This window comes from Flavobacterium algicola (genome assembly GCF_022399565.1).
In the GTDB taxonomy this organism is placed as follows: domain Bacteria; phylum Bacteroidota; class Bacteroidia; order Flavobacteriales; family Flavobacteriaceae; genus Flavobacterium; species Flavobacterium algicola.
Genome location: NZ_JAJTUT010000001.1, coordinates 1,261,036 through 1,318,706, shown reverse-complemented (window position 1 = coordinate 1,318,706; position 57,671 = coordinate 1,261,036). Strand labels below are relative to the sequence as shown.

At 33.4% G+C, this 57,671-nt stretch carries 50 protein-coding genes and 1 tRNA gene (2 of these 51 only partly in view); 36 read left to right on the top strand and 15 right to left on the bottom strand.

Annotation, left to right across the window (positions count from 1 at the left end):
- Positions 1 to 302, top strand: partial view of a LysE family translocator gene (locus LXH21_RS05605; protein WP_239863281.1) — the 3' end only. 382 nt of this gene lie to the left of the window's left edge; 302 of the gene's 684 nt are visible here — the last part of the coding sequence; its start codon lies off the left edge, out of view; the stop codon is at positions 300 to 302.
- Between the two features lie 788 nt (positions 303 to 1,090).
- Here the strand turns inward: LXH21_RS05605 and LXH21_RS05600 are convergent.
- Together LXH21_RS05600 and folB are read right to left on the bottom strand one after the other, a co-directional pair.
- Positions 1,091 to 1,161: transfer RNA gene (locus LXH21_RS05600), tRNA-Cys, on the bottom strand.
- A 201-nt stretch (positions 1,162 to 1,362) separates the two neighbouring features.
- Positions 1,363 to 1,722 carry a dihydroneopterin aldolase gene (folB, locus tag LXH21_RS05595; RefSeq protein WP_239863280.1) on the bottom strand — a complete coding sequence of 120 codons (360 nt, stop codon included), beginning with the start codon at positions 1,720 to 1,722 and terminating at the stop codon, positions 1,363 to 1,365.
- A gap of 105 nt (positions 1,723 to 1,827) precedes the next feature.
- Here folB and LXH21_RS05590 point away from each other — a divergent pair, with 105 nt between their 5' ends.
- The 4 genes from LXH21_RS05590 to LXH21_RS05575 all read left to right on the top strand — a co-directional run bounded on the left by LXH21_RS05590 (position 1,828) and on the right by LXH21_RS05575 (position 5,564).
- Entirely contained in the window at positions 1,828 to 3,951 is a 2,124-nt protein-coding gene (locus LXH21_RS05590; protein WP_239863279.1) for a glutamine--tRNA ligase/YqeY domain fusion protein, read from the top strand.
- A gap of 642 nt (positions 3,952 to 4,593) precedes the next feature.
- Positions 4,594 to 4,923 (top strand): YtxH domain-containing protein, encoded by a 330-nt coding sequence (locus tag LXH21_RS05585; protein WP_239863278.1) that lies wholly within the window; start codon positions 4,594 to 4,596, stop codon positions 4,921 to 4,923.
- Positions 4,924 to 4,954: 31 nt separating this feature from the next.
- Positions 4,955 to 5,305 (top strand): competence protein, encoded by a 351-nt coding sequence (locus tag LXH21_RS05580; protein WP_239863277.1) that lies wholly within the window; start codon positions 4,955 to 4,957, stop codon positions 5,303 to 5,305.
- Between the two features lie 4 nt (positions 5,306 to 5,309).
- On the top strand, positions 5,310 to 5,564 hold the full coding sequence (locus tag LXH21_RS05575; protein ID WP_239863276.1) for a DUF6327 family protein: 255 nt from the start codon (positions 5,310 to 5,312) through the stop codon (positions 5,562 to 5,564).
- Positions 5,565 to 5,608: 44 nt separating this feature from the next.
- Here LXH21_RS05575 and LXH21_RS05570 read toward each other — a convergent pair whose 3' ends face one another.
- Entirely contained in the window at positions 5,609 to 6,601 is a 993-nt protein-coding gene (locus LXH21_RS05570) for an SPFH domain-containing protein (protein WP_239863275.1), read from the bottom strand.
- A 75-nt stretch (positions 6,602 to 6,676) separates the two neighbouring features.
- On the opposite strand from LXH21_RS05570, the gene LXH21_RS05565 reads away from it, so the two are divergent.
- Positions 6,677 to 7,318 carry a PorT family protein gene (locus tag LXH21_RS05565; protein WP_239863274.1) on the top strand — a complete coding sequence of 214 codons (642 nt, stop codon included), beginning with the start codon at positions 6,677 to 6,679 and terminating at the stop codon, positions 7,316 to 7,318.
- 75 nt (positions 7,319 to 7,393) lie between these two features.
- Here LXH21_RS05565 and gltX read toward each other — a convergent pair whose 3' ends face one another.
- Positions 7,394 to 8,899, bottom strand: a complete 1,506-nt coding sequence (gltX, locus tag LXH21_RS05560) for a glutamate--tRNA ligase (protein WP_239863273.1) — start codon at positions 8,897 to 8,899, stop codon at positions 7,394 to 7,396.
- A 160-nt stretch (positions 8,900 to 9,059) separates the two neighbouring features.
- Here gltX and LXH21_RS05555 point away from each other — a divergent pair, with 160 nt between their 5' ends.
- From LXH21_RS05555 to LXH21_RS05530, 6 genes are all read left to right on the top strand, one after another.
- Complete coding sequence (locus LXH21_RS05555) at positions 9,060 to 12,362, top strand: hypothetical protein (RefSeq protein ID WP_239863272.1); 3,303 nt, start codon at positions 9,060 to 9,062, stop codon at positions 12,360 to 12,362.
- Positions 12,359 to 12,769, top strand: coding sequence for an rRNA maturation RNase YbeY (gene ybeY, locus LXH21_RS05550; RefSeq protein WP_239863271.1), 411 nt, complete (start codon positions 12,359 to 12,361; stop codon positions 12,767 to 12,769). Before LXH21_RS05555 ends, ybeY begins: the two co-directional genes overlap by 4 nt.
- Before the next feature lie 137 nt (positions 12,770 to 12,906).
- Entirely contained in the window at positions 12,907 to 14,778 is a 1,872-nt protein-coding gene (gene mnmG / locus LXH21_RS05545; protein ID WP_239863270.1) for a tRNA uridine-5-carboxymethylaminomethyl(34) synthesis enzyme MnmG, read from the top strand.
- A 273-nt stretch (positions 14,779 to 15,051) separates the two neighbouring features.
- Positions 15,052 to 15,900, top strand: a complete 849-nt coding sequence (locus LXH21_RS05540; RefSeq protein WP_239863269.1) for a class I SAM-dependent methyltransferase — start codon at positions 15,052 to 15,054, stop codon at positions 15,898 to 15,900.
- Positions 15,901 to 16,144: 244 nt separating this feature from the next.
- Positions 16,145 to 16,726 carry an OmpH family outer membrane protein gene (locus LXH21_RS05535; protein WP_239863268.1) on the top strand — a complete coding sequence of 194 codons (582 nt, stop codon included), beginning with the start codon at positions 16,145 to 16,147 and terminating at the stop codon, positions 16,724 to 16,726.
- A 262-nt stretch (positions 16,727 to 16,988) separates the two neighbouring features.
- On the top strand, positions 16,989 to 19,262 hold the full coding sequence (locus LXH21_RS05530; RefSeq protein ID WP_239863267.1) for a helix-turn-helix domain-containing protein: 2,274 nt from the start codon (positions 16,989 to 16,991) through the stop codon (positions 19,260 to 19,262).
- Positions 19,263 to 19,773: 511 nt separating this feature from the next.
- Here the strand turns inward: LXH21_RS05530 and LXH21_RS05525 are convergent.
- Entirely contained in the window at positions 19,774 to 20,340 is a 567-nt protein-coding gene (locus LXH21_RS05525; RefSeq protein WP_239863266.1) for a DUF6515 family protein, read from the bottom strand.
- Between the two features lie 335 nt (positions 20,341 to 20,675).
- Here LXH21_RS05525 and LXH21_RS05520 point away from each other — a divergent pair, with 335 nt between their 5' ends.
- Entirely contained in the window at positions 20,676 to 21,506 is an 831-nt protein-coding gene (locus LXH21_RS05520) for a DUF6503 family protein (RefSeq protein ID WP_239863265.1), read from the top strand.
- 66 nt (positions 21,507 to 21,572) lie between these two features.
- Here LXH21_RS05520 and LXH21_RS05515 read toward each other — a convergent pair whose 3' ends face one another.
- Positions 21,573 to 22,511 carry an HU domain-containing protein gene (locus LXH21_RS05515; RefSeq protein ID WP_239863264.1) on the bottom strand — a complete coding sequence of 313 codons (939 nt, stop codon included), beginning with the start codon at positions 22,509 to 22,511 and terminating at the stop codon, positions 21,573 to 21,575.
- A gap of 103 nt (positions 22,512 to 22,614) precedes the next feature.
- On the opposite strand from LXH21_RS05515, the gene dprA reads away from it, so the two are divergent.
- Positions 22,615 to 23,715, top strand: a complete 1,101-nt coding sequence (gene dprA / locus LXH21_RS05510; protein ID WP_239863263.1) for a DNA-processing protein DprA — start codon at positions 22,615 to 22,617, stop codon at positions 23,713 to 23,715.
- A gap of 219 nt (positions 23,716 to 23,934) precedes the next feature.
- On the opposite strand, the gene LXH21_RS05505 is transcribed toward dprA, so the two are convergent.
- A complete protein-coding gene (locus LXH21_RS05505) occupies positions 23,935 to 24,987 on the bottom strand; it encodes a ferredoxin--NADP reductase (protein ID WP_239863262.1) in 1,053 nt (350 codons plus the stop codon).
- Positions 24,988 to 25,232: 245 nt separating this feature from the next.
- On the opposite strand from LXH21_RS05505, the gene porW reads away from it, so the two are divergent.
- The 16 genes from porW to LXH21_RS05425 all read left to right on the top strand — a co-directional run bounded on the left by porW (position 25,233) and on the right by LXH21_RS05425 (position 41,594).
- On the top strand, positions 25,233 to 27,854 hold the full coding sequence (gene porW, locus LXH21_RS05500; protein WP_239863261.1) for a type IX secretion system periplasmic lipoprotein PorW/SprE: 2,622 nt from the start codon (positions 25,233 to 25,235) through the stop codon (positions 27,852 to 27,854).
- Between the two features lie 2 nt (positions 27,855 to 27,856).
- Positions 27,857 to 28,240 (top strand): bactofilin family protein, encoded by a 384-nt coding sequence (locus LXH21_RS05495; protein WP_239863260.1) that lies wholly within the window; start codon positions 27,857 to 27,859, stop codon positions 28,238 to 28,240.
- Positions 28,230 to 28,457: an AtpZ/AtpI family protein gene (locus LXH21_RS05490; RefSeq protein ID WP_239863259.1), complete on the top strand. Its 228-nt coding sequence runs from the start codon at positions 28,230 to 28,232 to the stop codon at positions 28,455 to 28,457. The genes LXH21_RS05495 and LXH21_RS05490 overlap by 11 nt, the downstream gene beginning before the upstream one ends.
- 550 nt (positions 28,458 to 29,007) lie before the next feature.
- Positions 29,008 to 30,165 carry a F0F1 ATP synthase subunit A gene (gene atpB / locus LXH21_RS05485; RefSeq protein WP_239863258.1) on the top strand — a complete coding sequence of 386 codons (1,158 nt, stop codon included), beginning with the start codon at positions 29,008 to 29,010 and terminating at the stop codon, positions 30,163 to 30,165.
- Positions 30,166 to 30,257: 92 nt separating this feature from the next.
- Positions 30,258 to 30,449: an ATP synthase F0 subunit C gene (atpE, locus tag LXH21_RS05480; protein ID WP_170111537.1), complete on the top strand. Its 192-nt coding sequence runs from the start codon at positions 30,258 to 30,260 to the stop codon at positions 30,447 to 30,449.
- Between the two features lie 124 nt (positions 30,450 to 30,573).
- Positions 30,574 to 31,074: a F0F1 ATP synthase subunit B gene (locus tag LXH21_RS05475; RefSeq protein WP_239863257.1), complete on the top strand. Its 501-nt coding sequence runs from the start codon at positions 30,574 to 30,576 to the stop codon at positions 31,072 to 31,074.
- A gap of 5 nt (positions 31,075 to 31,079) precedes the next feature.
- Positions 31,080 to 31,613, top strand: coding sequence for an ATP synthase F1 subunit delta (gene atpH, locus LXH21_RS05470; RefSeq protein ID WP_239863256.1), 534 nt, complete (start codon positions 31,080 to 31,082; stop codon positions 31,611 to 31,613).
- Positions 31,614 to 31,651: 38 nt separating this feature from the next.
- Positions 31,652 to 33,229, top strand: a complete 1,578-nt coding sequence (gene atpA / locus LXH21_RS05465; protein ID WP_239863255.1) for a F0F1 ATP synthase subunit alpha — start codon at positions 31,652 to 31,654, stop codon at positions 33,227 to 33,229.
- Between the two features lie 76 nt (positions 33,230 to 33,305).
- A complete protein-coding gene (atpG, locus tag LXH21_RS05460) occupies positions 33,306 to 34,166 on the top strand; it encodes an ATP synthase F1 subunit gamma (RefSeq protein WP_239863254.1) in 861 nt (286 codons plus the stop codon).
- 90 nt (positions 34,167 to 34,256) lie between these two features.
- Positions 34,257 to 34,697, top strand: coding sequence for a GNAT family N-acetyltransferase (locus LXH21_RS05455; protein ID WP_262916175.1), 441 nt, complete (start codon positions 34,257 to 34,259; stop codon positions 34,695 to 34,697).
- A gap of 136 nt (positions 34,698 to 34,833) precedes the next feature.
- Complete coding sequence (locus LXH21_RS05450) at positions 34,834 to 36,297, top strand: lipopolysaccharide biosynthesis protein (protein ID WP_239863253.1); 1,464 nt, start codon at positions 34,834 to 34,836, stop codon at positions 36,295 to 36,297.
- Between the two features lie 45 nt (positions 36,298 to 36,342).
- The gene (dut, locus tag LXH21_RS05445; protein WP_239863251.1) at positions 36,343 to 36,777 is read left to right on the top strand and encodes a dUTP diphosphatase; all 435 of its coding nucleotides are present in this window, start codon (positions 36,343 to 36,345) and stop codon (positions 36,775 to 36,777) included.
- A 123-nt stretch (positions 36,778 to 36,900) separates the two neighbouring features.
- Positions 36,901 to 37,917 (top strand): sugar phosphate nucleotidyltransferase, encoded by a 1,017-nt coding sequence (locus tag LXH21_RS05440; protein WP_239863250.1) that lies wholly within the window; start codon positions 36,901 to 36,903, stop codon positions 37,915 to 37,917.
- 138 nt (positions 37,918 to 38,055) lie between these two features.
- Positions 38,056 to 39,405 (top strand): tetratricopeptide repeat protein, encoded by a 1,350-nt coding sequence (locus LXH21_RS05435; RefSeq protein WP_239863249.1) that lies wholly within the window; start codon positions 38,056 to 38,058, stop codon positions 39,403 to 39,405.
- Positions 39,406 to 39,415: 10 nt separating this feature from the next.
- Entirely contained in the window at positions 39,416 to 40,219 is an 804-nt protein-coding gene (locus tag LXH21_RS05430) for a DUF4292 domain-containing protein (RefSeq protein ID WP_239863248.1), read from the top strand.
- Positions 40,220 to 40,280: 61 nt separating this feature from the next.
- Positions 40,281 to 41,594 (top strand): murein hydrolase activator EnvC family protein, encoded by a 1,314-nt coding sequence (locus LXH21_RS05425; RefSeq protein ID WP_239863247.1) that lies wholly within the window; start codon positions 40,281 to 40,283, stop codon positions 41,592 to 41,594.
- 268 nt (positions 41,595 to 41,862) lie between these two features.
- On the opposite strand, the gene LXH21_RS05420 is transcribed toward LXH21_RS05425, so the two are convergent.
- Together LXH21_RS05420 and LXH21_RS05415 are read right to left on the bottom strand one after the other, a co-directional pair.
- Positions 41,863 to 43,089 carry an MFS transporter gene (locus LXH21_RS05420; RefSeq protein WP_239863246.1) on the bottom strand — a complete coding sequence of 409 codons (1,227 nt, stop codon included), beginning with the start codon at positions 43,087 to 43,089 and terminating at the stop codon, positions 41,863 to 41,865.
- A gap of 610 nt (positions 43,090 to 43,699) precedes the next feature.
- On the bottom strand, positions 43,700 to 44,149 hold the full coding sequence (locus LXH21_RS05415; protein WP_239863245.1) for a BLUF domain-containing protein: 450 nt from the start codon (positions 44,147 to 44,149) through the stop codon (positions 43,700 to 43,702).
- A 448-nt stretch (positions 44,150 to 44,597) separates the two neighbouring features.
- Here LXH21_RS05415 and LXH21_RS05410 point away from each other — a divergent pair, with 448 nt between their 5' ends.
- Positions 44,598 to 44,750 (top strand): hypothetical protein, encoded by a 153-nt coding sequence (locus LXH21_RS05410; RefSeq protein ID WP_239863243.1) that lies wholly within the window; start codon positions 44,598 to 44,600, stop codon positions 44,748 to 44,750.
- Between the two features lie 73 nt (positions 44,751 to 44,823).
- On the opposite strand, the gene mfd is transcribed toward LXH21_RS05410, so the two are convergent.
- The 6 genes from mfd to LXH21_RS05380 all read right to left on the bottom strand — a co-directional run bounded on the left by mfd (position 44,824) and on the right by LXH21_RS05380 (position 54,678).
- Positions 44,824 to 48,153, bottom strand: a complete 3,330-nt coding sequence (mfd, locus tag LXH21_RS05405) for a transcription-repair coupling factor (RefSeq protein WP_239863709.1) — start codon at positions 48,151 to 48,153, stop codon at positions 44,824 to 44,826.
- A gap of 37 nt (positions 48,154 to 48,190) precedes the next feature.
- Positions 48,191 to 48,787, bottom strand: coding sequence for a hypothetical protein (locus tag LXH21_RS05400; protein ID WP_239863242.1), 597 nt, complete (start codon positions 48,785 to 48,787; stop codon positions 48,191 to 48,193).
- Between the two features lie 58 nt (positions 48,788 to 48,845).
- A complete protein-coding gene (locus LXH21_RS05395; RefSeq protein WP_239863241.1) occupies positions 48,846 to 49,988 on the bottom strand; it encodes a geranylgeranyl reductase family protein in 1,143 nt (380 codons plus the stop codon).
- Between the two features lie 144 nt (positions 49,989 to 50,132).
- On the bottom strand, positions 50,133 to 51,995 hold the full coding sequence (locus LXH21_RS05390) for a M1 family metallopeptidase (protein WP_239863707.1): 1,863 nt from the start codon (positions 51,993 to 51,995) through the stop codon (positions 50,133 to 50,135).
- A gap of 65 nt (positions 51,996 to 52,060) precedes the next feature.
- Positions 52,061 to 53,686 (bottom strand): S8 family peptidase, encoded by a 1,626-nt coding sequence (locus LXH21_RS05385; protein ID WP_239863240.1) that lies wholly within the window; start codon positions 53,684 to 53,686, stop codon positions 52,061 to 52,063.
- Positions 53,687 to 53,820: 134 nt separating this feature from the next.
- Positions 53,821 to 54,678, bottom strand: a complete 858-nt coding sequence (locus LXH21_RS05380) for an MBL fold metallo-hydrolase (protein ID WP_239863238.1) — start codon at positions 54,676 to 54,678, stop codon at positions 53,821 to 53,823.
- Between the two features lie 221 nt (positions 54,679 to 54,899).
- Here LXH21_RS05380 and LXH21_RS05375 point away from each other — a divergent pair, with 221 nt between their 5' ends.
- From LXH21_RS05375 to sufC, 5 genes are all read left to right on the top strand, one after another.
- Positions 54,900 to 55,229 (top strand): HesB/IscA family protein, encoded by a 330-nt coding sequence (locus tag LXH21_RS05375; RefSeq protein ID WP_108739754.1) that lies wholly within the window; start codon positions 54,900 to 54,902, stop codon positions 55,227 to 55,229.
- Between the two features lie 123 nt (positions 55,230 to 55,352).
- A complete protein-coding gene (gene sufB, locus LXH21_RS05370) occupies positions 55,353 to 56,801 on the top strand; it encodes a Fe-S cluster assembly protein SufB (protein WP_239863237.1) in 1,449 nt (482 codons plus the stop codon).
- A gap of 40 nt (positions 56,802 to 56,841) precedes the next feature.
- A complete protein-coding gene (locus LXH21_RS05365; protein WP_239863236.1) occupies positions 56,842 to 57,039 on the top strand; it encodes a DUF2683 family protein in 198 nt (65 codons plus the stop codon).
- Complete coding sequence (locus LXH21_RS05360; RefSeq protein ID WP_239863235.1) at positions 57,030 to 57,302, top strand: Txe/YoeB family addiction module toxin; 273 nt, start codon at positions 57,030 to 57,032, stop codon at positions 57,300 to 57,302. Before LXH21_RS05365 ends, LXH21_RS05360 begins: the two co-directional genes overlap by 10 nt.
- A 14-nt stretch (positions 57,303 to 57,316) precedes the next feature.
- On the top strand, positions 57,317 to 57,671 hold the 5' portion of the coding sequence (sufC, locus tag LXH21_RS05355) for a Fe-S cluster assembly ATPase SufC (protein WP_239863234.1). The gene runs 395 nt beyond the window's last position; only the first 355 of its 750 coding nucleotides appear in the window; it begins with the start codon at positions 57,317 to 57,319; its stop codon lies off the right edge, out of view.

Below are 57,671 nucleotides of genomic sequence, written 5' to 3'. Positions count from 1 at the left end.
GTGTTCTCGGATTTTGGTTAGCAATTATAATATCTATCGGACCTAAGTTGGAGATGCAAACATCTCGTATGATGACATTTTTTACAACTGTAATTGTAACTTATTTGATTATAGATGCGATAAAAATCATTCTAGCAAAGCAGTTAAAATCAAAAATGATTCCAAGTAACATACTAAAGATCAAACAGGGGATAAGCATCGTGTTGATGGTTTTTGGTATCGTGCTGATGTCACAAGGCTTTTTTCCTAACGAAAAGGAAATAGTCAAGCAAGCTTTTAAAAAGATTGAATATAAAAAATAATGAGAACGTCCTTCAGGGACGTTTTTTTATGCCGTATTAACATCTTTTATCTATTCGACTGTAATTGATATAAAAACATACTATCAAGCTCTTACAATGGTATCTAATGGAATATTTGAAAACTTAAACAATATTAAATTACAGCTGCTTTAAACCTTTGCTAATCTATTTAAATTTTCTACTGTATTTATTAGTAGCTTAGTAATTCATCATTACAATTTTATGAAATTCACAGTTGACAAAAGTTTGAATTTTAGTATTTATTTGTAAATTCTAGTTTTATAATTTGTCTAAATTATAAGCAAAAAAATTTAAAGTCTTTTTGAAGATTTCTGAGACATCGTCCAGATTCGAACAATAATTTATCCAATTTTTTCTAAAAATTTATATACAAAAAAAAACTTTAAATTTCCTTAAGGGTTTTTGAGGTATTGTCCGGATTCGAACAATAATTTATCCAATTTTTTCTAAAAATTTCTATATAAAAAATCCTTCAAACTTCTTTAAAGGTTCTTGATACATAGTCCGGATTCGAACAGTAATTTATCTAATTTTTTCTAAAAATTTAGACATAAAAAAAACCTTCAAATTTCTTTGAAAGTTTTTGAGGCATCGTCCGGATTCGAACAATAATTTATCCAATTTTTTCTAAAAATTTCTATATAAAAAATCCTTTAAACTTCTTTAAAGATTATTTAAGCATCGTGTGGATTCGAACAGTAATTTATCTAATTTTTTCTAAAAATTTCGACATAAAAAAAACCTTCAAATTTCTTTGAAGGTTTTTGAGGCATCGTCCGGATTCGAACCGGAGTAGGAGCTTTTGCAGAGCCCAGCCTAGCCACTCGGCCACGACGCCATTGTTAATCGGGTGACAAAAGTAATCAAAAACTTTAAAAATTAAAACTTAAAAGATTAAAACTTTAGAATATAAATTTAAGTTTCAATAATACTTTCTTTTCATTTAGTATAACTACCACTAATTAAAGTAGTTGATTGATTCTTTTGTACAAATTAATTTTGTACAAATTTTTAATTGCTCTTGTTCCTTAGACTTTTATTAATTTCTATCTTCTGTAAGCTCTACAGTAACAGATTCTACATCTCCACCAATAGGAGGATTTAATTTTGAAACTCCAATAGTTACTTTACTTACTTGCGGTAGCTCCTTGAATGTTCTAAATATAATTCTTTGTGCTACATGTTCTAATAATTTTGATCGAATAGCCATTTCTTCAACAACAATCTTATTTAGTAAGACGTAATCTACAGTATCGTTTAGCTCATCTGATAGGCAAGAGGTGGTCAAATCTGTTTTTATTTTTAGATCTACGCTGTAGTCAGATCCTATTTTAGATTCTTCGACTAGACAACCATGAAAGGAAAAAGTTCTAATATTTTTTAATTTTATAACACCCATAATATTTGTTTAAATTTGCAAGTTGAAAATTGCAGGTTCATAGTCTTAACTTTAAACCTGAAACCTAAAACCTTTTTTTTATCTTTGCTAAAATAAAACAAAATAATGGCTACCGACGATAAATCGCTTAATTTTATAGAACAAATCATTGAAGAAAATCTAGCAAATGGTTTTCCACAAGACCAATTGCGTTTTCGTTTTCCACCAGAGCCAAATGGCTATTTACACATTGGTCATGCTAAATCAATTTGCTTACAATTTGGTCTAGGGTTAAAGTACAATGCTCCAGTTAATTTACGTTTTGATGATACCAATCCTGCCAAAGAAGAACAGGAATATGTTGATGCAATAAAAGAAGATTTAAATTGGTTAGGCTTTGAATGGGCTGAAGAACGTTATGCATCTGATTATTTTCAACAGTTATATGATTGGGCTGTAAAGATGATTAATGATGGTAAAGCCTATGTGGATAGTCAGTCATCTGAAGATATGGCTGCGCAAAAAGGAACACCTACTCAAGCAGGTGTTGATGGTCCTTATAGAAACCGTTCTGTCCAAGAAAATTTAAGTTTATTTGAAGGTATGAAAAATGGTGATTTTCCTGAAGGAAGTCATGTTTTACGTGCCAAAATAGATATGGCATCTACAAATATGTTGATGCGTGATCCCTTAATTTATAGAGTATTACATCGCCATCACCACCGTACAGGTAATGATTGGAAAATCTATCCAATGTATGATTTTGCACATGGTGAAAGTGATTACATAGAACAAGTCTCTCATTCTATATGTACATTAGAATTTGTGATGCATAGAGAATTATACAATTGGTTTCTTGATCAGATTTATGACGAGAACAAAGTGAGACCACATCAGTATGAATTTGCTCGTTTGAATTTGAATTATACTGTAATGAGTAAAAGAAAACTTTTGCAGTTGGTTCAAGATAAAATTGTTAACGGATGGGATGATCCTCGTATGCCAACTATATCGGGTTTAAGAAGGAGAGGTTACACACCAAATTCTATTCGTAAATTTTGTGAAAATATTGGAGTTGCCAAGCGTGAAAATATAATAGATTTTTCTTTATTAGAGTTTTGTTTACGTGATGATTTAAATAAGATAGCTCCTAGAGTTATGGCTGTTCTTGATCCTGTAAAAGTGGTTGTCATTAATTATCCTGTATGTAAAGAAGAATTGTTGGATGCCGAAAATAACCAAGAAGATGAGTCTGCAGGTTTCAGAAAAGTACCATTTTCTAGAGAATTATATATTGAGAGAGAAGACTTTTTGGAAGTAGCTCCGCCTAAGTTTTTTAGACTTAGTATCGGTAATGAAGTTCGTTTAAAAAATGGTTATATCATTAAAGGAGAATCGGTTACTAAGGATGCATCTGGAAAGATAACAGAAATTCAGGTGTCTTATGACGAGGATAGTCGCAGCGGAAGTGGGAGTGAAGCATCACAACGTAAAGTTGCAGGAACATTACATTGGGTTTCTGTAGCGCATGCTATACCTGCCGAAGTTCGTTTATATGATCGATTGTTTATTGATGAAGCTCCAGATAGTCATAAAGAAAAGAATTTTCTAGATTTTATGAATGTAGATTCATTAAATGTTACCACTGCGTATTTAGAGCCAAGTTTGGCTACCGCACAAGTTGGTGATCAATTTCAATTTCAACGTCTAGGTTATTTTGCTGTGGACAAGGATTCTAATGATTCAAAATTAGTTATCAATAAGACAGTAGGTTTAAAGGATGCTTGGGAAGAGAAAGGTAAAAAGGATACTAACAGTATTAATAATTCTTTAAAAGATATTAATAAGTATTTTAAAGTTGGCAGCAGAGAAGAACGTATTGTAATTCGCAAAGCAATAGGTGAGACACTTGCAGGTATTTCAAATTATAGTTTGTTACAGACTTCTTTTAGAAAGAACATCAATAACAATAAGAGTTCATTATTGTTTGCAAATCTTATTTTAAAATATTCTTCTTTACAACTAGTAGATTATGATAGGGAAGAACTTTCTAAATTGTTTTTGATGTCTCTTCGAAGTGAATCATCTTTTGTTCGACTGAGAGCAATTTTAAATTTATTAGATTTAGAATTAGATGCAAATTATCTTCAATCTTTTAAAGATGAAATTATAAAATTAAAAGCAAATCCGACTAAGAGTACTACTGATCGGGAAAAAGAATTTATTGAAAAAATACTGAATAAATTTTAGTTATCAAAAGCACTTTTTTAAGTGCTTTTTTTTATGATTATTTTTTTCTATTTTAAATAATTATCGATAGATATTATTTATTAAAAATGACTTTGTTAGAATGTTTTTAATTATCGAAAAGTATTTTTCTATACATGTTTATATCTAGAGTATTTTTAAGCCTTTAAAACGCTTAATATTCGTTTTTATTCCCTTTTTGAGATGATTCTACTTCATTTTAATACCTATATTATTTTTTGTGGATTTTAATATATAGTGTAACTGGATTAAGGATAGAGATAAAAAATTAATTGTTTTATTCATTATTCACTTAATTGAATTTTTACAATACTGATTTTCTATTAATTTTATTTATGACACAATATTTTATTCTATTCAAAAGATATATGCTACTTCAATTCATCTACATCTTAATCAATTTATGATAATTACTTCTATATTTTAGAATGTTTTAAATAGGTTAAGAGTTTGTACAAATAATTTATAATAATGTAATTACGAATTTTTAGTCCTATTATTTAATATACCTCAATATATATTTCTTGAGGTATTTTTTTGTTAATTTTATTTAGATAATCTGTCTTTCAGTTGCTTCTGGCCTTTAGATTAACTATCTTTATGAAAATATAAAATAATAAAGTTATGTCAAATAATTCAGGAAAAGCAATTTTAGCACTATTAACAGGTGCTGCCATAGGGGCAGGAGTAGGTATCTTATTTGCTCCAGATAAAGGATCAAAAACAAGAGTTAAAATCAAAGACGGATACAAAGATGCTGAGAAAGATCTAAGGAAAAAATTCGATAAACTTTCAGAAGAAGTAAAAGCAAAAGTATCTGCAGGTAAAGTTGATCTTGAAGGAAGCTATGAAGATTTATTATCAAACATGAGTTATAAGACAGAGGATGTTATTTCTTTTCTTGAAATTAAATTATCTGAGTTGAAAGATAAAAACGCAAAACTTCAAAAATAATTTTAAACCTTAAAATAAAATAAGTTAGCGTATGGCATTCGAAGAATTAAAAGAAAATACGGAATACATTAAAGAGCAAGTACATTCCTATGTAGAACATAGTTTAGCTTATTACAAGCTTAAGTTCTTTAGGGTTATAATGAAATCAAGCGTTTCAATTATGAAATTCGTTTTAGTTTCTATTTCATTTTTAATGGTTTTGTTCTTTTGTTCCTTAGCATTAGCTTTTGCCCTAAGTATTTATTTTGGAAGTTATGCACTTGGTTTTGTTAGTGTAGCCGGACTTTATACTATTTTAACTTTGTTATTATTCATCTTTAAAAGAAAGTTAATTGAAGGTCCTTTTTTAAGAAAATGTTCTAAAATGTTTTTTAATAGTTAAATTTATGGAGAAAAAAGTATATAGTTCTTTTGAACAAATAGAATCAGATCTCGCTATTCTTGATATAGAGAAGCAAATTAATTATCAAAAAGTAATTCTAGGCGTTCAGAGGACAAAAGAGCAGTTCACACCATCGGGAATTACAAAAAATGTTTTCGGTGGGGTAGGAGACCTATTCTCAGGCTCCTATAGCAAATATTACAAGTTAGGTATTCCATTTGTTATCAAATGGTATTTAAACAAAAAAAGAAGCCATTAGGCTTCTTTTTTATTTTCTATCAATTCTAAATTGACGTAATCGAATTAATCTTCCTTTTCATTTTCGTCTTCCTCAACCTGCGGTTCAATAAATCTTGGGATTTCAAAATCTTCCTCTTTTTTCTTCTTCTTATTACCTTTTTTCATCATTTCGCCTACTTGATTGGATGCACTAAAAGAAGCTACCATGTTGTTTAACATTTCGCTTCCTGCTTGTGGAGAATTAGGTAACAATATTAAGTTAGAATTTGAATCTGCTCCAATAGCTTGTAAGGTATCATAATGTTGTGTTACAACGATCAATGCAGACGCTTCTTGTGAATTGATACCGACTCTGTTGAGGACATCAACACTTTCTACCAATCCTCTTGCAATCTCTCTTCTTTGATCTGCTATTCCTTGACCTTGTAGACGTTTACTCTCCGCTTCTGCTTTTGCTTTTGCAACAATTCTAATTCTAGAAGCTTCTGCTTCAAATTCTGCTACTGTTTTTTCTCTGTCTGCAGCATTGATTCTATTCATAGCATTTTTTACTTGGATATCTGGATCAATATCTGTTACCAAAGTATTGATAATAGTATATCCATAAGTAGTCATTGCTTCATTTAATTCACGCTTTACTGCAATTGCGATATCGTCTTTACGTTCAAAAACATCATCCAATTTCATTTTTGGTACTTCTGCACGTACAACATCAAATACGTAAGATGTAATTTGATCGTGTGCATATTCTAATTTGTAAAATGCATCATATACAGTTTCTCTAACAACCATAAATTGTACAGACACCTTCAATTTTACAAATACATTATCCTTTGTTTTTGTTTCGATAATAACATCCAGTTGTTGAATTTTTAAATTCATTCTTCCTGCAATACGATCAATTATCGGAATTTTAAGTTGTAGTCCCGATTGTCTAATACTATGAAATCTTCCAAATCGTTCGATAATTACTGCTGTTTGTTGCTTAACAGTAAAGAAGGAGGAGAGAAGGATAAATAAAGCTATGAATAATATAATAATTAATGTAATACCCATTTTTATAATTTTTGATTGATAATTCTTCTAAATTACTAAAAATACTTTAGGTTTGTGTTGATTCAATATTATAATATGAAAAAATCAATCTTTGCGTGCAGTTTGTTTTTCGCTTTCTTAGTTAGTTATGCACAATATGGTTATAGAGATTCTAATCGAATAAGTATCACTTTTGGTATCAATCAAACCACACTTAACACAAATAATTTTCGCACTTCGGCAGAAACAGGATGGAATGGTGGACTATCAATGCGTGGAAATTTTTACAATAATTGGGATATGGTATACAGTATTCAATTTAGCGAAAACAAATTTGCTCTGGCAACTCAAAAATTAGGAATAATTGATGAAGATGTTAAATACAAATTACCCGGCGGTCAAATATCTTTACAACTTAGTTATGTAGTATTGCCAAATCATCTGAGTATAGAGTTTGGTCCAATTGTGCAGGTAAATGGAAAATTAAAATTAGATGCTAATCAAGAGAACAATATTATTTCGGGAACAAATTTGTTTGCTAGAGATATTATAGATGTATCCAAGTTTAATTTTTATCCTACAATCGGTATCAGTGGCGGAAGCAAACATTTACGTCTTCATGTATTTTATCAGTACGGTTTAACTAATCTATTCGGCAATTTAAAGGATAATAGTATGGGTGCTGATTTAAAAGGTAATCTTGGTGTTATCAATGGTAATGTTATTGTTTACCTTTAGTTCTTTATATAAATTTAAACAAAATGCCCCCAAATAGAGGAATTCTATTTGGGGGCAGTTTTATTATATACGTTTTTATAAAATTGAAATTGCTTTATTAATTCTAGCAATTGTCTCATCTTTACCAATCACTTCAACAATATCAAATAGGTGTGGACCCTTCAAAGCGCCAACCAAACTCAATCGGAAAGGTTGCATTACTTTTCCCATTACAATTTCATTTACTGTCATCCATTCTTTTACAATTGTTTCAATATTCATTGAACTAAAATCTTCTATTGATTCTAGGACTACTATTAACTGTTGCATCAGTAAAGGTGTCTCTTCTTTCCAGTTTTTCTTTGCCTTAGCATCATACTCTGTTGGAGCCACAAAGAAAAAATCACTCATTTCCCAAAATTCAGTAACAAAATGAGCTCTTTCTTTAATCAAAGAAACGATTTTAGTCAACTTTTCTTGATTAACTTCTATTCCTTTTTCTTCCAAAATAGGGGAGTAGGCGATTGCTAAATCAGCATCAGCAGCTTGAACAAGGTATTGGTGGTTGAACCATTTATTTTTGTCTGGATCAAATTTTGCTCCTGCTTTGTGAACTCTGTTTAAATCAAATGAAGCAATCAGTTCATCTAGAGAATAAAGTTCCTTATCAGTACCATCATTCCAGCCCAACATGGCCAAGAAATTAATAACTGCCTCAGGAAAAAATCCATTTTCTTTATAACCACTTGATGTGCCTTCATCCGTTTTCCACTCTAATGGAAATACTGGAAAACCTAATTTATCACCATCACGCTTTGATAATTTTCCATTACCGATTGGTTTTAATATCAAGGGTAAATGTGCAAATTCTGGAGCTTCCCATCCAAAAGCTCTGTATAACAATACGTGCAACGGCATAGACGGTAACCACTCTTCACCACGAATAACATGAGAAGTTTCCATTAAATGGTCATCTACGATGTTTGCTAAATGATAGGTCGGCATTCCGTCACTTTTAAACAGTACTTTATCATCTAATAGGTTGGTATCAAATTTTACATCTCCGCGTATGATGTCTTGCAAATGTAAAGTTTCATCAACCGGAGTTTTAAATCGAATTACATAAGCATCACCGTTGGCAATTCGTTTGGCTGTTTCTTCTGTAGACAACACCAATGAAGTGTCTAGTTTTTCTCTATTGTGATGATTGTAGATAAAGGTTTTACCATTTTCTTCATGTTCTTTTCTATGAGCATCCAATGCATCAGCAGTATCAAAGGCATAATATGCCCATCCAGAGTTTATTAGTTGATCAGCATATTCTTGATACAAATGCTTTCTTTCACTTTGTTTATAAGGTCCAAATTTTTCATTTTTACCAATAGTTTCATCAGGAGCTATACCCAACCATTCTAATGCCTCCATAATGTATGCTTCTGCACCTGGTACAAAACGATTTTGGTCAGTATCCTCAATTCTCAAGAAGAAGGTTCCGCCATTTTTCTTTGCAAATAAATAATTAAATAAAGCGGTTCTCACTCCTCCAATATGTAATGGTCCCGTAGGACTTGGTGCAAAACGCACTCTAACTTGCTTTGACATTTGTTTAATTTTTTGGCAAATATACAATTTCAATTAGTCAATCTCTTTGTTTCCAATTGAGTTTGTGCTTATCTAATTCTAAAAATAGGTGTTTCTTAACATTTCTTATGCGATATAAATTACTACTTTTATTGGTTAATACATCTACAAGTAAATTATTTTGGAGCAAACTGTTTTCATTTATCAAAAGTTAGAATCATTCATTCGTAAATATTACACCAACGAGCTCATTCGTGGGAGCATTCTATTTATTGGTCTAGGGCTGTTGTATTTGCTGTTCACTTTGTTTATAGAATATTTTTTATGGCTGCAACCACTATCGAGGACAATTTTATTCTGGATATTTGATGCTGTTGAACTGTTTCTGCTGTGTCGTTTTATAGTTTTTCCGGTTTTTAAATTATTTAAAATTCAAAAAGGAATTAATTACAATCAAGCTTCGGCAATTATAGGAAATCATTTTTCAGAGGTAGAAGATCAATTGACAAACTTTCTTCAGTTATCTGAAGCATCTAATACTAATTTAAAATCTGAATTATTGATTGCTTCTATTGAACAGAAAGCAAATTCATTACAACCAATTCCATTTGGTAATGCTATTAATTTTAATGCAAATAAAAAATTAGTACCGCTTGCCTTTATTCCTATTTTATTATTTGCAGTATTCTATTTTTCTGGTAACAACGAAATTATTTCTCAAAGTTTGAATAGAGTAGTGCACCATAACCAAAAATTTAGTCCACCAGCGCCATTTGAATTTGTAGTATTAAATTCTAATTTTCGAACAGAACAAAACCAAGATTTTGTATTTAAAATTAAAACGGTTGGTAATGTTGTTCCAGAGAACGCAACAATTCATATAGGAAACGAGACTTATTTCTTAGAAAGCACTAAGACTGGTGAATTTAAGTATACCATTACCAATCCAGTAGATAACATATTGTTTCACGTGGAGGCCAATGGTGTAATCTCTCCGAATTATGAACTTATTGTAATTCAAGTTCCATCAATATCTAATTTCGAAATGGTTTTGAACTTTCCATCTTATCTTAGACGTAATTCCGAAATTATTAAAGGTACTGGAAACGCGATTGTTCCCGAAGGTACTCGAGTTTATTGGAAGTTAGCTACTGTTGCAACTCAGAAAGTTGATTTTGTATGTGCAAGTAGTTCCATTCCATTCCAATTTGCCAAAGGTGAATTTAGTTTTGCTAAAAGTATAAGTCAAGATACCGAATATCAAATTATTACTTCTAATAGAGATGTAAAGGACTTTGAAAAATTACAATATGAATTGCACGTAGTGAAGGATCAATTCCCAAGTATCAATGTTGGGTTTGCTCCAGACAGTTTAAAAATCAAAACGAAATATGTTTTAGGTCAAATTGCCGATGATTATGGATTACATAAACTGCAAGTAGTATATTATATCCAAGGAAAAGTCAATACTGCGAAACGTGGAACAATTCCCTTGAAAGGAAAAACGGTAGATCAGTTTGTTTTTACATTTCCTGCAAATCTACCAGTTGTGCAAGGTGTTGTGTATGATTACTATTTTGAAATATTTGATAATGATGCACTTCATAATTATAAAAGTTCTAAGTCAACTATTTTCTCTAATCGCGTATCTACAGAGGAAGAAAAGGTTGATGAAGTTTTTAAAGATCAGTCTGATAATATTAATGGATTGCAGAAATCATTAAGGGAACAAACAAAACAAATATCAACTCTTGATAAGTTGCAACAGCTAGGTAAAGAAAAAAACAATTTTGACTTTAAAGAGCAGCAAAATGTAAATGATTTTATACAACGCCAAAAGAAGCAGGACGATTTGATGAAACAGTTTACTGATAAGATGAAAGAGAATTTAGATGCTGTAAAAGACAATAAAAAAGATAATCTAAAAGAAGATCTTCAAAAAAGACTTGAGGAAACTAAAAAGGATCTGGATAAGAATGAAAAATTACTTGATGAATTGAAAGCTTTAAATGATAAAATTAAAAGTGAAGAACTTTTACAAAAGCTCGATAAATTTAAACAGAATAGTAAAAATCAAACTAAGAGTTTAGAGCAACTAATCGAACTAACAAAGAAATATTATGTAGAAAAAAAAGCCGAGCAGTTAGGAGAAAAATTAAATGATTTGGCCAACAAGCAGAATAAATTGGCCGACACTCCTAACGATGAATCTGCGAAGATGCAAGATAAGGTTAACAAAGATTTTGATAATATAAAGAAAGAGCTTAGTAATTTATCAGAAGATAATAAAGAATTAAAGACGCCTATTGATTTACCCAAAGAGGACGGTTTGAAAAAAGAAATTACAGAAGATTTAGATAAAGCTCATGAAGAGTTAAATAAAAAGAACAATGCAAAGGCAAAACCTAAGCAGAAAAGTGCCGCGCAGAAAATGAAGACATTGTCTCAGAAAATGAAAGAATCAATGGGCGATGATGAAAAGGAGAAATTAGAGGAGGATGTTAAAATGTTACGTCAGGTTCTAGATAATCTATTAGCTTTTTCTAAGTCCGAAGAAGATTTAATGAAGCAATTTAGAAACCTTAAACCAGGTTCACCGTCTTTAAATCGAAATATTAAATTACAACAAAATTTAAAAATACAATTCAAACATATTGATGATAGCCTTTTTGCAATGTCTTTGCGGAATGTTAAGATAGCTGAAGATGTTACCAAAGAAATTGGAAACATTCAGTATAATGTAGATAAATCATTAGATAGTTTCACTAATTCTCAATTATCCAAAGGGCTTTCTCATCAACAATACGTGGTAGCATCGGCTAATGTTTTAGGGGATTTTTTAAGTGAGATACTTTCAAATATGCAAATGTCTCTTTCTGGGAGTCCGGGAGGTAAACCTAAACCAGGACAAGGAGAGGGTAGCGGAATGCAGCTTCCAGACATAATTAAGAAACAGCAAGGACTGGGTGATAAACTTAAGGACGGTATGAAAGCAAGTTCTCCAGGTAGTGGCAAAGAAGGTTCAAGTGGAAAGGGGTCAAATTCAGGTGAAGGTAAAGGTAGTGAAGAGGGTGAAGGCAATGCTGAAGCTATTATGAAAATTTATAAAGAACAAAAAGAGTTACGTGAAGCTTTGGAGAATGAATTAAAAAAGCAAGGTTTAGGTCGGAATGGTTCTAATGCTTTAGATCAAATGAAGCAAATAGAAAAGCAAATATTAAACAAAGGTTTTAATAATGAAGTGCTTCAACGCATATTAAATGTTAAGCAGGAATTGCTGAAATTAGACACAGCTATTCAAGAACAGAATCAAGATAGTAAACGAGAATCGGAGACTAATAATAAAGCCTTTCAGAATAGTTCTAATGCGCTGCCAAATACTCTTTTAGAATATTTAAAGAGTATAGAAATTTTAAACAGACAATCGTTACCTTTGCGCTCTAATTTTGAACAAAAAGTTCAAGAATATTTTAATAAAAAATGATCAGTTTTAATTACGAAAATGAATTCAGTTTAGAAAACGAAGAAGCATACGCTACTTGGTTATCTGCGGTTATAGAATCAGAAAACAAAAAGGAAGGGGAAATAAATTATATATTTTGTGATGATGAGTATTTGCACAAGATCAATTTAGAATATCTCAATCATGATACTTTAACAGATATTATTAGTTTTGATTACTCTATGGGTAATGAATTGCATGGAGATATCTACGTCTCAGTTGAAAGAGTTTTGGATAATGCAAAAGACTTTGAAGTAAGTTTTGAAGAAGAATTGAAACGTGTATTAGTTCATGGTGTGTTACATTACTGTGGGTACAAAGACAAGTCTGATAAGGACGAGGCGTTGATGCGATCTAAGGAGGAGGAGAAAATGGCAATGTTTATTTAATTCTAAATCTAGTTGTTCCACGTGGAACAAGTGGTGGTAATGTAAAACACTATGGTTCGTGTTCCACGTGGAACAAGCCGATATGTTTTATAAAAAATTAATACAAATCCTGGCTTGCTAGGTAAATCATAAAAAATATGTTTCAAGAAGAATATGATGTAATTGTTGTTGGAGCAGGTCATGCAGGTTCAGAAGCTGCTGCTGCTGCTGCTAATCTAGGATCGAAAACATTGCTGGTTACAATGAGTTTGCAGAACATCGCACAAATGTCATGTAATCCTGCAATGGGTGGAATTGCCAAAGGACAGATAGTTCGTGAGATTGATGCGCTAGGCGGATACTCAGGAATTGTATCTGATAATACTGCGATTCAATTTAAAATGTTGAACAAATCTAAAGGTCCTGCAATGTGGTCTCCGCGTGTACAAAGTGATCGAATGCGATTTGCTGAGGAGTGGAGATTAATGTTGGAGGGAACGCCAAATTTAGATTTTTACCAAGAGATGGTAAAAGGATTAATTATTGAGAATAACCAAATCAAAGGAATTAAAACTTCGCTTGGAGTTGAGGTTCGCTCAAAGTCTGTTGTCCTTACAAATGGTACTTTTTTGAATGGTTTAATTCATATTGGTGAAAAACAATTTGGAGGAGGTAGAGCAGGAGAGAGTGCTGCTTTTGGAATCACAGAAGATTTAGTTAAAGTAGGTTTTGAATCTGGAAGAATGAAAACAGGAACACCTCCGCGTGTCGATGGTCGTTCTTTGGATTACTCCAAAATGAATGAAGAAAAAGGTGATGATAAGCCAAATAAATTTTCATATTCAGATGTAACACGTCCGCTCATTCATCAACGTTCTTGTCATATGACATATACTTCATTGGATGTTCATGATATATTGAGAGAAGGTTTTGATCGTTCGCCAATGTTTAACGGAAGAATTAAAAGTCTAGGGCCAAGATATTGCCCTTCAATAGAGGATAAGATTAATCGATTTGCTGATAAGGAACGCCACCAATTATTTGTAGAGCCAGAAGGTTGGAAAACTTGCGAGGTTTATGTAAATGGCTTTTCAACTTCTTTACCAGAAGATATTCAATTTAAAGCTCTTCGCTCTGTAGTTGGGTTTGAAAACGTGAAATTCTTTCGTCCAGGTTATGCAATCGAGTATGATTACTTTCCTCCAACGCAATTGAAACATACACTAGAAACTAAATTAGTGGAAGGTTTGTATTTCGCAGGACAAATAAACGGTACAACTGGATATGAGGAAGCTGCTTCCCAAGGACTAATGGCAGGTATAAATGCACATCTAAAAGTGCATGAAAAAGCGCCTTTAATTTTAAAACGTGATGAAGCCTATATTGGAGTTCTAATAGATGATTTGATTACCAAAGGTACCGAAGAACCATACAGAATGTTTACGTCTCGTGCTGAATATAGAACTTTATTGCGCCAAGATAATGCCGATTTTAGATTGACTCCTATGTCAAATGCAATTGGTTTGGCTTCTGATGAGCGCTTACGTCGAATGGAACATAAGTTCAATCAGTCTGAAAAAATGGTTTCATTTTTTAGAGATACTAGTGTGTCAATTGCTGAAACGAATCCAATACTAGAAGAGAAGGGTACGGCACTTATTTCACAAGGTGATAAGATGTTTAAAATTTTCTCTCGCCCGCAGATTGATTTGGAGGACATGAAGAAGTTTGAAAAAGTTCAAGAATTTATTTCACAAAATGAAGTAGATGATGAAATATTAGAGCAAGCAGAAATTCAAGTTAAATATTCAGGTTATATAGAAAAGGAAAGAAATAATGCCGATAAGTTAACGCGTCTAGAGGATGTAAAAATTCCAGAGGATTTTGATTTTCATAAGATAAAATCGATGTCAATAGAAGCAAAACAAAAATTGACTAAGATTCGTCCTGTGACAATATCTCAAGCTTCAAGAATTAGTGGTGTTTCACCTAGTGATATATCTGTCCTATTAGTACACATGGGTCGTTAAAATTTGAATGCTAGATTTGAACTTTGGTTTTAATCTAGCGTTTATCTGATGCAGTTTGATTTTTATTCGAAAGTAGCTGTAGATTATTATGCGACCTAGATTATAAATCTAATAACTATTATTTAATTAAAATAGGATGTTCCACGTGAAACTACCTTGTTAACCACTGCCATTGCTAAGAAAACTGTATAAATGTTTTAATTACAATTTAAACTTTGAATTTCACTCAGTAAGGACTGATGAAGACTTCACAATCGAATACTAAATATAAAAATGAATATTTCAAATAAAAAACACTTTCTAACTGTTAAAGATCATTCTGTCTCCAAAGAAACTTTTGAATTATATCACGATGAAACATTGGATATGCTTATTACGCATCCACAACCTAGTTTAGAAATGTTAGGTAAATATTATGAAAGTGAAGATTATATATCTCATACCGATAACAGAAGATCGTTTTTTGAAAAAGCGTACCAATTTGTAAAAGGCATTGCCCTGAAAAACAAATTGAATCTTATCAATAAAATGCAAATGTCTAAAGGTGCAATTTTGGACATTGGTGCAGGTACTGGAGATTTTCTAAATGTAGCAAAGGAAAACGGATGGAAAACAGTAGGGATAGAACCAAGCGATCGCGCCAAAGGTATTGCAATTACAAAAGGGATCGATTTTGTTGAATCTACTTCCGATTTGGATGCACACTCTTTTGATGTAATTACAATGTGGCATGTATTGGAACATGTTCCAAATCTTGATTTTCAAATAAAGGAGTTGAAGCGGTTGTTGAAACCTTCAGGTTCTTTAATAATTGCAGTTCCAAATTTTAAATCATTCGATGCAAAACATTATAAAGAATTTTGGGCAGCATATGATGTGCCAATACATTTTTGGCATTTTTCAAAAACAGCCATTCAAAAACTTTTTCTAAATGAAAAAATGGAATTGGAAAAAGTGCTACCTATGAAATTTGATTCTTATTATGTTAGTTTATTATCAGAAAAATACAAAACTGGAAGAATGAATTTTATTAAAGCATCTTTTATAGGATTACAGTCAAACATCAAAGCAAAAGCTAATTCAGAGTACTCATCACATATTTACGTCCTTAAAAATGCTTAAAAATCATTTTAAGCGATTTTAAGCGTATATTTTATTCGTAAACAGATACAACCTATCAAAATTTTTAAAATTAGCTTAAAATAAAGATATAAAAGCCGTTTTTTATAGCTTTCAATTATCTCATAACGAATAGTTATAGTTAAATCTAATAGTGAGAAAATGGTACAATTTTCAAACAATTTTAGGTTACTAATAAATTTTTTATATTTTTGTTCTAATCACATTTAATAACAAATAAACCAAAATGAAAAAAGTATTATTAATTACCGCAATGGCAGTTTCAATTCTATCATGTCAAAAAGCGGCCGAAGTAAAAGAAGTGAAAACAGCGTATGTTGATACTTCGGAATTAATGAAGGAATACACAGAGGCAAAAGATCTTGAAGCAAAATACAAAGCACAGTCTGAAGAAAAAGGAAGACAACTAGAAGCAGAGATAAATCGTTTCAAACAAGACGCTGCCAGCTTTCAATCACAAGCGCAAGCAAATGGTCAAGAGTGGGCACAGAAAAAAGGTGCTGAATTGCAAAAGAGAGAGCAACAATTAGGATATGCTCAACAAGCTTTATCACAACAACTGCAACAAGAGAGTGGTGCAGAAATGGACACACTAGTTACTGGCGTGAAAAAATTCATTAAAGAATATGGTAAAAAGAATGGCTATGCTTACATCTACGGTACAGGAGATGCAGCATCTGTTTTATATGCAGAAGAAAAATTTGATATTACAAAAACAATCATCAAAGAGCTAAATGACAAGTATGCTTCTAAAGAGAAAAAAGAAGAAAAAGTCGAGGAGAAAAAAGAAACTGAGGTTAAAAAATAATATCTCATAAATACATAATTAAGCCTTCATTCTAATTTAGAATGAAGGCTTTTTTGTTTTAGTGCAGTAATCAATTTACCTGTAATTAGTATCTGTCTTACTTTAAAATATGACCCCAAAATATAAGTCAGAAATCAAAATGACACTTTGCATCATAAGTTGTTAGGATGCAAATTTTCAATCTAAAAACTTTATTCTTTGACGTAACTACATATGATCAAAAAATGTAATTTTACGGTATCAATTTTATACTCTATACGCCATGCAAACATTAACTGAAGCCGCAAATTACACTTTACAATTTATCAATCAGACGCAACGATCTATCTTCTTGACAGGTAAAGCGGGTACTGGTAAAACTACGCTCCTGCGTCAAATTATTGAATCTACACATAAAAACACCGTGGTAGTAGCTCCAACTGGTATTGCTGCCTTGAATGCCGGTGGTGTTACCATACATTCAATGTTTCAACTACCCTTTGGCGGATTTATTCCAGCCTTTAATGTTGCATCTCAATTTAATGAGCGTGTTAAATTTGAATCTAAGGATACCCTAAGACGTCATTTTAAGATGAATGCTACCAAGAAAGCTGTCATTCAGAATATGGAATTGCTAGTGATCGATGAAGTAAGTATGCTACGTGCCGATTTACTTGATGCTATTGATTTTATGATGCAAACAGTGCGCAAGAAATCGATGCCCTTTGGAGGTGTTCAAGTGTTATATATTGGAGATTTACTGCAATTACCACCCGTTATCCGTGATGAGGAATGGAGCACATTAAGACAATATTACAGAGGAAAATTCTTTTTTCATTCGCATGCCGTTCAGCAAAGTCCACCTTTATATATCGAATTATCTAAAATCTTCCGCCAGAGCGACGATAAGTTTATTGCGGTCCTTAACAATTTACGAAACAACACAATTACAAACGCCGATGTGCAAGCGCTGAATCAATATGTGCAGCCCAATTTTGATCTAAAAGCCAATAAGGGTTATATTACCCTAACGACACATAACGTGAAAGCAGATACAATGAATGCGCAAGCTTTGACCGATCTAGAAGGAAGTTTGGTAAATTACAAACCAGAAATTACAGATGATTTTCCAGAGAAAATGTATCCCTTAGAAAAAGAACTTTCATTGAAAATAGGAGCACAGGTGATGTTTGTTAAAAATGATACATCCCCAGATAAACATTATTTTAATGGTAAAATGGGAATCATTAAGACGCTATCGCTTAAAGAAGTGCGGGTGCATTTTCCTGAAGAAAATAAAACAATTGAAGTTGATAAATACGAATGGCAAAACATTCGCTATAGTGTAGACCCAATGACAAAGGAGATACAAGAAGAGATTTTGGGCACATTTGTACAATACCCGCTGAAATTGGCTTGGGCGATAACGGTGCATAAAAGTCAAGGACTTACATTTGACAAAGCTGCGGTCGATGTTTCGCAAGTTTTTATGCCAGGACAGGCATATGTTGCATTATCGCGATTACGTTCTTTAGAAGGGCTTATTTTGCTTTCTCCCTTGCGTATGAACGGAATTTCCAACGACGAAGAAGTGATGGAATATGCACAAAATAAAGCTTCGGAGGAGGTTTTAAAAAATTCGTTGCACTTTGAAACTAAAAATTTTATTCATAACTACCTAATAAACAGTTTTGACTGGCAAGAATTGGCTCAAGAATGGCGTACGCACAGATACAGTTATAATGAAGATCCCGAATCACCAGCTAAGTCGGCTCATGCGGTTTGGGCAAATAAATATTTTATGATGATGGATGGGTTGTATGTATCGGCTCAAAAGTTCATCGTTCAGCTTAACTCTATCTTCAAACAAGAAACGGTCGATTTATTACACGTTTCACAACGAATCGATGCGGCGTTTAATTATTTCTTACCGGCTCTTGATGAATTAGTATTTGAAATTCTCTGGAAAATTGAAGAGGTTAAACGCTTGCAAAAAGCCAAAACCCGTTATGAAGAATTAAAAGCATTAGAAGATTTTCAGTCCAAATCGGTCTTACGTTTAATGAAAGCCAAACTATTGATAGAAACAGTAGTGGCTGGTGAGAGTATTTCGAAGGAAAAATTGACGTCCAATGATATTAAAAATTATTTATCTCGAAAAACAAACGCGATTCAAAATCAATTTAAAGAGACTCATATTACTTTAATTGAAGATGAAGCCGATATTGATCGTTACGCTGCTAAGAAAAAAACAGATAAAAAAGTCCCAAAAAAATCTACTGTAGATGAAACATATGATTTGTGGATAGCAAAAAACAGTGTTGCTGAAATTGCAGAACTTCGCAAAGTGACACCGCTCACTATCGAAGGTCATCTAGTTAAACTAATTCAAGCCAAGAGAGTTTCTATAAATGAAATATTGCCCGATGATAAAATAGTAGAATTAAGAGAAGCTTTTCAATTTTACCAGGAAGAATCCTTGACACCAATGAAAGAAAAATTAGGTGATAAATTTAGTTGGGAAGAATTAAAAATGTTTAAAGCAAGTTTGAATTAGATTCTTATTTAAATTTTATATACATACATGATTGTTAGAAATATATGTCTCGACTGCGCTTGACTTGACAAAGAATCTGCTTATTCAGAACCAGCAGTCAATTCGATCAAATTTTTAGTGCATAAAAATGTCTCGACTGCGCTCGACTTGACAAAGAATTTTTTTACTGGATACTGGGTATCTCATCGAGTGAGGTAGAATGTTTTGAATTGTAACTCGAGTTTGTATTAGGGATAGGAGCGATTGTTTGAGCTCTTATTACGTAGCCCAGGAGATTAAAGCGAGTGTGTATAGCCAGTACCGCAGAAAATGCTAAAATAAGCGTTTTTAAGACTTAATTTTATAGGACCACATTATTTTATTGTTTTTAGTCTTAAAACCTTCTAAACCGCATAAAACAGGGCGTTCTAAGGTAGATATTATCTTGTTTATTTAAAAATTAAAGGGTCTTCATCAATAATGACGAAGACCCTTTAAACATTTGAATTATAACAACCTTTTATTCTTTTAATTAATTGGCATCAATAAAACCTACCACTTCGTAAGCTCTTGCACCGTTATCTTGTACTTTTTCATATAGTATGTTTCCATATTCATAATAAGTTTGACCATCAATAGTCACTTTTTCATAATCACTCGGAAGCTCGTAAACTATAGTTCCAATCTCTGGGTCTACTACTTCATAATCGCTACCGCTCTGGATGTAAAACATTCCCTGAGACTGAAAATAGTTATGATTTTTGAAATTAACTTTTACGAAATTTTGAGGTAATACACGTGTTTTAAAACCTACTTTGGGCATTATATTTACGTAATGACCTTGTGAATATGTGTAATATTTATTGTTTGAATAATAGTAATTTTGTCCATTGTATTTGATGTTAGTTTTGTTGGGTAATGTACGCACAGTGGCTACCTTACTTTTAGGCGTTTTATAAACCACTTTTGATGATGGTACTCTTTTTACCGAAACTTTTTTTGTAGCTACCGTTTTGGTAGTTCTGTTTTGAGCAGTTACTTCTGTAATTCCAGAAAGTAGAACGATGCTTAATACGATAGTTTTATAAATATTTTTCATAATAGTTGAATTTAAATTAATGTTTTTCTAATCATTGGGTTAAAGGTATTTTAATTACATCTGTCTCAAAAAGCAAATAGACGTTGTGACTATTTACATCTATAAACAGTTTGATTTCATAGATTAGATTAATTTTCAAAATTATATAATTGCATGATAATGAATTATTTCTTTCGAAATATAATATTCTGTTAAATGGCTTTTTTGTATCTAAATGAATGATTAGGTTAGCAAATATTCTATTTTTTTGAGGTTGATATGCCAAATGATGCAGAATCCTCAATACAATATCGTCTGATACATCAGACGATATTTAATTTCAAATTTTATCTATTATGAAAGGTTCTTTATGTTTGAGTTTGGCTTTGGTCGTTGGTTTAAGTAGTTGTAATAATTTAAAGTCTACTTCCGATAATCATCAAGAAAATGCAACTGCTGTTGCAGTTCCTAGTTTTCAAAACAAAGGTCACGAGCTAGTTTACAACATGGTTCAAAAGGTTGGGGATTTTAATAAGTTGTTGCAAAAGCACGACGTTACTTATACAAACTCTTATCAAACACCAGATGGCAAGACTGATGTGTCCAATGAAAAATATATTTTTTCAGGAGAATTATCATATGGAAAATTAGATCGTCATGAACGCACTTTCCCCGAATTAGAAGGAACAATTGAGCAAGGATATGACGGAAGCGATTACTGGTTCAAACACAATGGTGTCTCTTTAGATAATGAGAAAATTATTCAGAGAGTTCGTTTTAGTAGACCTACAAATTTTTACTGGTTTGCAATGATGCAAAAGTTATTAGATCCAGGAATTACCTATGTTTATATAGGTGAGAAAGTAATCAAAGGAAACGCTTATGATGTGGTTAAAATAGCTTTTGAATCTAATGACAATAAGCCTAAAGATACCTATCAATTATATATTAATAAAAAGACAAATTTGGTAGATCAGTTTTTATTTACTGTTGTCGATTACGGTAAAACAGACCCTATGTTGATGCAGCTTGAATATGTAAATGTAGATGGAATTTTAATTCCAGCAAAAAGAAAATATAAAAGTTCTGACTGGGATGCTATAGAAACTGACAAGCCCTGGATTATGGTTAACTGGACCAACATAAAATTTTCAAACGATTTGACAGTCGAAGATTTCAAAAAATAAGGCTACAAAAAACCTCCAATCAGCATCTGGCTTATTGGAGGTTTTGTTTATAATTAAAATGGTATTCTATAAAGATTCGATTAAAATCCAGGCATCTGGATTGTCTTTACCATTGATTTCTCTTTTTACTTGCTCAGCTTCAGAAAAAGTTTTGTAACTACCGTATATAACAGGGTACAAACTACTTTTGTTTAGCGGAATTCTTTTAGCATTATAACCCGATTTTATTAATTTTTCCAAAATCTTATTGGCGTTATTTTCATCTCTAAATGCACCTGCCATAACATGATAAGACATTTTTACTTTCTTATCTTTTATAGAAAGTGTAACCGTAGGAAGCGGATTTTTGATGAAAAATGTAGCTTCTTGAATTTTGGTTTCAACTTGTTTTTGAACAGCTTTATCAACTATTGTTTTTTGACTAGCCATTTCATTTTGATACAAAGGATAACCGATTGTTCCAGTCAAACCTAAACCAAGAATAAAAACAGCTGCATATTTCAAATACGAACGGCTGTTTGAAACTTCTGGTTCAAAAACAATAACTTCTTTTTCTTCAATAGTTTCAATAAAACTTTCGACTTCTCTTTTAATTGCTGGAGATACTAAAGAACTTAATCCAAAAGAACTCGTCATGTAATCATTTTGAGTTGCAGGTTTGAATACTAGACTTCCTTCACTATTTAACTGGATATCTCCAATGTCTTTTAGCGTGATTCTTCCATTTTGATCCAAGCTATTCTTCCAATTTAATACAGCATGTTGAATTGCACTTACAGCATAACTATAAGATGTTTTCTCTGTATTTGCAATATGATTAGCTAATAATCCATCATTCGTTTTAATGTTAGCATTAAAACAAACAGATTTTTTTGGAGGGAAAAATGAATGACTTTCTTCAATCCATTGAGCAGATTGAATTTCGGTCAAAAAAGCACCAAAACCAGGTACTGTAACGCACTGATAACGGTATAAAAGCTGGGCAATGTAGAGTTCGATATTCATAGTTACAAAGTTATACAATGAAAATAGTTATCAAAATTTTATTCACAATTTTTATTAACAAATAAGATAAATTTTTTATACTTTTCAGACACAATTCATTAGCATGACAGAACAAGAATTATTTTACCTATTGGCGCTTCAAAGAGTAGATGGAGTTGGAGATATTATGGCCAAAAAACTACTCACAAACTATGGTTCTGCCGAAGAAGTTTTCAAAGCCAAGCCGCAACAACTATCCACTATTGATGGAGTAGGCAGTGCATTGCTAAAAAACATGCAAGACAAATCAGTTTTTGATAAAGCGAATAGTGAACTCCGCTTTTTGGAGTCGAATCGCATCAAAACCCATTATTATCAAGATCAAAATTATCCAGAACGTTTAAAACATTGTTTTGATGGCCCAGTACTATTATTTAGTTCGGGCAATATTGATTGGAACAACTGTAAAATGATTAGTATTGTAGGAACGCGACAAATTACTTCCTACGGAACTGAATTTTGCCGAAAATTAATAGAGGACTTAGCCCCCTTAAATCCTATTATTGTTAGTGGTTTTGCTTATGGTGTAGATATCGTAGCGCACCAGCTGGCAATGGATAATGATTTGCAGACAATTGGAGTAGTTGCACATGGACTCAATCAAATTTATCCTAAACCACATAAAAAATATGTTGCCAAGATGGAGGAAAATGGAGGGTTTATGACAGAGTTTTGGAGCACAACCAACCCCGATAAAGAGAATTTTGTACGACGTAATCGCATTGTTGCTGGTATGACTGAAGCGACTATCGTAATTGAATCGGCAGATAGGGGTGGATCATTAATTACAGCTAACATGGCCAATGATTACAATCGTGATGTGTTCGCGGTGCCGGGTCGTGTTACCGATAAATACAGTCAAGGTTGCAACAACCTAATTAAAACGCAAAAGGCACATGTGCTCAGTTCGGCTGCAGATTTGCTTTATATTCTAAATTGGAATATTCAAGCGGTTTCAAAACCGGTACAAAAACAACTTTTTATAGAGCTAGAACCAGATGAACAAATTATTTATAACTACTTACTTAGAACAGGCAAAGAGTTAATGGATATTATTGCCTTGCAATGTGATTTTCCTATTTATCGAATATCGGGATTATTACTCAATATGGAACTGAAAGGTTTGATAAGACCTTTGCCAGGTAAATTATTCGAGGCAATATAAATTGATTTTGGTAACGGCATTACAATTTGAGTAGAGCAATATATTTGATTGTCTATTTCGAATAAATGTTTGATATAAATGAAAATGCTTATACCACTGGTATGTCCAGCTGTATAAGCATCTCTTTATGTTACAATTGTTTAGTAATTTAGGAAGTAGGCCAAGTTTATTGAACTCTATAAATCGACTTTACACATACTCCTTACTACTGCTAATCATCTAAACATCATCATAATCTATATAAATAGTTTCTGATGTTGGATGCGCTTGACAAGTCAAAATAAGACCATCAGCAATTTCTTTATCCGTTAATATAGAATTTTTTGTCATTTCTGCTGTTCCTACGGTTACTCTAGCAAGGCAACTACTGCATATTCCGCCTTGACAAGAATAAGGAGCATCAATTCCTTTTTTCAAAGCAGCTTCCAATATGGTTTGTTTCTGAGACATTTCAAAACTCGTCTCTTCATCATCCACCATTACAGTAATTTTTGAATGTCCACCTAGTGATTCTTTGATCTCGATTTCTTGAGAAGAGGATGTGAAAAGTTCAAAACGTATGGCAGAATCTTTTACATTTTTTTCTTTTAATACACTACAAACAGTGTTGATCATTTCTTCTGGTCCACACAAATAAAATTTATCAAAATCGATTTCTTTATGTTTGTTGTTTAAAGCAAAATTAATTACAGATTTATCAATACGACCAAACTGTGCATTTTCAACATTTACTTTGCTGTAGACGTTATCAATAAAAAAACGACTCACATATTTTAAATGCAGATCATGCAATTCTTGATGAAAGATGGTTTCCTCAGGTGATTTGTTTCCGTAAATCAATACAAATGAACTTTTAGGTTCGCTTTTCAAAACCGATTTGATGATTGAAATTACAGGCGTAATTCCGCTTCCAGAAGCGAATGCGATATAATTATTCTGCTTATCTGCTACTGGTTCAAAAGTAAATTTACCTTCTGGTTTTCCAACTTCAATAACATCTCCAGCCTTAAGTTGTTTATTTGCAAATTGCGAAAAGACACCATTATCAACTGCTTTTACTGCTATTCGCAATTCTCCACTTTCTGGAGAAGAACAAATAGAATAAGCTCTGCGGATTTCTTTACCGTCAAGAGTCAATTTTAGATTGACATATTGTCCAGCTACAAAACTATAACCTGATTTTAATTCTTCGGGTATATTAAAAAGAATAGAAACAGCATTTGCAGTTTCACGTTTTACTTCTTTTATAATTAATTTTAAAAATGAAGACATAATTATTTAATTTTTTACAAAAATAGCAAACCTTGATAAAATGTACCTACTATGAAGATTGTTTTTTATTGTGATCCTTAAAATATTGAATGCTATTGGTTTTTAACTTTTTAGAATCGGCTGATAAAAAGCTTTTTAAAAGCTTTTAAGACTTTAAATTTCTATATTTCAAAAAGAAATGTATTTTTACCAGTCATTATACTAAATGATTCTTTTAGAAGTTAAATGATAAAAAACACATTCAATTGAAAACCAATATAGTTAATTCTTCAATTTCGTTAGGACTTTTCATTCTTCTAGGAGCTTGTTCTACCAAAAGAGACAGTTTTTTGTCAAGAAATACACATGCTTTAAGTACCAAATATAATATTTTGTATAATGGACAAATTGGGCTTGATAAAGGGGTTGCAGGAATTAACGCCAATGATCAAGATAACTTTTGGAGGCGATTACCAATTGAGAAAATGCAGTTTAATGAAGAGCTGGTTGGAGATAAAAAAACCAAAAATCCTGATTTTGAAATAGCGGAGAGCAAAGCAACCAAAGCGATTCAAAAACATTCTATGAATATTGATGGTACCGAAAGGAATTTTCAAACTGATGAAGCTTACTTATTACTAGGAAAATCACGTTATTATGACCAACGATTTATCCCAGCGCTCGACGCCTTCAATTATATTTTATATAAATATCCCAACAGTAGTCGGATATATGAAGCTAAAATTTGGCGTGAAAAAACCAATATGCGACTTGGGAATGACGCTCTTGTTGTAAATAATATGAAGCAACTCTTGGATGGTGATAAACTCAAGAAACAAATTAAGTCAGATGCAAATGCACTTCTCTCTGAAGCCTACTTAAACTTAGAAGAAAAAGATAGTGCTGTAGCCAAATTAGTATTGGCCGAAAATTTTTCAAATAACAACCAACAAAAAGCACGTTATCGCTTTATTCTAGGACAACTGTATGAAGAATTAAATAGTCCTGAAAAAGCTTTGGAAAGTTATGAATCTATCATAGCAATGAATCGCAAATCAGAACGAAAATACGTAATTCAGGCGCAAGCCAAAAAAGCACAATTGTTTGATTTTAAAAATGGCGACACATTATTATTTGTAGAAACTTTTAATAAACTTTTAAAAGACAGAGAAAACAGACCATTTTTGGATGTACTAAATCATCAATTCGGGCTTTTTTATGACAAACAAGATGATGATGATAGAGCCAAAAAATACTATAATGCTTCTTTAAAAATGACCAAAGGCGATGAATACCTAATGGCTTCAAATTATAGAAACATTGCCAATCGCTATTTTAAAGATGCCAAATATCCTATGGCGGCAAAATATTATGACAGTACGCTAACCAAATTGAATAATAAAACGAGAGAGTTCATACATCTTTCAAAAGTTAGAAAGGATCTCGACGATGTTATTTTATATGAAGCTATTGCTGTAAAAAATGATAGTATTATTTCTATTTTAAATATGACTGTTGAAAATAGAGAAACCTACTTTAAAGATTATATTACTCAATTAAAAGCAGAAGACGAGAAGAAACAAATCTTGATCGAAAAGCAGCTACAAATTCAAAAAAATATAGCAATTAACAACGGTGCTTCTAATGGCGATAACGCAATTTCTGATCCTAATTCAGGAATTTCTAAGCCCAATATAGCAATGGTACCACCATCAATCAATACGAGCAACCAGCAAACGCCACTATTTTATTTTTACAATCCTTCGACCGTTGCTTATGGAAAAGTTGCTTTTAAGAAAAATTGGGGTACAAGAACAGTTGGTAGCAACTGGCGATTAAATTCTGGTTCGAATAATCAACTAGCCGCTACAAATTTTCCTGATGATAACGAAGTAACTAGTGCCGATAATGAAGATGAAATTGCAGATAACCCAGCCTACAACACTGATTTTTATTTAAGTCAATTGCCAACAGATAAAAAAGAAATTGACAGTATTAATAAAGAGCGCAATTTCGCCTACTATCAATTGGGAATTATCTATAAAGAAAAATTTAAAGAATATGATTTGGCTTCGAACAAATTGGAGCAATTATTACGTCAAAATCCAGAACAAAAATTGGTTTTACCTACACTATACAATTTGTATAAAATTTATCAAATTACCAATCAATCAAAGGCACTAGAAGTTAAGCAAGCAATTATAACTCAATTTCCTGATTCCAGATATGCACAAATTATCAGCAATTCAAAAGTAGTAGAGGCAGAAGATTCACCCGAGGGTGTATATGATCAAACCTATGCATTATATGACGAAGAAAAATTTGATGAGGTTTTGGAAAAAACAGATGTTTTAATTAATCAATTTGCAGGCGATGAGATTGTATCCAAGTTTGAATTTTTGAGAGCCAATGCCATAGGTAAACTAAGAGGATTGGCGGAGTATAAAAAAGCAGTGCAATACGTAGCAGATAATTATCCAAATACAGAAGAAGGTAAGAAATCGATGCTAATTATTGAAAGTCAAATCCCGGCTTTGGAGCGTTTAAGCTTTAATAATAATGCTTCAAAAAACTGGAAAATTCTTTATAGAGTTTCCAAGGTAGATAATGACAAGTCGAAAGCAATGGCATTAAAAGTTAAGAAATTTATTCAGGGAGATAGTTTTCAACAGCTGACTTATCGCATTGAAAATTATAATGAAAATGAACAGTTTTTGATCATTCAAGGCGCACAATCAGATGAATATGCAACAGTAGTTAGCAATCTATTGAAGTCCAATAAGGAATTTAAAATAGAAGAAACACCGATTATCTTATCAAACGAAAATTACAATGTAATTCAAATCAAAAAGAATTTGGATGCATATGAAGCTTTCAAAAAACAATAATTATGTTCGATAAAAAATCAAAATCCTATACCGATTTATTAGGGAAAACAAATAGAATTGTTGAAGGAACGGTAATCAAAGGAGATATCATATCGCAAGCCGATTTTCGACTGGATGGGGAATTAGAAGGTAATTTTCAATCAACCGGGAAACTAGTCATAGGTCCCTCTGGTAAGGTCACTGGAGATGTAATTTGTAAAAATGCAGATGTCGAAGGTAAGTTTAATGGAATAATGGAAGTGGCAGAAGTTTTAAATGTAAAATCAAAAGCGAGCATCCACGGACAGGTTATGGTCGGGAAATTGTCTGTAGAACCAGGAGCAGAGTTTAGTGCTTCTTGTACTATGAGAGACAATAATAAATTTTTATTAACAGATGGAAAATAAGCCGCAGAAGAATAACTCTACAAAATGGTTGGCACTTATCAATATCCCAATACAAATGGGAGTGATAATCTTTTTACTTTCCTATTTAGGAGGATGGTTGGATGAAAGTTACCCAAGTGCAAAAGTTTATTACAGCAAAATATTTGTGATGATAGGAGTAGTTTTGGCTTTATACAATGTCATAAGACAAGTAAATGAAATAAATAAAGAGAAGTGAAGTATTTCGCTTTGCTATTTATTCAAAATATAAAATTTTATGAAGTCCGTTAAGTACAAATGGTTTCTAGATTTAATGAAAATTGTTGGAATCGCTTACATTATAAACAAACTATTACTATTTATTTTTGAAGTAAATGATAGTGGTTTCTATTATAAAATTGAAGTATTATACTTATTTTTTTTAGGATTTTCAGTACTTATATTTTTAATTTTACTGAAGATAAAAGAGGTGAATTTTGATAATGTGGGTATGAGTTTCTTGCTTGCCACTACTATAAAGATACTTCCTTGTTATCTATTGGTAAGGCCGATATTGAATTCTAGTAGTTCTGAAATGGGAATAGAGAAAATTAATTTTTTTATACTCTTTATTCTTTTTTTGACAATTGAGACACTGTTAACTATAAGAATACTAAGTAAAAAGGAAAAAAATTAGAGTTTTGTTAAGAGTAAAAAAAAAAATATTTTTGTTATGCTTTTGAGTATTAATAAAAAATGTACCTTTGCACCAAATTTTAGAAACGTAAATATAACATATTTTTGTAATTATGGTAATTTTAAACAGGCCTCTTAGATTAGTAGTAGCAACATTTCTAGCATGTCTTCCTTTAGTGAGTTTTGCAAATCAAGAAATTGATTCTGCAAAAGTTAATTTAGAAAATTCTCATGCAGTAGTAGCTGAAGGTCATCACGAAGGAGGTCACGCAGAACCTACAGATGTAAAGTCTAAAATTAAAGCGTTTGTAAGTCATCACGTTTTAGATTCTCATGATTTTTCATTCACGCAGGATGATGAAACAGGTGAAAGTTGGGGTTTTCCTTTACCAATTATCTTACTAGATGAAGGTTTGCACATGTTTTCTTCTGCAAAATTTCACCATGGTAAAGAAGTAGCAGAATCAAATGGAAAGTATTATGTTATCAATCATCATGATGGTAAAATTTACAGAACAGATGCTTCTGGAACAATTACAGAAAATGAAGAAACAGGTTTCCCTTCAAATGTCCGCCCAATTGATTTTTCTATTACCAAAACAGTAGTTTCAATCTTAGGAGCAGCTTTGTTAATGTTATTCTTATTCAGTAGTTTAGCTAAGTCTTATTCTAAAAATAAAGGAATTGCATCAGGTCCAGGTCGTATATTCGAACCTATTGTATTGTATATACGTGACGAGATTGCTATTCCAAATATCGGAGAAAAAAAATACAAAAATTATATGAGTTATCTATTAACAATATTCTTCTTTGTATTGTTTTTAAATATTTTCGGATTGACTCCACTAGGTATTAATGCTACAGGTAACTTAACAATTACTTTTTCATTAGCATTTTTAACTTTCTTAATCACAAACTTAACAGCTAATAAAAACTATTGGGGACACATTTTCTGGATGCCAGGTGTGCCAAAACCAATGCGTATCATTTTAGCTCCTATCGAATTACTTGGAATATTTATTAAACCTTTCTCTTTAATGATACGTTTGTATGCCAACATTTTTGCTGGACATATTGTATTAATGAGCATTATTGGTTTAATGTTTATTTTCAAAAGCTGGATCGGAAGTAGTTTGTCATTCGGATTGTCATTCTTACTTTCTATACTTGAAATTTTAGTTGCTTTTTTACAAGCGTATATCTTTACAATGTTGTCGGCACTTTATTTCGGTTCTGCCGTAGAAGAGCATCATCATGAAGAAGGTCATTAATTGGTTAGAAAAGTAATAACACGAAAGTAGAAGGATGTTAAATTTGTTCTTCGTACTTTAAAATTGAATGTTTAATTTTTAATATATATATCATGGAAATTCCACAAATTATTGGAGCTGGGTTAATCGTTATCGGAGCAGGTTTAGGTATTGGTAAAATTGGTAGTTCAGCAATGGACGCTATTGCTCGTCAGCCAGAAGCTTCAGGAAAGATCCAAACAGCTATGCTTATTGCAGCTGCACTTATTGAGGGTATTGGTTTCGCTGCGTTATTCGCATCGTAATTAAAACAGAAAAAACAATAGTTGCAACGGTTGGTTGTAACTATTGTTTTTAAAATTAAAACATTATACATTGCAGATTGCAATTAGAATAAAATTTAGAAGTTAAAAATTATACTTACATACAATGGAAAAGTTAATAAATCAGTTTGAGTTTGGTTTGTTTTTTTGGCAAATATTAATATTTGTTGGATTAATACTTTTGTTAAAAAAATTCGCGTGGAAACCAATTCTTGATGCAGTAAATGATAGAGAAGAAGGAATTAAAAACGCTTTATTGTCTGCTGAAAATGCAAGACAAGAAATGCAAAATCTTCAAGCAGACAACCAACGTATTTTGCAAGAAGCAAGATTAGAGCGTGACAACATGCTTAAAGATGCTCGCGAGATGAAGGAGAAAATGGTTGCAGATGCAAAAGCGGAAGCGCAATTACAAGGTCAAAAAATGATCGAGCAAGCAAAAGTAGCTATCAACAGTGAAAAAAATGCAGCTATGGCTGAATTGAAATTACAAGTTTCAACTTTGTCATTGAATATCGCTGAGAAATTATTGAAAGATGAATTATCTAACAAAGATGCTCAAACTAAATTGGTTGAGAAAATGTTAGGTGATGTAACGATAAACTAATCATTATGGCAAGTACAAGAGCAGCAAATCGTTATGCAAAAGCAATTCTAGACTTAGCGACCTCAAGAGGTATAGCCGATGTTGTGAATCAAGACATGCAGACGATAGCTACAACTGTTAGTAGTAATTTGGAATTGAGTACCTTTATTCAAAATCCTACTATTAACGTTGGAGTAAAAGAGTCAGCGCTTTTAGAAATTTTCGAAACTATTGATGGTGTAACCAAAGGGTTATTTCATTTGTTATTCGAAAACAAAAGATTTGAAATTCTAGAAACAATTGCTGAACAATACAGCATATTGTTTGACGAAAGCATTGGAGTAGAGGTAGCACATGTTACAACTGCTTTTCCAATGGATGCAGCACTTGAAGCTAAAGTATTAGCGAAAATTGCAACGCTTTCGAATAAAAAAATCACAATCAAAAGTCTTGTAGATCCTGCTATCATTGGAGGATTTATTTTAAGAATAGGCGACCAACAGTATAATGCTTCGGTAGCAAACAGATTACAAGTATTAAAAAGAGAATTAAGTAACTAGTTTTATTGCACATTTAAGTGTCTAAATTATAAATTAAGATGGCGGAAATCAAACCTGCTGAAATTTCAGCAATATTAAGAAAGCAAGTAGAAGGTTTTGAATCTGGCGCAACGCTAGAGGAAGTAGGAACCGTACTTCAAGTTGGAGATGGTATTGCTCGTATTTACGGGCTTTCAAATGTTCAATACGGTGAGTTAGTTGAATTTGACAATGGTCTAGAGGCTATTGTATTGAACCTTGAAGAGGACAATGTTGGTGTGGTACTTTTAGGACCATCTACTGGAATCAAAGAAGGATCAACTGCAAAAAGAACACAACGTATCGCTTCTCTTAAAGTAGGAGAACAAATGGTTGGACGCGTAGTTAACACACTTGGTTTTCCTATCGATGGTAAAGGACCAATTGGTGGAGATTTATACGAGATGCCATTGGAAAGAAAAGCTCCTGGAGTTATTTTCCGTCAGCCAGTTACTGAACCATTACAAACAGGTATTAAAGCAGTAGATGCTATGATCCCAGTTGGTAGAGGACAACGTGAGCTAGTTATTGGTGACCGTCAAACAGGTAAATCAACTGTTTGTATTGATACTATCTTAAATCAAAAAGAATTTTACGATGCAGGTAAACCTGTATTCTGTATATATGTTGCAATTGGACAAAAAGCTTCAACTGTAGCAGGAATTGCTAAAATGTTGGAAGAAAAAGGTGCAATGGCTTACACAGTTATTGTTGCAGCAAACGCTTCTGATCCAGCTCCAATGCAAGTTTACGCTCCTTTCGCAGGTGCTGCAATTGGTGAGTATTTTAGAGATTCAGGTCGTCCAGCTTTAATTGTTTATGATGATTTGTCTAAACAAGCCGTGGCTTACCGTGAGGTATCTCTTTTATTAAGAAGACCTCCAGGACGTGAGGCATATCCTGGTGACGTTTTTTACTTACACTCTCGTCTATTAGAAAGAGCTTGTAAAGTAATTGCAGATGATGGAATTGCAAGAAACATGAATGATTTACCAGATTCATTAAAAGGTATCGTTAAAGGTGGTGGTTCATTAACTGCTTTACCTATTATCGAGACTCAAGCTGGTGACGTTTCTGCCTATATCCCAACAAACGTAATTTCGATTACAGATGGTCAAATTTTCCTTGATGGAGATTTGTTTAACTCTGGGGTTCGTCCAGCAATTAACGTTGGTATCTCGGTATCTCGTGTTGGAGGAAATGCACAAATTAAATCAATGAAAAAAGTATCTGGTACTTTAAAACTAGATCAAGCACAATTCCGTGAATTGGAAGCGTTTGCTAAATTTGGTTCTGATCTTGATGCAGTTACTTTAAACGTAATCGAAAAAGGTAGAAGAAACGTTGAGATCTTGAAACAAGGTTTAAATGATCCTTATACTGTTGAAGACCAAGTAGCAATTATTTATGCAGGTTCTAAAAACTTGTTGAAGAATGTTCCGGTAAATAAAGTTAAGGAATTTGAAAAAGACTTTTTGTCTTTCTTAAATGCTAAACACAGAGCAACTTTGGATGCTTTGAAAGCAGGTAAATTATCAGATGATATTACAGATGTAATTCAAACTGTAGCAAAAGAAGTATCAGCAAAATATAACTAATATTAGAGGTTAGAAGTTATGAGTTAGGAGAAATCTTCTAACTCATAACACTTAACTTATAACTTTTACAAAACAAATGGCAAATTTAAAGGAAATCCGTAATAGAATTACTTCCGTTTCATCTACGATGCAAATTACATCGGCAATGAAAATGGTTTCTGCTGCAAAGCTAAAGAAAGCACAAGATGCGATTACTGCAATGCGCCCTTATGCCGAAAAGTTAACAGAGTTGTTGCAAAACCTTTCTGCTACTCTTGAAGGGGATGCAGGTGGAGAATTTACAACACAACGCGAAATTAAAAAAGTGTTGTTAGTTGTAGTTACTTCAAACAGAGGTTTGGCTGGAGCTTTTAATACTAATGCTATAAAAGGTGCTAAGAGCCGTGCATTGTATTACGCAGGTAAACAAGTAGATATTTTTGCTATTGGTAAAAAAGGAAACGACGTTTTAAGCAAAACACAAACGGTTGTTGCTAATCAAAGTGTTGTTTTTGATGATTTAACTTTTGATAATGTAGCTGCTATTGCAGATGAACTAATCAAGAAATTTGTTGATGGTGAGTATGACAAGATCGAATTGATTTATAATCAATTTAAAAATGCTGCTACACAAATTGTTCAAACAGAACAATTTTTACCATTAGCTCCTATAAAATCTGATTTAAATATTGCTCCATCTGATTACATTTTTGAGCCATCAAAAGAAGAAATTGTATTGACATTGATTCCTAAATCTTTGAAGATGCAATTGTACAAAGGTATTAGAGATTCTTTTGCCTCTGAACATGGTGCTCGTATGACAGCTATGCACAAAGCAACTGATAATGCAACTGAATTGAGAAATCAATTGAAATTGACTTACAACAAAGCACGTCAAGCTGCTATTACCAATGAAATCCTTGAGATTGTTGGTGGAGCTGAAGCTTTGAACGGATAAAATAAAATATTTTATTAGAATATAGAGAGTCCCGCATAGCGGGACTCTTTTTTTTATTAGATTTATGTCCTATTTAAAAATGATATTATTTTGCTAGTAATAAAAGAACTTGCAACCGTAGCTGAAATGGTTGCTGAATTAGAAATGTTAAAGCATTTATATCCTGCTTTTACAATTGATAAATACGAATTATACCTGAAGGAGATGGTTCCGCATAATTACAAACAATTGGCAGTATATGAAGATGATGTTTGTGTTGGACTTACTGGATTCTGGACTGGATTCAAATTATGGGCAGGCAAGTACATCGAAATTGATAATTTTGTTGTAGATCCAAAACATCGTTCTAAAGGAATTGGAAAGATGATGACAGATTACATTCATAACAAGGCGCTAGCAGCCGATTGCACGATGATTACGCTTGATGCATATACGAATAACTTCACCGCTCATCGCTTTTATTACAATCAAGGGTTTGAACCTAAGGGATTTCATTTCATTAAGATACTTGACGAGAATCGTTTGTCTTAAGTTTGATGCCTGCTTATGTTTTTCTCCTCTATTTCTATATTTATATTATTTGGGTAATACTTAATGTTTGTCTAACATGCGATGATTAAACCAAAGAAATAGTTATTTTTGCTTTCAAATTAATTGAAAATCTATTTTGGGACTATATAAAAAACTTTTCAAGCAAACTGCTATTTATGGATTGGCAACAGTATTGCCAAGGATGTTCAGCTTTTTGTTGGTGCCCCTTTATACCAATTTGCTTCCCAAAGCAGAATATGGAAAGGTTTCTATTATTTTTGCTTACATGATTTTCTTTAATGTCATTCTTGCTTACGGAATGGAAACCGCATTTTTTCGATTTTATAACAACGAAGACAATAAAAGGTCTGTTGTAGAAACATCGATGATCTCGATATTTTGGACTACGGTTTGTTTTCTATTTGTGGCACTTTTATTTAGAACCACACTAGCAGATTGGTCTGGGATCGATTCACAATACATTACATATACAATTTGGATTTTGGCTTTAGATGCTTTGGTAATAATACCTTTTTCAAAGCTTCGTGCTATTCAGAAGCCTATGGTATATGCATCAATAAAAATTGGTAATGTATTGGTCAATCTTATATTGAGCGTTTTGTTTTTACTTTATTTTCCTATTCTGGTAGAAGAAAACCCTCGCGGATTCGCTAGTTCATTGTATATAGATAATTTCGAAATTGGATATATTTTTTTAGCCAACATCATAGCGAGTTTACTTACGTTTGTAATACTATCTCCAGATTACGTATTTCTGAAATGGAAATTTGATTTAAAGCTGTGGAAAAAAATGCTTCGATATGGCTTGCCTATCATGGTGGCAGGTATTGCATTTGCTATAAATGAACAGTTTGACAAAATTTTATTAGCAAAATTACTTCCAGAAAAAATTGCTGAATCTGAGGTTGGAGTTTATTCTGCTTGTTATAAACTTGGATTATTCATGGTTCTTTATCGTACAGCATACACTTTAGGAATTGAGCCTTTCTTTTTTAGCCATGCATCCGATAAAAATGCACCTACGACTTATGCCACCGTAACTAAATATTTTGTGATTTTTGGATCTTTGATCATGTTAACGGTCATCGTTTTCGCCGACTTATTTAAGCTGATTATGATTAGAGACTCTTCTTACTGGGAGGCGATGAAAGTGGTACCTTTAATAATTTTAGCAAATTTCTGTCTAGGGATTTATACCAACCTTTCTGTTTGGTATAAGTTGATTGATAAAACGTATATCGGGGCTTATATTTCTATCGCAGGAGCGGTGATAACTTTAGCTTTAAACTTTTTATTAATTCCATCGATGAGTTATTACGGTTCTGCTGTAGCGACTCTTGCAGCGTACGGAAGTATGATGGCTATTTCTTATTTTTTAGGAAATAAATATTATCCTATTCCATATGACTTTAAGAAAATTGGAAGTTATATGGGATTATCAATTGTTTTCTCTATCATTTCGTTCTATAAATTCAGAGAAAACTATTTTGTTGGAATAGGACTGTTACTAGTCTTTGTATATTTCATCTATTACAACGAGAAAGAAACATTACTAAAAATTTCAAATAGTAAAGCCTAGTACATTTCAGTACCCTACAACTAGCTTTATTTTAAAAAACACAAAATGAAAATAAATATTATCAATAAGTCCCAACATGCTTTACCAAGTTATGAAACTATAGCTTCTGCTGGGATGGATTTAAGAGCAAATCTAATAGATTCAATATCGTTGCAACCATTGGAAAGAACAATCGTTAAAACAGGTCTTTTTATCGAATTACCGATAGGATTGGAAGCGCAAGTAAGACCAAGAAGTGGCTTGGCTTTTAAAAATGGTGTGACAGTGCTCAACAGTCCTGGAACAATTGATGCTGATTACCGTGGCGAAATTGGTGTTATTTTGGTAAATTTATCTAATGAAGAATTTGTGATTAACAATGGAGAGCGCATAGCGCAACTTATCATTGCCAAACACGAACGCGCAGAATGGGCTGAAGTATCCGAACTTTCAGTAACCGATAGAGGAGCGGGAGGGTTTGGAAGTACTGGTGTAAAATAAAATATGATTTTCTCGTTATTATTATTAGCGAGTTATAATTTCAAAATAATTAAACGCAATAGCGATAAACCTTTATAATTGTAATCTACAGTTTTTAAAGTGTTTAATAAATAGAGATAGAATATGAAAATAATAGTTCCTATGGCAGGACGTGGATCTCGTCTTCGCCCACATTCTTTGACAGTGCCTAAACCTTTAATTCCTGTAGCGGGTAAAACTATTGTACACCGTTTGGTTGAAGATATTGCTAAGATTTTGAAAGAACCAATCGAAGAGATTGCCTTTATTCTTGGTGATCCAGCTTTTTTTGGAGAGGATGTAGTACTAAGTTTAGAAAAATTAGCAAATGATTTAGGAGCTAAAGCTTCAATTTATCGTCAAGATTTGCCTTTAGGAACAGGACACGCCATTATGTGTGCCAAAGAATCTTTATCCGGTCCAGCTGTTATTGCTTATGCTGATACGCTTATTAGAGCCGACTTTGATTTGGATCCAGCTGCTGATGCGGTTATTTGGGTAAAAAAAGTAGACGAACCAGAAGCATATGGTGTTGTAAAATTAGACGCCAATGACAATATTACAGAATTAGTTGAAAAACCACAAGAGTTCGTAAGCAATAGTGCAGTTATCGGAATCTACTATTTTAAAGAAGTAGGAGATTTGAAAACAGAATTGCAAACAGTGCTAGATAACAACATTCAAAATGGTGGTGAATACCAAATTAATGATGGTATTAAAGCGATGATGGCCAACGGAAAAGTTTTTAAAACTGGCAGTGTTGATGAATGGATGGATTGCGGAAATAAAAATATTACTGTAGAAACAAATTCAAGAATGCTTGGCTTTTTGCAAACAGATGGTGAAGATCTAGTAGCACAGAATGTAAAGTTAGAAAATAGCACTATCATTCCACCATGTTTTATAGGGGAGGATGTTGTTTTGATAAATACCACTGTAGGGCCAAATGTTTCGTTAGGAAAAGGGTCTCATGTTGTAGATAGTACAATAAAAAATAGTTTAATTCAAACTCATGCTCATATTAAAAATGCTACTCTAGATAATGCCATGATTGGTAATCATGTTGTTTTTGACGGTAATTTTACGAGTGTAAGCATTGGAGATTATTCTGTTTTAGATTAGATATAATTTTTAAAAACGTCAGTTCTAACAATAATTAGTTGAACTGACGTTTTTAATATAATAATAAAACATTCAGTAAATGGTACTAACCAATATGTATTTTATTATTGTAACTTTTGCAGATAAAAAGAATAGCAAATGCTTTGTAAATCGGTTTATATAATGTTGTTTTCAGTTTTGCTTTGCAATTCCAATGCGGTATTGGCACAAGCTGAGGAAGAATTTACAACAACCGACAAGGATAAATTTCAAGATTACTTTTTTGAAGCATTGAAACAAAAGGGAATCGAGAACTACGACAAAGCAATCGTATCTTTAGAGAAGTGTTTAAAACTCGAACCTAAAAACGCTACGATACACTTTGAATTAGGAAAAAATTATTTTGCTCAAAAAAATTATAGCAATGCAATTTCATCTTTTGAGGATGCATCTAGAATAGATCCTACCAATAAATGGTTCTTAATTGGTGTTTATGATGTGAATTATGCCACCAAAGATTATTTGGGAGGTATCGCAACTATCAAAAAATTAATCCCCTTAGATTCAAAATTCAAAGAAGACTTAACTTCTTTGTATATGAACACCTCTCAATTTGATAAAGCATTAGATCTTATCAATGACCTAAATGAAACCGTAGGAAAATCGGATCGTCGGGAATCTTATAAAATCCAGATTTTGTCGCAAGGTAAATTTCAAAAATCAGAGATTGAGAACTTAGTCGACCTGATTAAAAGTTCACCCAAGGAAGAATCCAACTATGTTTCTCTAATTTATTTGTATTCGAAAAATAATCAGGTAGAAAAAGTACTTGAAACGGCTCGCAAATTAGAGAAAGAGATCCCAACTTCGGTTTGGGCACAGGTAAGTTTATTTAAATATCATTTGGAAAACAATGACGGGCTGAATGCTGTAAAATCAATGAATCTTGTTTTGGAAAGCACCAAAGTGGTAGATTCGAAGATCAAACACAGGATGCTAAATGAATTTTTATTATTTGTAAATAATAATCCAGAATTTACAAGTGATTTGGAGAAGGCGGTTTCATATTTTGATAATGATCCAGAGATTAATGTATCCAAAGAATTGGGTAAATTTTACCACACTAAGAAACAATTTGATAAAGCAATCAAATACTACGAACTCTCTAATCAAAAAACAGATAAGATCGATGTAGAAACCAATTTTCTTCTACTTCAAGCTTATGTAGATGCCAAGCAATTTGAGATTGTTGCCAAAAAGGCTACTGATTTTGTGGACCTATTTCCAAATCAGTCGCAGTTTTACTATTTTTCGGGTCTGGCATACAATCAGCTAGGACAATTTAAAAAAGCAAAAGACATGCTAGAAATGGGTATGGATTTTGTTGTAAATGACAATACATTAGAAATCAACTTCAATATTCAATTAGGAGAAGCTTACAATGGGTTGGGAGACACTACCAAAAAGGAATTGTATTTTTCGAAAGCCAACCAATTATTAAAAAAATAAAAAACTACAGATGAAAATAAAATCAATTGTAAGAAAGACCATTTTTATAGGAGCATTAGCGAGTACATTGCTAGTAGTTTCTTGTAAGTCGAAAAAGAGTTTAATTCAAAATTCTACTTCAGAGCCACTTACTGAAATGAAAGTAAGCTCTATAATCGACAAGCATTATGACAACCAAACCGATTTTTCTGCAGTTTACATCAAGTCCAATGTGCGTTTCGACAACGGTAAACAAACTCAAAATGTAACTGCTGAAATTCGAATTAAAAAAGACGAACAAATTCTAGTTAGTATTCGATTCTTAGGAATCACTATGGCAAAAGCCTTAATTACTCCAGACAAAGTAAGTTATTATGAAAAAATAAAAGGAACTTATTTTGATGGTGACTTTAGCGGATTAAGTCAATGGTTAGGAACCGATTTGGATTATAACAAAGTTCAAAACATGCTGATGGGAGAGGCTTTAGATGACCTTAGAAAAGGAAAATATACCCAAACTCTAGAAGACATCTCCTATCGATTGGATGACAAAGCCAATAATGAGACACAAAAAGCGTTCTATATAGATGCCAATAATTTTAAAATTAGAAAGCAAGAAGTTACTCAAAGTAATAAAGGTCGTAAAATAGAGATGAATTACGGGAATTATAAAAATTATGACAATAAAATCATCCCTCTGCAATTGCAGATAAATGCTAGTCAAGAAAAGGGAAAAACTGAAATTGACTTAGAATATACAGACGTTAATTTTAGTGACGAAATTTCTTTTCCATATAGTGTGCCAAATGGCTACAAAAGAATTTTAATTAATTAAATTTGCATAAAAATATATTGTCAAGATGCCAAAGTTTATTCTAAGCCTAGTTTTTATTTGTATGACTTCAATCCTATGGAGTCAATCCTCTCAACAAGAAAAGTTAGAGCAGCGCAAAACCCAAATTCAAAGAGAAATTAGGGACAACGAGAATATGTTAAAAGGTATAAAATCAAAGGAGAAGTCTGCTATGACTATCTATTTGATTCAAAAAAACAAAATCAAGCTAAAAGAGAATTTGATCAATACTACGACCAAACAAACTAGATTATTGGCAGATGATATGTACCGCAACCAACTTCGTTTAAATGAGTTGAATAGAGAGTTGAATATCTTAAAAGAAGATTATTCAAAAAAAATCATTCAATCGTACAAAAGCCGTTCTGAGCAAAGTAGAGCGATGTTTATACTTTCGTCTGAGAATTTTTTACAAGCTTTTAAGAGAGTGCAGTACTTAAAACAATATACTAATTTTAGAAAAGCGCAAGGGGAAGAGATAAAAGGCAAATCACTTGAATTAATTGCCATTAATAAGAAATTGAATATTCAAAAAGTAGCCAAGCAAAAGCTATTAGCAGAGAATGTCAAGGACCGTTTATCACTGGTAAAAGAGAGAGAAGAGCAAGAGAAATTAGTAAACGAAATCAAGAAAGATAAAAACCGCATTGTTTCAGATATTCGAAAAAAACAAAGTGAGTCTAAAAACATTGACCGACAAATTGATCGATTGATTCGTGAAGCCATTGCCGAAGCCAATAGAAAAGCTGCTGCGGAAAAAGCTAAAGCTGTTGCTGCTGCCAAAGCTGCTGCCGCAGAAAAAGCTGCTGCTGCAAAATCAAATTGGTTGTCAAAAAAGCCAGCAACGCCTGCACCTGCTGCAGTGGTAGAAAAAGAACCAGCTGCGAAAGTTGAAGTTTCCTCATCACGCATTGAGTTAACACCAGAGAACAAATTAATTGCTGACGGATTTAGAGCCAATAGAGGTAGTTTACCTTGGCCAGTAGAAAAAGGATTCGTTTCATTGGGTTATGGAGACCAAGCGCATCCAATTTACAATACACTTGTCATTCACAACAGTGGGGTCGAAATTACTACTGAAGAGGGTGCCAATGCAAGAGCCGTATTTGGAGGAGAAGTTGCAAGTATCATGATTCTATCACCTGTAAATAAAGCAGTCATGATTCAGCACGGAGATTACTTTACTGTTTATCAAAACTTGAGTTCTGTGTCTGTAAACAAAGGAGATAAAGTGAGTATCAAGCAAAGCCTTGGACGCGTGAGAACCAGTGGTGAAACAGGAAAAACAGTGATTAAGTTTCTACTTTTACAAAATACTACCTATACCAATCCTCAAGGATGGTTGTCAAACATGTAAATGGAATATAATAGTATCAAAAGAGCTTCTAGAACTACCGTTTTAGAAGCTTTTTTCTTTTAGATATAAAGCCAGTAATTTTCGATTTAAATTTATATTACACCGTTTTAAATAAGTAGAAGCAGAAGATTTAGTTATTAAATAACGCCTTTTCCTGCTGTACACTATATCTCTTGTATTTGCTATCGCACTACAAGAGGATGCCGTTGCCATCAGGGCTAAGGAGAAAATTTACTATTTCAGAAGTAGTAGATTATTAGTAATGGTATTATTCTAATTCTTTTTTAGCTTCTATTCGCAGGTAAAAAACATAAGAAACAGCCAACATCATTGCCAAAATGGCCTGAATCAAAACAGTATTTTGAGCGCCAATATAATGCGAAACACCACCCACAAGGACGCTACCGATAGGTACTGTAGAGGTCAATACCATTAGATATACACTTATTACCCGACCTCGATATTCGTTTGCAACATTTACTTGAACAATAGTATTGGTTATTGTACGCACAGACATCATCCCGAAAGATCCTAATGTTAAAAAGAAAATGGCTAAAAAGTAATTATCTGTTTGCGAAAAAAACAAAAGACCAATACCAAACAAAAAGCTGTTCTTTGCCAGTATCATAGTCAAATTGGTTCCCTGCTTTAAAGAAGCTAGAAACATAGCGCCTAGAAAAGCTCCCAAACCAATAAATCCATCAATAACTCCCAATGTCGAAGCCGAACCGTTAAAGACATCTTTTGCAAAAACAGGTGTCAAAGTAGAGAAAGGTAAAACTAATAATCCCATAAGTGCCGTAAAAATAATTGACGATGCAATCATTCGATTGCCTTTTATAATCAATAATGCCTCTACAAATTCTTTTTTGATGCTCTTATCTGTCTTGGGATTAACTATTTGTCTTGGGATTTTCATCAGTAATAATGAGGTTAAAACCGCTATAAAGCTTACAGCATTACTACCAAAACAAACGGCATCACCAAAGTGCTCCAAAACAAATCCAGCAATAGCAGGACCAATTAATTTGGATAAATTAACCATTGACGAATTTAGGGCCAAAGCATTAGGCAAATCCGTTTTATCAACAATGAGTTCTAGTACAAGAGATTGGCGAGCAGGAGCGTCAAATCCATTAATTATACCTAGCAGGACACTAAGGCCAATAATCCACCAGACGATATTTTCTTTAAAAAATATAACGGCCAATGTCATTAGTATTGCTTGAAGTAAAGATATAATTTGGGTAATCAGTAGAATGGTGTAGCGGTCGTAACGGTCGGCGATAATGCCGCCATATATAGAAAATACTGCAGTTGGAAATAAAGTAGCAAATACCGAAATACCAAGCATCAATTTGGATTGTGTAATTGAATAAACCAACCAGCTTACCGCTGTTTTTTGCATCCAAGTTCCTAGTAAGGATACAGCCTGCCCCGAGAAAAATAATGTAAAATTTTTGTTCTTGAAGGAATTAAAGGTAGTAAGGTTCATTGTTTATTCTTTCCTCTATGTAATTATAAAATTGATGAATTACGGTTCAAATTAATTTATCAATAATGGAAGTTTAACCTTAGCAAAAGTTTTTTCTAAAGGTCTCTACAAATTTAAACAAATAATAATTGTTATCAGTGTTAATATAACATACACATTCTATAAAAAATATATTAGAGAACAATACGTGCTTGAAGCATCATTTTAATCGAAATAAGCCACACTTTATCACTTTGCTTCAATTGGCTTGTCAATTATAGTTTTATTCAATTATCAGGGCGTTTTGATTTGATTTAAGTATAGAGCATCTATCGCTAATATTTGATCTTATTATTAGATTTAATTCGTTTTTCAATTATCTTTTGTAGAGTATGCAAGGACGTTACAATTCAAGAATTAATAAGTAAAACAATGGCAAAAGGCAGTTTTTAGATTAAAAGCGCAACCGGCTTTTCGATCTAAAATAATAATAAGTTATTAGCGCATGCCAATCAATAAACATTTTGGGAAGTCTGAAGTTTCCAAGTGTAATAACTTATAAAATTGTTAAATAAGGTATTTAATAATCTTACGAAACCGGAGTAGTATCAAATGGATAAGTGTTTGAGTATTAAATTGTACTTACGACACCATGCGTTTCTGGTGACTTAGAACCATCATTTAATATTTTGCGTACCGATGCCCAAAAGCTTAATAAAGCACCTGAATTTCGATCGGAAAGTGAGGATAGTAATAGGAAGTTAGTAACAAACTGTTTCATGTTTTTTTCATTTGGGTTATAGTACGCCATATTCCACTCTGCAAAGTGACGTTTTTGTACCGCAGTCTCCCATAACAAAGTTACCGAATGATGTCTTTTATCTTTTTTAACCCTTTCATACACATCCAAAACATCTTTTTTTTCTCCCTCAAGTATTTGAACAAAATTATCGTTATGATAGATGAGGCAACCCGAAATGTTTTTTGAGGCATTAAATGCAATTGCTTCATCCAAAATATCATTTAAGTCTTTTAGCTCTAAGCCTTCTCTTGATATTGAACGGTAATTTAATTGATACATGTATTATAAATTTTGTGGAAGTTGCAATTTAGGCATAATTATGTAAAAAACAATAGTAATATTTTTGTTGATAAAAATTTAACTTTGACAAAACTGTACAAATTCAGATTTTAGGATATTAATTTATATTTCTTTCTCCAATTGAAAACTGATGATTTTCTCAATAATTATACATACAGTTTGTCATTCCGAAGGAACCTCAGATGAAGTGAGCACTTTACGTGGGATGCTTTCAGCGAGACAAAAATTGGGTGAATTATTTCTAGTTAGCGCCAATTTTATACTGTTGAAATTTTAATCTGTAGAATCAACAATTATCCATAAAGTTTGTCATTCCGAAGGAATCTTTGATGAGGTACTTATTTTGCGTGGGACGCTTTCAGCGAGACAAAATTGTGTATGATTTTCTGAGTAAGGATCAACAGGCTTAATATAAAAAATTTACTTTATGATTATCTCAACAATTATCCATAAAGTTTGTCATTCCGAAGGAATCTCAGATGAGGCGATTACTTTGCGAGGGACGCATAACCCAAATACTCATAAGAGTTGGGGTGGAAATCCTTGTGGCGGTAGTAATTATCCCGCCATAGGATTGTAACGTTTCGAAGAATCTGGATGGAGTACCAATGTTCCTAATAAAACACCAATCATTTTGCTACTTAAAAAAGAAATTAAGCTTCTATTCCACCCAGCATTTGCATTAATTCCAAAGCTCGTCTAGTTTGTTTGACTTCCTCAAAAGTTAAGAGTAAACGCAATCCGCTTGGAGTTTGTTTTTCCTTCATTTTACAGAGGTTGCTGTGTTTTTGTACAAAAGTCAACACATTGCGAAAACGGTTGGATTGGTAATAATCTGATTGCTGATCAGAGACGAAATAGCAAATCATTTTACCTTTCTTCATAACCAATTTTTCGATTCCTATTTGAGTAGCAATCCATTTAATGCGGATGCTATTCATCAAGGCAATCGCACGCGGTGGCATAGGGCCAAAACGGTCAATAAGTTTTTTCTGGAAAACCTCTAGCGCTTCTTCACTTTTGATAGCGCCCAGTTCGTTGTAAAGGCTCAGACGCTCCGAGATATTGTTGATATATTCATCTGAGAATAAAAGTTCAAAATCGGTATCTATTTGAAGGTCTTTTACATATTCTTTGGTTTCGATATCATTGCTTTCTGGATACAATTCTTTAAATTCATTATCCTTCAATTCATCAATCGCTTCATTAAGGATTTTTTGGTAGGTATCAAATCCGATTTCATTGATAAATCCGCTTTGTTCACCACCTAGCAAGTCACCAGCGCCGCGAATTTCCAAATCCTTCATCGCAATGTTAAATCCGCTTCCGAGTTCATTAAACTGCTCTAATGCTTGAATACGTTTACGTGCATCATCGGTCATAGCAGAGTAGGGTGGGCAGATGAAGTAACAAAAAGCTTTTTTATTGCTTCGACCCACTCGGCCTCGCATTTGGTGTAAGTCGGACAAACCGAAATTATTTGCGTTGTTGATAAAGATGGTATTCGCATTGGGTACATCCAAGCCACTTTCGATAATGGTAGTGGCTACTAGAACATCAAATTCTCCGTTCATAAAAGCCAACATCAGTTCTTCTAGTTTTTTTCCATCTAGTTGTCCGTGACCGATTCCGACTTTAGCATTGGGAACCAATCGCTGAATCATACCCGCGATTTCCTGAATATTTTCGATTCTGTTGTTGATAAAATAAACTTGTCCGTTACGCTGAATCTCATACGAAATCGCATCGCGGATGATATCTTCGCTAAAACTTACAACATTGGTGTCAATAGGGTAGCGGTTGGGTGGAGGGGTTGTAATTACAGATAAATCTCTTGCCGCCATTAACGAGAATTGCAACGTTCTCGGGATGGGTGTTGCCGTCAAGGTCAAGGTATCTATATTTGCTGCCAAAGTTTTGAGTTTGTCTTTGACATTGACTCCAAACTTTTGCTCTTCATCAACAATTAGTAATCCTAAATCTTTAAAAACTACATTTTTGTTTACCAATTGATGAGTACCAATAACGATATCTAGTTTTCCTTCGGCCAATTGTTTTAGTGTTTCTGCTTTTTGCTTGGCAGTTCTAAAACGGTTAAGATAGCCCACATTTACAGGCATGTCTTTTAAACGTTCGGTAAACGTTCGGTAATGTTGGTAGGCCAAAATAGTGGTAGGAACCAAAATGGCTACTTGCTTGCTATTGTCCACTGCTTTGAAGGCGGCACGTATGGCAACCTCTGTTTTACCAAAACCTACATCCCCACAAACCAGACGGTCCATGGGGCGGTCGCTTTCCATATCGGCTTTGACTTCTTGAGTCGATTTGTATTGATCAGGAGTATCTTCGTAGATAAAGGAACTTTCTAATTCATTTTGCAAATAACTGTCTGGGGCAAAAGCAAACCCTTTGTCCAAACGTCTTTTGGCGTATAACTGAATCAAATTGAAGGCCACGTGTTTGACTCTTGCCTTGGTTTTTTGTTTTAAAACCTTCCAAGTATTCGAACCTAATTTATAAATCTTTGGCGGTGTTCCGTCTTTACCGCTGTATTTTGAAATCTTATGTAGCGAGTGGATACTCACATATACGATATCATTATCTGCATACACGAGCTTGATCGCTTCTTGCGTCTTACCTTCGACTTGTATTTTTTGCAAACCACCAAATTTCCCAATTCCGTGATCGATATGGGTCACATAATCGCCCACAGATAAGGCTGTAAGTTCTTTTAGGGTAATGTTTTGTTTTTTCGAGTAACCGCTTTTTAAATTGAATTTATGGTAACGCTCAAAAATCTGGTGATCGGTATAGCAAGCAATCTGATTCTCGGTATCGATAAATCCTTGGTACAAAGGTAGCACCACGGTATTGTATTGTTTTCGAATGTTTTCCGAATTGGTTTCATCCAAAGTTTCGAAGATATCATGAAAACGTTTCGCCTGAGCGTCATTTGAGCAAAACAAATAATTGGTCAAGCCATTAAAATGATTTTCACTCAAATTATTCAGTAACAAATCAAACTGTTTGTTGAACGAAGGTTGAGGTTGTATGTGAAATTCAAATTTCTCTGATGCCTTAAATACAGGTTTTGAAGCCAGTTCTACTATCGAAAAATCCAAGGCACGCTTGATAAATTCAGGTTGGTTCAAGAACAATTGCTCCGGAGTCGCTCTTTTAATTTCTTTAGATAGTTTTTCGAAAGCTTCTTCGGCTTTGGCAAATTGCTTATCTATTTGTGATAAAAATCCATCCGTGTTTTGTAGTATCAAAACGGTTTTCTCTGAAATATAATCTAGAAATGATTCTCTGTTTTCTTGAAAAACCTTATTTTCAACATTAGGGATAATAGTTATTTTGGTTTTCTTTTCTATCGAAAGCTGGGTCGCAACATCAAAAGTACGCATGCTATCGACTTCATTACCAAAAAACTCAATTCGATACGGATTGTCATTCGAAAACGAAAAAACGTCGACGATACCTCCACGCACAGAAAACTCTCCAGGCTCGGTGATAAAATCCACTCGTTTGAATTCATATTCGAATAAAACCTCATTAATAAAATCAATCGAAATTTTATCGCCAACGCTTACTTTTAAAGTGTTTTTGTCTAAATCTTGACGTGTCACCACTTTTTCGAACAAAGCTTCAGGATAACTAACAATAATTGCGGGCTTTTTACGCGAGTTGATACGGTTCAATACTTCGGCCCTTAAAAGCACATTAGCATTGTCCGTTTCGTCTACTTGGTAAGGACGGCGGTAGGATGCTGGATAAAATAAAACGTCGGGCTCGCCTACCATTTGCTCCAGATCATTAAGAAAATAGGCAGCTTCTTCTTTATTATCTAAAACTAATAAAAAAGGAAGATCGGTTTTTTTGAATAAAGATTGAAGGGTAAAAGAAATTGCAGAACCGAGCAACCCATGAAGGTGCATTTTTAGTTCTTTTTTCTCTTGTAACAATTTGACAATTTGCACCATTTTGGGCAAATTATCATACGTTTTATATAGTGCTGATTTACTCAATGGTAATTACTTCAGGATTTGTATTTGGTATTGCTCTCGATTGATCTAACATTTTCTTCAAATCGGCTTCACCTTGTTCTTGAGGAATTTTGCTTTTCTCAACGGTTTTGTCCATTTCTCTTTGAAGGGTTGCCAATTCTCTATTGATTTCGCTGATTAAAACAACGACTTTTTTGCTCGGGATATTGTCTAAATGAATATACAAATCCATCATGCTCACTTTGGTAATCACTACTGCGATTCGACTTTTTATTTGAGGTTTGTCAAAAGCAAGAGGAATATTTTTATTCAAGTCCAAGGCTACTTTACTTATTGCAGCAGACTTTTGTTGATAACCTTCCATTGTACCTTTTGGCTTCTTGGCTAGCTCAGCTAAAAAAAGACGAAATTCATTCCAAGTCTTTACCGTTCCTTCAGCCGTTTCATTAATTGGGGTATCATAAAATACCCATCCTTTTTTAATCTCCGAAAAAATAATTTCTTGCCTAGCTGCTTCTTTTTTATTTTCGGCAATTCGCTTTTGATTATCATCTTTACAAGAAAATAATAAGACAACGATACAAAGTAAACAAGACAGAATATTTTTCATAATAGGTTTAAAAAGAAGCACAAAGTTACAAACTTAATTGAAGTTAAAGAACGAATAATTAAAAGATTGCTTCCTTAATTTTGCGGCTAATGGTAGTTTTATAATCGGCAGGATAGGTTCTTTCTCCCATAAAAAGATCGGTCATTGCTTCGCCTACTTTTTGACCGTATTTCTTTAAGACAAGGTCTCTAAATGTTTTCTGATTGTAAAAATAGTGCGATAATTTTGCACCTGTTCTAATCTCAGGCAAGATCGTTGACTCTAACTTTTGAGTGTATAGTTCAGCTACTTTCTCAGAATCTAGCTTGGCTTCGATAATTGCTTGTGCCGCTAATACACCACTCAAAATAGCATTTGAAATTCCTTCTGCTACCAAAGGATCTGCAAGTCCTGCCGCATCTCCTACCAATAAAACATTTTTTCGAACAAAATTGTCTGTTCTTGGTGCTACTGGTATTACAAAACCATGTGCTGCCTCACTTACAATTTCAGTAATGCCCAACGTTTTTAAATAAGTAGCGTAATATTCTTTGAGGTTAATTTTTGAATTGGTTTTTATCATTACTGCAACGCCAATAGAAAGGTGATTCTTTTTGGGAAAGCACCAGCCATATCCATACGGAATTGCATCAATGTCAAATCGAACATTTTTTGAAAGACGCTCAAAATCGGCTGCAGGAACTTCGACTTCATATTCCAATGCTGGGATGATTAGTCGGGTTTCTTCCCAACCTGCTATTTTTGCAATCGGACTCAAAGCGCCGTCTGCCGCAATTATAAATTTGGCTTCTATATCACCTTCTGTCGTATGTAACGTCGATATAGCACCAAATGTGATGTCTAGTACTTTATGATTTTGCAATAAAGTCACACCGTTTTCTTTTGCTTTTTCGACAATTAAATTGTCAAAAGCATCTCGCATTACCATCGTGATGATGGGAGTATCTCGGGTCGTAGTAAGATGAGGTTGTTTTTTTGAAAAGTAAGTATCTATTGAATGAAATTCTTTTTCTACCACGGATGAAATGTCGAAAGGCATGTTTTTTCGTCCTCTGAAAACGAAGCCACCACCACAAGTTTTATACCTCGGCAAAGTTTCTTTTTCGATTATTACAGTCGAAATTCCAGATTTTGACAACTCAAAGGCTGCCGAAGCGCCTGCGGGACCACTGCCAATAATGGCGACATCAAATGATTTCATTCTTTTTGATTTTTTTTCAAAACTAATTCAATAAATGCTAATAATCAAAAAACCGCTAGTTTAAAAGTGGATCGCAATATGGTTACGGCACAGATAAACTAACGGTTTCTTGAAGATCTATTTTAAATACGAGATTGTACGTTACTACTTCACTTCGTATTTATTGTTTTCTTGTTTCACATCTGCCATTAAACCACTTGGATCAAGCGTAATTTTTTTGATGCTCGCTTTACTTTTTGGAATGGTAAATTCATAATTGGAAGCTGCCCAAGGCCAATCTTTCAATACCGTTCTTTTAATTTCTGGAGTAGGATTTTCTTTTTCGAAATACATCATTCGAAGAGGAACATAAAAACTTTCTTGCGTACCGTCTGTATATTCGACCATAATATCCATTGGCATTGGCATTCTACCAATACGCTCAAGCTGAACTAGGGTTGCATTGTCTTTCTCAGATACAGCTGTGATTCCGTAATCAATAGTGTTCACGGTTTGTGTCCAATCTGTCAAATACCAGTCTAATTCTGCTCCAGAAACACGTTCTGCAGTTCTTGTAATGTCATTTGGAGTAGGGTGTTTGAATTTAAAATCTTGGTAATATTTCAGCAAGGTTTTATCTAGGTTTTCCTGTCCAATTAAATATGCCAATTGCGATAAGTAGATACTACCCTTTACATAGGAAGCAATACTGTACGAACGATTTTCGTCATAACGATCTCCATGTGTTGTTTGAGGTTGCTCTTTTCCGGAATTAACCAAGTAGTAATAGGTTTTGTAATTTCCTGCAAAAGGATTAACTTCTTTTTTTGCTCCTAATTCATTTATGACCCAGTCTTCGATGTAAGTTGTAAAACCTTCATCCATCCAAGGGTGTTTGGATTCATTTGATGCTAAAATATGCTGGAACCAAGAATGTCCCAATTCGTGTGTTGCAGTACCATAAATTCCCTCTACTGTTCCGTTACCCAACATTAGCGTACACATTGCATACTCCATTCCGCCATCTCCACCTTGTATAAAAGAATATTGTTTGTATGGGTAATCCCCAACCTTACGGTTGTATTGCTCCATAACTTTGACCATCATTGGCTCTACTTGTTTCCATTTGTCTTTGGTGCTTGCTTCATTTTTGTAAAGAAAATGTAAGTCAACATCATTTGGACCTTTCACGACATCATGTGCATAATTAGTATCAGCTGCCCAAGCAAAATCGTGCACCATAGGCGCAACAAAATGCCATGTCAAATTTTTAGTTCTTCTAGGGTAGTTAACTTGAGTATCTTTATCTTGGTAACCATGACCTATTTCATTCGCGTTTTGTAGATAACCAGATCCACCAATTGTATACGCTTTGTCGATAGTGATTTTTACATCAAAATCACCCCAAACACCGTGAAATTCTCTAGCGATGTAAGGATCGGCATGCCATCCTTCAAAATCAAATTCTGCCATTTTTGGGTACCATTGTGACATAGACAATGCTACTCCCTCAGAATTATTGCGTCCTGAACGGCGAATTTGTACCGGAACTTGTCCGTCAAAATTTAAGGTAAAAGTCGTTGCTGTATTGGGTAAGATTGGCTTTGCTAAAAACACTTCTAATATCGTACCGGTAACTTTGGTTTTAGCAACAGCGCCATCTTGCTTGAAGTTGGTGATATTGAGATAACCTATTTCGTCTGGTTTCAAATTTTTGATGCGGTTCTCTTTTCCGTTTTTAGCTTTCCCAGTCATTCTAACATCTGGGTCCTTAATGGTATGCAAGCGGGAATCCATCTCACTACCAGGTTGAAAGGCGTTATTAAACAAATGGTAGTACACTTTTTTTAATGTATCTGATGAGTTGTTAGTATAGACTAATTCTTGGTTTCCTTGGTATTGAAATTTCTCAACATCCATTGTAACATTCATTTTGTAGTCTACCTTTTGTTGCCAATAGGGATTGTTCTGAGCAAATGAGCTCATCGAAATTGCTGCAAAAGCAAACAGATATAATTTTCTAGTCATCATTTATTGTTTTAAATAAAAAAAGGAAGAACAGTAGCCCTTCCTTTTTTTGAATTATAATTACACTATTTTTTTGATAATTTACTCGCCATCAATAAGGCATTGTAAGCATTAACCATCTTACCAGATTGCGATAGTTCTGCAAACGGTCGAACGTCATTAGCATTTCCTCCCACAATTACATCTGTGGTGATTGCAACACCAGAATCCATTAAAATATGTTTTACTTGTGAAGCTGTAAGTTTTGGGAAATAAGAACGAATCAAAGCCGCAACACCAGCAACGTTTGGTGAAGCCATTGATGTTCCTTGTAAATAGCGGTAACTGTTATCTGGAGTTGTTGCATAAATTTTTACACCAGGTGCAAATACATCAACATTTAATTTTCCGAAGTTTGAGAAAGTGGCAACAACTTTATTACCGTACTCAAAATTTAAAGCACCGATTGTAATTAAGTTATCAGCAATCTCTGTTTTTTTGTCTTCAGAATCATTTGGAAAATTATCAAATAAATCAATATTTTTTGAAGAATTTCCGGCAGCATGTACAATTAAAACATCTTTACTTTCGGCATATTTAATAGCCTCAAAAACCCATTCCTTGTGAGGTGAAAATGCTTTTCCAAAACTTCCGTTGATTACTTTAGCTCCGTTGTCAACCGCATAGCGAATTGCCAATGCAATATCTTTATCGTACTCGTCTCCATCTGGAACGGCACGTACTGTCATAATGGCTACGTTATTAGCAACTCCATCACCACCAATTTTATTGTTACGTTCTTGCGCAACAATTCCTGCAACGTGGGTACCGTGCAAAGTTTCCTTCTTGTCTGGTCCCATAACATTGCTATTACCATATTTTGTATCGGTAATATCATTTGGGTTGTCACCCAAAACTTGACGGTAATTGTTTTTAAGGTTTTCACCACTTAATGTAGCATCGGCTTTGTCAATTTCACCTTGTAAAGTTTCTTTTAGATTTTTTATCGGCATACCAAAAGAAAAGAAGCGCTGAATAGTTGCTTTTGCTTTCTCGACATTTGCATCTGTAGTAGCAATAGCTTTTACTTCTTCAATTGTATAATCATCTTTTTTTAGAGTAGATGTAATGACTGCATCAGCATCTTTTAGTACAGCAACCATTTGGTCGTACTGTCCTTTTTTTGTAGAAGCTTCTTTGATTTCCTTGTCATTTTCTGCTTTTGCAGCTAGATAAGTTGTTTCGTCTGCAAGATTTTTATCTTTAAGAATTCTTTCGTATTCTAAATTTTCTTTGACAATATCACCTAGAAAATTCCAACCGTGAATGTCATCAATATATCCATTGTTGTCATCGTCGATACCATTTCCTGCTATCTCTTTGGCATTAGTCCAAACTACGGATTGTAAATCTTCGTGCTCAATATCTCCACCAGAGTCAATTATTCCAACAATTACTTTTTCTCCTTTGTTGTTTTTTATTAATTCAGCATACGCTCTGTCAACGCTCATTCCTGGAATGGTATCCTTCTGAATGTCAAGATGGCTCCATCGCTTAAGTTCATTTTCTTTTAACGCTGCCTTTTTTGTAACATTTAATGGAGCTGTTATCGGTGTAAATTTGCTAAAATTATAAGCTTGTTTTTGTGTGCTACAACTGCTAAGCACCAAAATAGCAAATGCAGAAATATAGAACGGTTTGAAACTATTCATAGTATTATATTAGATTTTTAAATAATATTCGAAAGTACAGATTTTTTTTAAAACATGTAGAGGGTTAACAGTATCTTAGTAATTTCAGCTATTAAAAAGTAATGATTTTCAGTTTTTCTCCGAAATCGAACAGATTAAAAGACATCATTGGTGGTCAAAACGTCTTGCAGTCGCACTCCTTTTTCTGTTTGCTGTACGGTTATTATTTCGTTATGAGCGTCATGTTCCAGGAACAAAAAATAGTTTTGAGCTGCAGCTTGTTCTAGAAATTTGGTTTTCTCGGGCATGGTCAGTAAAGGGCGCGTATCGTAACCCATTACATAAGGAATAGGGATATGACCTGCAGTAGGTAGCAAATCGGCCATGAAGCAAATGGTGTTTCCTTTGTACGCAATCATAGGAATCATCTGCTTATCGGTATGACCATCAGCATAGAAAATGGAAAAATTCATTTCGGTAGAAAAATCTTGATCAGATGACGGTTTGTCTATAAATTTCAACTGTCCGCTTTCTTGCATAGGTAAAATGTTTTCTGATAAAAAAGAAGCTTTCTCTCTTGGGTTGGGTTTTGTTGCCCACTCCCAGTGACTTTCGTTCGTCCAAAATGTAGCATTTTTAAAAGCAGGTTCGTATCCTGTTTTATCCTTGTTCCACTGTATGCAACCTCCGGAGTGGTCAAAATGCAAATGTGTCAGAAATACATCTGTTATATCTTCCCTATTAAAACCATGCTTTGCCAAGGATTTGTCCATAGAGTGAGAGCCCCAAAGGGAATAGTAGCCAAAGAACTTTTCTGATTGCTTGTCACCCATGCCTGTATCAATCAAAATTAAACGTGTACCATCTTCGATTAATAAGCAACGGGCTGCGATATCGATGAGGTTATTGGCATCGGCGGGATTGGTTTTGTTCCAAATAGTTTTGGGTACAACACCAAACATAGCACCACCATCTAGTTTAAAATTTCCTGTTTCTATTGGGTAAAGTTTCATTTTTTAGGTCCGTTTTATTTATAAATTTTATTGCATTAAATCTTGAACTGCAGTAGTAGTGGCAATTTAGTAAATTTCGATAAATAAATTCTATTCTGTCATTAGTTATAAAAATGTTATCTGTTGTGCGAAAAGATTTTTATACACTATCTTTGTGGTTAATTTAGACAAAATCAATTTAGCGGCGTCAAACTGCATATTGATTCTTAAAAAATAAAGAAATGATAAAAGTTTCAGACGAAGCCAAAAAGAAGATTGTCGACTTGATGAAAGACGATGGTTTTGATGCTGCCAAAGACTATGTAAGAGTAGGTGTGAAGAGCGGTGGTTGTTCAGGTTTGTCATATGATTTAAAATTTGATGACAAAAAAGGAGATGACGATAAGATATTTGTAGATAATGACATCACCATTGCAGTAGAGAAAAAATCTTTTTTGTATTTGGCGGGAACTATTCTGGAATTTTCAGGAGGTTTAAACGGTAAAGGATTTGTATTTAATAATCCAAATGCAACTAGAACTTGTGGTTGCGGAGAGAGTTTTTCTCTTTAATTCATGATGTCTTAGGACATTCAATCTCAAATAATTATCCTTTAATAGGTATTTAGATATAAAGATAAAGAGTATGATTTCGATTTTTAGTTTCGAATGAACATTCTTTAAACAAAAACACAAATGAGTAAATATACCGAAGACGACTTAAAAGTCGAATTAGAAAACAAAGAATACGAGTACGGATTTTATACCGAATTGGAATCGGAGACGTTTCCTATTGGTTTAAATGAAGATATCGTTCGTGCTATTTCGTTAAAAAAGGAAGAGCCACAATGGATGACCGATTGGCGTATCGAAGCTTTTAGAGCATGGGAAGAAATGATCGAACCAGAATGGGCCAACGTTCATTATACTAAACCCGATTTTCAAGCTATTTCGTATTACTCGGCTCCAAAAACCATTGACCCGAATAAAACACTTGACGATGTAGATCCAGAACTTTTGGAAATGTACAAAAAGTTGGGTATCTCTGTTGATGAGCAAAAAATGATGAATAATGTAGCGATGGATATCGTAGTCGATTCAGTATCGGTTGCAACGACTTTCAAGAAAACATTAGGAGAAAAAGGAATTATCTTTATGAGTATTTCTGAGGCTATCAAAGAGCATCCAGAATTGGTTCGTAAATATTTGGGAACTGTAGTGCCGCAAAAAGACAACTTTTACGCAGCCTTAAATTCAGCAGTTTTCTCTGATGGTTCTTTCTGTTATATTCCAAAAGGAGTAAAATGTCCAATGGAACTTTCGACTTACTTTAGAATTAATCAAGCAGGTACAGGTCAATTTGAAAGAACGTTACTAGTCGCAGATGCGGGTAGTTATGTTTCTTACCTAGAAGGTTGTACAGCTCCAAGTCGTGACGAGAATCAATTGCACGCTGCAGTTGTGGAATTGATCGCACTTGATGATGCTGAAATCAAATATTCTACGGTTCAAAACTGGTTTCCTGGAAACAAAGAGGGTAAAGGTGGGGTTTATAATTTTGTTACCAAAAGAGGAATTTGCGAGAAAAACGCAAAAATTTCATGGACACAAGTAGAAACAGGTTCTGCAATTACTTGGAAATATCCTTCGGTTATATTAAAAGGAGACAATTCAGTAGGGGAATTTTATTCGATTGCTGTAACCAATAATTTCCAACAAGCGGATACAGGAACAAAAATGATGCACTTAGGTAAAAATACTAAGTCAACTATTATTTCTAAAGGAATCTCTGCTGGAAAATCACAAAATAGTTATAGAGGTTTGGTGCGTATTTCGCCAAATGCAGACAACGCACGTAACTTTTCACAATGTGACTCATTGTTAATGGGGAATAATTGTGGAGCGCATACGTTTCCGTATATCGAAAGCAAAAATCCAACTGCGAAAATTGAACACGAAGCAACGACAAGTAAAATTGGTGAAGACCAAGTTTTCTATTGCAACCAACGTGGAATTCCAACTGAAAAAGCAATTGCACTTATCGTGAATGGTTTTAGTAAAGAGGTATTGAATAAATTACCAATGGAATTTGCTGTAGAAGCTCAAAAACTATTGGAAATAAGTTTGGAAGGATCTGTAGGATAGTTTTTTGTAAATTTGAATAACATCTTAAATTACAATCAGTATGGAACTCATTTTAAAAAATGTTAAGAAAAAAGATTATCCAGTGTTGAAATCATTGGCCAAATCGCTTGGTTTTGAAATCGAAGAAAAGATTGAAAAACCATATAATCCTGAGTTTGTAAAAGAGATTTTGGAAGCTGAACAAAGTATTAAAGATGGCAAAGGTTTGAATATCAAATTAGAAGATTTGTGGAAGTAGTTTATTCTGAAAAAGCTCAAAGAGATAGAGAGTTTTGGAAAAAATCAGGAAACAAATCAATAATGAATAAAATTACCGCTTTAATTGAAGACATTCAATTACATCCTTATGAAGGAATAGGAAAGCCTGAGCAGTTAAAATATCAATTATCTGGAAGATGGTCTAGAAGAATAAATCAAGAACACAGAATTATTTATAAAGTTACAGAAGAAAATACAATCGAAATCCTCGACATTTTATCATTAAAAGGACATTACGAATAAACAAAATAAACATCATGTTATCAATCAAGAATCTACACGCCTCAATTGGGGATAAAGAAATATTAAAAGGAATCAATCTTGAAGTAAAAGCAGGAGAAGTACACGCAATCATGGGGCCAAACGGTGCTGGAAAAAGTACTTTGTCTGCGGTTATTGCTGGAAACGAAAACTACGAAGTTACCGAAGGAACAGTTTCTTTGGATGGAGAAGACTTGGAGGAATTAGCTCCAGAAGAAAGAGCGCACAAAGGTGTATTTCTTTCTTTTCAATATCCGGTTGAAATTCCTGGAGTTTCTGTAACCAACTTTATGAGAGCCGCTATAAACGAAACTCGTAAAGCAAAAGGATTAGAAGAAATGGCTGCTAGCG

Coding starts and splice junctions, on each gene's coding strand:
- folB (WP_239863280.1), bottom strand. CDS start 1,722: ATGGGTGTTATAAAATTAAAAAATATTAGAACTTTTTCCTTTCATGGT.
- LXH21_RS05590 (WP_239863279.1), top strand. CDS start 1,828: ATGGCTACCGACGATAAATCGCTTAATTTTATAGAACAAATCATTGAA.
- LXH21_RS05585 (WP_239863278.1), top strand. CDS start 4,594: ATGTCAAATAATTCAGGAAAAGCAATTTTAGCACTATTAACAGGTGCT.
- LXH21_RS05580 (WP_239863277.1), top strand. CDS start 4,955: ATGGCATTCGAAGAATTAAAAGAAAATACGGAATACATTAAAGAGCAA.
- LXH21_RS05575 (WP_239863276.1), top strand. CDS start 5,310: ATGGAGAAAAAAGTATATAGTTCTTTTGAACAAATAGAATCAGATCTC.
- LXH21_RS05570 (WP_239863275.1), bottom strand. CDS start 6,601: ATGGGTATTACATTAATTATTATATTATTCATAGCTTTATTTATCCTT.
- LXH21_RS05565 (WP_239863274.1), top strand. CDS start 6,677: ATGAAAAAATCAATCTTTGCGTGCAGTTTGTTTTTCGCTTTCTTAGTT.
- gltX (WP_239863273.1), bottom strand. CDS start 8,899: ATGTCAAAGCAAGTTAGAGTGCGTTTTGCACCAAGTCCTACGGGACCA.
- ybeY (WP_239863271.1), top strand. CDS start 12,359: ATGATCAGTTTTAATTACGAAAATGAATTCAGTTTAGAAAACGAAGAA.
- mnmG (WP_239863270.1), top strand. CDS start 12,907: ATGTTTCAAGAAGAATATGATGTAATTGTTGTTGGAGCAGGTCATGCA.
- LXH21_RS05540 (WP_239863269.1), top strand. CDS start 15,052: ATGAATATTTCAAATAAAAAACACTTTCTAACTGTTAAAGATCATTCT.
- LXH21_RS05535 (WP_239863268.1), top strand. CDS start 16,145: ATGAAAAAAGTATTATTAATTACCGCAATGGCAGTTTCAATTCTATCA.
- LXH21_RS05530 (WP_239863267.1), top strand. CDS start 16,989: ATGCAAACATTAACTGAAGCCGCAAATTACACTTTACAATTTATCAAT.
- LXH21_RS05525 (WP_239863266.1), bottom strand. CDS start 20,340: ATGAAAAATATTTATAAAACTATCGTATTAAGCATCGTTCTACTTTCT.
- LXH21_RS05520 (WP_239863265.1), top strand. CDS start 20,676: ATGAAAGGTTCTTTATGTTTGAGTTTGGCTTTGGTCGTTGGTTTAAGT.
- LXH21_RS05515 (WP_239863264.1), bottom strand. CDS start 22,511: ATGAATATCGAACTCTACATTGCCCAGCTTTTATACCGTTATCAGTGC.
- dprA (WP_239863263.1), top strand. CDS start 22,615: ATGACAGAACAAGAATTATTTTACCTATTGGCGCTTCAAAGAGTAGAT.
- LXH21_RS05505 (WP_239863262.1), bottom strand. CDS start 24,987: ATGTCTTCATTTTTAAAATTAATTATAAAAGAAGTAAAACGTGAAACT.
- LXH21_RS05495 (WP_239863260.1), top strand. CDS start 27,857: ATGTTCGATAAAAAATCAAAATCCTATACCGATTTATTAGGGAAAACA.
- LXH21_RS05490 (WP_239863259.1), top strand. CDS start 28,230: ATGGAAAATAAGCCGCAGAAGAATAACTCTACAAAATGGTTGGCACTT.
- atpB (WP_239863258.1), top strand. CDS start 29,008: ATGGTAATTTTAAACAGGCCTCTTAGATTAGTAGTAGCAACATTTCTA.
- atpE (WP_170111537.1), top strand. CDS start 30,258: ATGGAAATTCCACAAATTATTGGAGCTGGGTTAATCGTTATCGGAGCA.
- LXH21_RS05475 (WP_239863257.1), top strand. CDS start 30,574: ATGGAAAAGTTAATAAATCAGTTTGAGTTTGGTTTGTTTTTTTGGCAA.
- atpH (WP_239863256.1), top strand. CDS start 31,080: ATGGCAAGTACAAGAGCAGCAAATCGTTATGCAAAAGCAATTCTAGAC.
- atpA (WP_239863255.1), top strand. CDS start 31,652: ATGGCGGAAATCAAACCTGCTGAAATTTCAGCAATATTAAGAAAGCAA.
- atpG (WP_239863254.1), top strand. CDS start 33,306: ATGGCAAATTTAAAGGAAATCCGTAATAGAATTACTTCCGTTTCATCT.
- dut (WP_239863251.1), top strand. CDS start 36,343: ATGAAAATAAATATTATCAATAAGTCCCAACATGCTTTACCAAGTTAT.
- LXH21_RS05440 (WP_239863250.1), top strand. CDS start 36,901: ATGAAAATAATAGTTCCTATGGCAGGACGTGGATCTCGTCTTCGCCCA.
- LXH21_RS05435 (WP_239863249.1), top strand. CDS start 38,056: ATGCTTTGTAAATCGGTTTATATAATGTTGTTTTCAGTTTTGCTTTGC.
- LXH21_RS05430 (WP_239863248.1), top strand. CDS start 39,416: ATGAAAATAAAATCAATTGTAAGAAAGACCATTTTTATAGGAGCATTA.
- LXH21_RS05425 (WP_239863247.1), top strand. CDS start 40,281: ATGACTTCAATCCTATGGAGTCAATCCTCTCAACAAGAAAAGTTAGAG.
- LXH21_RS05420 (WP_239863246.1), bottom strand. CDS start 43,089: ATGAACCTTACTACCTTTAATTCCTTCAAGAACAAAAATTTTACATTA.
- LXH21_RS05415 (WP_239863245.1), bottom strand. CDS start 44,149: ATGTATCAATTAAATTACCGTTCAATATCAAGAGAAGGCTTAGAGCTA.
- LXH21_RS05410 (WP_239863243.1), top strand. CDS start 44,598: ATGATTATCTCAACAATTATCCATAAAGTTTGTCATTCCGAAGGAATC.
- mfd (WP_239863709.1), bottom strand. CDS start 48,153: ATGGTGCAAATTGTCAAATTGTTACAAGAGAAAAAAGAACTAAAAATG.
- LXH21_RS05400 (WP_239863242.1), bottom strand. CDS start 48,787: ATGAAAAATATTCTGTCTTGTTTACTTTGTATCGTTGTCTTATTATTT.
- LXH21_RS05395 (WP_239863241.1), bottom strand. CDS start 49,988: ATGAAATCATTTGATGTCGCCATTATTGGCAGTGGTCCCGCAGGCGCT.
- LXH21_RS05390 (WP_239863707.1), bottom strand. CDS start 51,995: ATGACTAGAAAATTATATCTGTTTGCTTTTGCAGCAATTTCGATGAGC.
- LXH21_RS05385 (WP_239863240.1), bottom strand. CDS start 53,686: ATGAATAGTTTCAAACCGTTCTATATTTCTGCATTTGCTATTTTGGTG.
- LXH21_RS05380 (WP_239863238.1), bottom strand. CDS start 54,678: ATGAAACTTTACCCAATAGAAACAGGAAATTTTAAACTAGATGGTGGT.
- LXH21_RS05375 (WP_108739754.1), top strand. CDS start 54,900: ATGATAAAAGTTTCAGACGAAGCCAAAAAGAAGATTGTCGACTTGATG.
- sufB (WP_239863237.1), top strand. CDS start 55,353: ATGAGTAAATATACCGAAGACGACTTAAAAGTCGAATTAGAAAACAAA.
- LXH21_RS05365 (WP_239863236.1), top strand. CDS start 56,842: ATGGAACTCATTTTAAAAAATGTTAAGAAAAAAGATTATCCAGTGTTG.